Genomic DNA, 57,671 nt, shown 5'->3' on the forward strand with positions numbered 1-57,671 from the left:
AGACTACGACGTTGATAGGCTACAGGTGTAAAGGCAGTAATGTCATAGCCGAGTAGTACTAATTGCCCGAAACTTTTTCGTCAAAACTTCGCCTGTGTAACAGGTTTGCTACATACAAATTTTTAAAGACTTGTTCTTTTACATCACGTCTTAATATATAAGATCAAAGATATTAAGGTGGTTATAGCGTTGGGGATCCACCTCTTCCCATTCCGAACAGAGAAGTTAAGCCCACCCACGCCGATGGTACTGCAATTATGTGGGAGAGTAGGTAACCGCCCTCTTTTAAAGACAGGAAGTCCTGAGTAATTTTTTACTCGGGACTTTTTTGTTAATACTAGTTATTTGTGATATGATAATAAGACAATACAAAAAAGAAGATCAAGAATCTGTTTTATCTCTGCTTGAAGGAAATACACCAATCTATTTTGCTGAAGAAGAAAAAGATGATCTTATCCTTTATTTGGATAATTTTTCTGATAATTATTTCCTATTTGAAAAAGAAAATGTAATACTGGGATGTGGAGGTTATAATTTGACCGAAGATATGAGGACTGCTAAGATCTCTTGGGATATAGTTGACTATTCTTCTCTAGGTATGGGGATTGGAAGTAAACTGATGATTTATAGATTGAATAAAATTATAAAGATACCTTCGGTTGAGAAGGTTTCCGTAAGAACATCTCAGCTAGTTTACAGATTTTATGAACGGTTTGGACTTATTTTACAGGATGTTGTCCCTGATTATTGGGCAAAAGGATTTGACATGTACCGTTTGGAGTGTAAGTCCGACAAACTTATTTTATAACTGTTATTTACAAAGAAGCAGGTAATTTTTTATTAATTCCTGATCTGCTCCTAGTTCTTGAGCTTTTACAAAATCTTGTTTAGCACTTAATTTATCGTATTGCTGAAGATAAAACTGACCTCTTAATATATACAATAAAGCGTCTTCGTAGCCAAGCTGTTTGGCTTTATTTAAGTCATCTTTTGCTCTGGATAGCTTTTTCTGTTGGAGATAGCATTCAGCTCTATTAACGTAAAATACCGGTTGGTTTTTATACTTGTATATTAAATCTGTATATTTTTCTTCTGCGGCATTCCAATCACCTTTATTTTTAGAGAGAAAAGCCATACTACTCAGTGCCTGTACATTGTTAGGATTAGTTTTTAAAACCTGTTCAAAGTCGGTTTCTGCTGCTAGAAAGTTTTTTTCAGATAAGAAGATCAGGCCTCTGCTGTAGAGTGCATCTACATTGTCAGGATCGATAGAAAGAATTAAAGTATAATCTCGTTTAGCAGCTTGTAGGCTATCTAATTCGCAAAGTAGGGCTGCTCTGTTTTGCAGAGCAAATACAGCTTTTGGAAATTTGCCTAATGCAGAGTTATATGATACTAAAGCTTCTTCTTTTTTTCCTAGTTTCCGTTGTATAGTTCCTAAATTCGAAAGGAGAAGAATATTTCCTTCATTTCCAGGTTCTTTTCGCATAGCTTCTTTCAAAGTAACTTCGGCAGCTGCATAATCTTTTGCTTCGAGATAATCCATTGATTTAGAAACAAGTTCTTCATAGGTTTGAGAAAACGTTGAAAAAGATGCAAAAAGTGCTATAACTAAAAGGAAATATCGACTCATTCTAAAAATTTATTTGTAAATTTACTTCAAGTAATGTGGTAGACCTTTTTGTTGACATTGTAAGCATAATAAGAACAGTTAGTTATCATTTTGAAATGAAATGTTGAACTCTATCTGTTACTTAATATCAGTACAAATGTATGCTATAATATCTGTATATTATTAGTATATCTTTATAATTAATCATAATAAAGAATTAAAAATACTATATATAGCATCCATTTATCTATATATTAAATCTCATAATATATAGTGGAAATATGTGTTGTAGAACACTTTTTTTTTGGTGTGTTGACAAATTGAGATAGCTACTTTTACAGTCACAAAGCGATTAATAGATAAAAGAATATTTTCTTAATATAACTTGCTGATGTGTGGTTATATACATGTATTGAATATGATCTAATAATGTAAATTTAAAATAAAAGGAAATGAATAAGTACCCTGAAAAAACAAAATCCGGTTTAATTGTGTCTGATTTTGAAAAAGTAATAGATGGAAAACATACATCTCTTTATGTTCTTCAAAATAAAAATGGAGCAGAATTACTTATATCAAACTATGGAGCACGTATTGTCTCCTTGATAGTTCCTGATAAAGATAACAATTGGATTGATGTTGTAACGGGGCATAATAATATCGAAGAGTATCTGAACTCGGAAGAGCCTTATTTCGGAGCTGTATGCGGACGTACAGCTAACCGTATAGCCAATGGTAAGTTCACTTTAGAAGGAAAAGAATATACATTAGCTGTGAATAATGGGCCTAATAGTTTACATGGTGGTTTGAAAGGTTTTAATTCTGTTGTATGGGGGGCAACTCAACCCGAACAAAATACATTGATCCTTACCTATTTGGCAAAAGATGGAGAAGAAGGATTTCCCGGGAATTTACAAGTAACGGTAACTTATACTTTAACAGATAAAAATGAGGTAACTTTAAAATACGAGGCTAAAACAGATAAAACTACTATTCTGAATTTGACTAACCATGCATATTTTAATTTGTCAGGAGCAGGAGATGCTTCGGTTGCAGACCATCTGTTGACTATATATGCTGAAGAGTATCTGCCTACTGATGATACTGCAATACCTTATGGAAAGCCTGAAAAAGTAGTCGGAACGCCCATGGATTTTACAGCAAATCAATCTATAGGTTCTCGTATAAAAGATGATTTCCAACAGCTTATCTGGGCAAGAGGATATGATCATACATATATCTTGAATAAAAAAGGAGAAAAATATGATTTGGCTGTTAAATGTTATTCACCCAAGACAGGTATAGAAATGGATGTGTATACCGATCAGCCTGGAGTTCAACTGTATACAGGTAACTGGATGACCGGAAATTTTATAGGTAAAAACGGACAAAGATATCCTTCACAAAGTGCTGTATGTTTCGAAACTCAGCATTATCCGGATAGTATTCATAATCCGGAATATCCTTCAATAATTTTAAAACCGGAAGATAAATTTGAAAGTATTACAACTTTTGCTTTCTCTGTAAAATAATTAAAGTTGTATGCCTGTATAGTTTGGTAGTGAAATAACGAAAGTTTTTTGCATTATAATATTAATTATCAAATACTTTCTTTTACATAATAACCCTATAATATAATAATAAAAACAAATCTTATGACCATTAATGAACCCCAAAAGCAAAGTGGAAATGCCGTTGCAATAGTAACGATGATTTTCCTTTTTGCGATGATCTCGTTTGTTACAAATCTAGCAGCTCCTATTGGAGTGATTTGGAAAAATCAACCGGCATTTGCAGGATCTAATTTCCTTGGAATGCTAGGTAATTTGATGAACTTTACTGCTTATCTGTTTATGGGTATACCAGCCGGTAAATTATTAACAAAAATCGGTTATAAAAAGACAGCACTTATTGCTATTGCAGTAGGGCTTCTTGGTGTATTCACTCAGTTTTTATCAGGAATAGTTGGTGTTGGTTCCGACCTATTAGGATTACCTGCTAACTTTTATGTTTACCTGTTAGGTGCGTTTATTGCCGGGTTTTCGGTATGTATGCTTAATACAGTGGTAAACCCAATGCTTAATCTTCTTGGAGGAGGTGGTAACAAAGGAAACCAGTTGATTCAATTAGGTGCTACATTTAACTCATTAACAGGAACATTGACTCCTATGTTTGTGGGTGCCTTGATCGGGACAGTAACTGCAAATACTGCTATTACAGATGTGAATTCTGTATTGTTTATTGCAATGGCTGTTTTTGCTGTGGCTTTTGTTATCTTGTTCTTTGTTCCAATCAGAGATCCTCATGAAAAGAAAGCTACTGAAAAACAAGTGTTCGAAAATAGCCCTTGGAGTTTCCGTCACCTGGTATTTGGTGTTATCGGTATTTTTATTTATGTAGGTATCGAAATCGGTATCCCTGGAACACTAAATTTCTATTTGTCGGATGTATCTGATAAAGGTGCAGGCTTAGATCCTTCGAGTGCTGCAAGTATCGGCGGATTCGTTGCCGGAACTTATTGGTTCCTGATGCTTGTAGGTCGTTTCTTCGGTGGTATGATTGGCGGTAAGATCTCTAGTAAAACGATGTTGACAGGTGTATCTGCTCTTGGGCTTGTATTAGTAGCTTTAGCTATTTTTATACCTAAAACAGTAACATCTACTATGCCTGTATTTACCGGAGAGTCATTTGAGATGACACAGGTTCCGTTAAGTGCTTTATTACTGGTATTATGCGGATTATGTACTTCTATTATGTGGGGAGGTATTTTTAACCTTGCTGTAGAAGGTTTAGGTAAATATGTACCTGCTGCATCAGGTATCTTCATGATGATGGTAGTTGGTGGAGGTATACTTCCATTATTCCAAAACTGGGTAGCCGACAAAGTTGGGTACATGGGTAGCTACTGGGTAATATTTATCGGACTTGCATACTTGTTATTCTACGCTTTGGTAGGTTCTAAGAATGTAAATAAAGATATACCGGTAGAATAATCGGATCTTAAGATAAAAAACAGAAAACTGCGTGTGATATTTTCATACGCAGTTTTTTTAGGTCTTATACTTATTGCTTTATCAATAAGCTGTGTTATTAAATGCTTGCTGTTACTTATATATAAAATTTATGAGAAATAATTCATATAAAAGTATTTACAGAAAGATTATATTTATCTTGTTGACCGATAATGCTTCGACATGAAAAGTAATGCATTCTTAATTTACAATAACAATGAAATAATTACTCTAAAGCTGTGATTTTTCTTGTTTTATATGTTATATTTTGCTTATTTTTGTAATAGGTGTATTAATGTTTGTTTTACACTTATTTTTTATTACTTTTGAAATAAATAACTCTAAAATAATTAGCGTACTTATCTTTTTAATCATGAATGACATAAAAGTACTTAACAAAGCAGCTGATAATATACGTATCCTGGCTGCGTCAATGGTAGAAAAAGCTAAATCAGGACACCCCGGAGGAGCAATGGGGGGAGCAGACTTTATCAATGTACTGTTTTCAGAATATCTTGTATACGATCCCGAAAATCCAAGATGGGAAGGGCGTGACCGTTTCTTCTTAGATCCGGGACACATGTCTCCGATGCTCTATTCTACATTAGCTTTGACCGGAAAATATACGATGGAGGACTTACAGCAGTTCCGTCAATGGGGTAGTATAACTCCGGGCCATCCTGAATTGGATTTAGATCATGGTGTTGAGAATACTTCCGGACCTTTAGGTCAGGGACATACATATGCAGTAGGAGCTGCCATCGCTGCAAAATTTTTACAGGCGCGTTTAGGTGAAGTTATGAATCATACGATATATGCATTCATTTCTGATGGAGGTGTTCAGGAAGAAATTTCTCAGGGAGCAGGTCGTGTTGCCGGACATTTAGGGTTAAGTAACCTAATCATGTTTTATGATTCGAACGGTATTCAGCTATCTACAAAAACAAAGGAAGTAACTGACGAAGATGTAGAAGCTAAATATAAAGCTTGGGGTTGGCATGTGATTTCTATTAAAGGAAATGATGCGGCTGAGATCAGAAAAGCCTTGGATGAAGCTAAACAAGAAAAATTACGTCCGACTCTGATTATCGGCCATACCATAATGGGTAAAGGTGCCGTTAAAGAAGACGGATCAAGTTTCGAAGATCAGACTGCTACTCACGGTATGCCGTTAGGTGAAGCCGGAGCAAGCTACGAAAAATCAATAGAAAACTTAGGTGGAGATTCAAAAAATCCATTTGTAATCTTCTCTGAAGTTAAAGAGCTTTATGCAAGCAGAGCTAAAGAACTAAAAGCCATAGTTGGAGAAAGATTAGCCGCAAAAGACAAATGGGCTGCAGCTAATCCTCAATTGGCTGAAAAATTGCAACGTTGGTTTTCAGGGGAAGTTCCTCATATAGATTGGGCAGGCATTCAACAAAAGAATGATATCGCTTCACGTGCCGCATCAGCTGCCGTATTAGGGGTATTGGCCCAGAATGTTGAAAATATGATTGTTGCATCTGCCGACTTATCAAATTCTGATAAGACAGACGGATTCTTGAAATATACTCATAGCCTGAATAAAAATGATTTCTCAGGAGCTTTTCTACAAGTAGGTGTTTGCGAGTTGACAATGGCTTGTTTATCAATAGGTATAAGCTTGCATGGAGGTGTAATTCCTGCGTGTGCAACATTCTTTGTATTCTCTGATTATATGAAACCAGCTATCCGTATGGCGGCATTAATGCAACAACCTGTGAAATTCATCTGGACGCATGATGCTTTCCGTGTCGGAGAAGACGGACCTACTCATGAGCCAGTAGAACAGGAAGCTCAATTGCGTTTGATGGAGAAATTGAAAAACCATCATAATCAGAATTCTATGTTGGTTTTACGTCCGGGAGATGCTGTAGAAACTACTGTAGCTTGGAAACTGGCAATCGAAAATACATCTACTCCTACGGGCTTGATTTTCTCTCGTCAGAATATTAAAAATCTTCCGGCAAAAGGTTCTCGTTATGAAGAAGCTTTACAATCGGCAAAAGGTGCTTATATTGTGCAGGATTCTCAAAATTATGATGTAATTTTGTTAGCATCAGGATCAGAAGTCTCAACTTTAGTTGACGGAGCTAAACTTCTAGAAGCAGATGGAATCAAAACAAGAATTGTATCCGTTCCTTCGGAAGGTTTATTCCGTAATCAGCCTAAAGAATATCAAGATTCGGTATTACCGGCTGATAAAAAGAAATTCGGATTGACCGCAGGCTTACCTGTAAATCTTCAGGGATTGGTCGGTGACAGCGGAAAAGTCTGGGGACTTGAAACGTTTGGTTTTTCTGCTCCTTATAAAGTGTTGGATGAAAAACTTGGCTTTACAGGAGAGAATGTATACAATCAGGTGAAAGATTATCTGAAAAAATAAAGTTTCAGCTCGCTCTGCTTGTTGATTCTCTTGGTAAGTATATCATTAATATAAATAGGTCTGTGACCTTAAAATAGAATTAAAGATGGCTGCTTCACTTTCATTATTTTCGCAATCAGAGAAACCTATAGGTATCTGTAGCGACCATGCAGGATTTGAAATGAAATCGTACCTGATATCTTTATTTGAAGAAAAAGGTATAGTGTATAAAGATTTCGGAACATATTCGGGCGAGAGCTGTGACTATGCCGATTTTGCACATCCACTAGCGATTGCTGTCGAAAATGGAGAATGCTATCCCGGTATCGGATTATGCGGAAGTGGTAATGGTATCAATATCACATTGAACAAGCATCAGGGAATACGTTCGGCTTTGTGTTGGACTGAAGAAATCGCAGGATTGGCACGTGCTCATAATGATGCTAATATTATTGTCCTTCCTGCCCGATTTATTTCGGAAGAGGAAGCGTATAATATTCTGGTGAAATTTTTGAATACACCGTTCGAAGGTGGGCGGCATCAAAAACGTATTGATAAGATTCCTGTAAAATGATAGACTTCTAAGGATATGTTTAAGGAGGGATAGCTAACAGCTATTCCTCCTTTTATTTATAACCAGAATATAGCTGCTTGAATAACAATATTTAAAGGTAACAGCCAATATATCCAGCTCATGGATATTCCACCTAATAAAATACCCGAAATAAATTTGTGTACTTGTATATAGAGGATATAACTAAGAGAGCGGGTATCCTTTTTTTCGCTTAACTCTGTGTGCATAGTCTGAAGGAAATCACCAAAAGGTATCTTGCTTAAGATAAAAATTATAGCTTTCTGTACATATTTGGGAAGCTTTTTACCATATACTTCCAGCATCAGGCTGCCGATATTGAGTGATTTATGTATGTTTTTTCCGGAAATCTTATTTCCTCCTGATATCACTATATCTATTATTTTCGTACATATTTTCTGGAAAAAAGGTTCTAGAAGTTTGTAGCATACCTCGATAGTATTCATCAGCAGGTATTTATATGTGAAAATAAAGGAGATAATCACAAAGATTGTACCTATAATAAATGATAATACGGCATAACCGTAATGACCGCTTTCGGATTCAGTTAAATATCTTAGTAGGTGAAAACCAAAAAATAAAAGATTTATAATGCCGAATAAAATAAAAGCTAAAGCGAACAGCTTTATAGCCTTGACACTCTGTCTGGCTCCATCTTTTAAAAGTTTGGAAAGAGAAAATGACCTATTGTCGTTGTTATCGAAATTGTTGGGAACTGAAACATTAGAGTCTGTTATTTTAATGTTATTATCTGATGAATTTTTAGCGTGGTTCATTTTAGGGAAGTGTTGATTATGGTCAAATATATAAGAAAACCATGAGAAATTAAGGTGTCAGACCTATTTATTTATGAATAATCACAGGTAAACGTGTTGATATACTTGTTAACTAGAAGATTTGTTTACTGTATATATAAATACTTGCTGTAACTTAAATATTCTAATTCACTCACAGTATTTTTGAATAAGCCTTAAAATATTACCTTTGTCAGTATCAAGCAGCATAAATATTTTTATCTATATATAGAGCGTAGATAAGTTAACAGTCATTAGTTATCAACTGAAAAGGTAAAAAGTAACATCTGAAAAATTGTACATTGATAATGTAACCTTTGTTACCTTTTCGAAATAAAACATTGATGACTGTTAACTGACAACTGTTTATTGTTCGGCTTAGTTGAAAAGTAAAAATGAAACGGAAAAAATCAAAAGATAGATTTAAGGTCATAATATGTATAGCAACTATGATTGTAGTATGCTTATCTTTAGGCTATTTTTTTTATAAGAAAAATAAGATGTCCAATACTTTTGATAAGAGTAATAAATATTCGGTGAGAGGAATAGATGTATCACATCATAATCCGATACTGAATTGGATCGAAGTAAAAAATGAGGATATTAATTTTGCATATATAAAAGCAACAGAAGGGATAACCCATGATGATCGCAATTATCCTTATAACTATAAATTGGCGAAGGAAAATAATGTGAAAATAGGTTCGTATCATTTCTATAATTTCGGAGTTTCGGGGCGTGAACAAGCGAAGCATTTCATCCGAATCGCTAAATGTGAGCCAGGCGATTTGATACCCGCTATAGATGTTGAACATTCTCCGTTTAATCCTTATAGTAAAGATACATCGTTTGTGAGATCTGTTATTAAAGAGTTAAAGATTATGGAGCGTGAAGTGTATGAGTATTACGGTGTACGCCCTATGATTTATACAAACATGGATTGTTATAAGCTTTATATAAAAGATCATTTTCCAGACAATCCTGTATGGATAAGCAGTTTGAATAAAGAGCCCGGAGACGATGTCGGTAATTGGGTAATATGGCAATTTTCGCATCACGGAAAGCTTGCCAGCCATGATGGAGACATAGATCTCAATTATTTCAGATATACGATTGACCGATTAAGTGAAATATGTATGCCATGATGAAAAATTTACTGATTATATTATTTCTGGGATTCACTTTTTCCTCGTGTTTTCATGAAGAAGAATATGAAAATTCAAAGCAGGGGAATTTCGAACTTTTATGGAAGATAATCGATGAAAAATATTGTTTCTTCGAATATAAAAATATTGACTGGGATGAAGTTCACGACCGCTATGCTGCCCGCATAACCGAAGATATGCCTCAGGAATCTTTTTTTGATGTATTGGGTGAAATGTTAGCTGAACTTAAAGACGGCCATGTGAATCTGATCGCCAATCATAATATAAGCCGTTATTGGAAATGGTTTGAAGATTATCCCGATAATTTTGATGAGAAAATACAGAAGAATTATATCGGAACGGATTATTCGATTGCAGGAGGAATGAAATATAAAATACTGAATGATAATATAGGTTATATATATTACGGAAGTTTTTCGAGTGGAGTAGGAGAGGCCAATCTTGACCAAATCCTAAGCCGAATGGCAATTTGTAATGGTATAATCATAGATATACGTGATAATGGCGGAGGGTTGATCTCGAATGCCGAAAAAATAGCAAGCCGATTCTTTGAACAGAAAACTCAGGTCGGATATATAATGTATAAAACGGGAAAGGGGCACAATAGTTTTTCTAATCCGTATCCGCGCTATATAAGTCCTTCATCAAGGGTCAGATATCAGAAGAAGGTAGTGGTAGTGACGAACAGAAGCTGCTATAGTGCTGCCAATGATTTTGTAAATGCAATGACATATGCTCCTAATGTAACTATTATAGGAGATAAGACCGGTGGTGGTAGTGGTTTGCCCTTCTCCTCGGAGTTGGTGAACGGCTGGTCGGTACGTTTTTCTTCTTCACCTATGCTGAATGCTGCAAAAGAACATATCGAATTCGGAATTGATCCGGATATTAAAGTCGATATGACGAATGACGATATGTCGAGAGGTTTAGATACAATACTCGAAACTGCACGAACATTCTTAAATAATAAATAATTCAAAATAACTCAAACAAATTTATAATATGACACTTTTATTTATTCTTATACCGATTGCAATTGTAGTTTTAATAATTATAAGTATCCGTAATGGTCTTATAGCTAAAAAAAATAAGGTTGAGTATGCTAATGGGGCGGTAGACGCTATGTTTAAACAACGTTATGATCTTATTCCTAATCTGGTAGCTTCGGTTAAACAATATATGCAGCATGAGAGCGGAGTATTAGAGCGTTTGGTTCAATTACGTTCGCAAGCACAGCAGCCTAATTTGAGTGATCAGCAACGAAATTCATTGAATAAAGAACTGGATCAGGCTTTCAAGTCTTTTAATATTTCAGTCGAAAATTATCCTAATTTGAAAGCCAGCGAACAGTTTACAAAATTACAATCTTCGTTAAACGAATGCGAAGGTCAATTAGCTGCTGCCCGTCGCACCTACAATGCTGCTGTAATGGAATATAATAATGCGATAGAAATGTTTCCGTCGAATATCTTCGCGTCTCAAATGGGATACGTCCGAAAGGAAATGATAGAAGCAGCTGAACAGGAACGTATAAATCCGAATGTCGGGAATCTGTTTCAGTAAACTTTGCTCATCCGAAGAATAGAACAACAACTCAACTATGGAAAACGAATCTTTATTAACTAACCTGAATCTGCGGGTAGATGATCTCTTATTTAATTTACGGTATATATTAGAACCTATAGAAGAGCAGCGGGTTGAAGTGAAACGAAAGACGAAAATCTTTTGGAGTATACTTCTGTCTTTGTCTTTTCTGATTGTATTAGCCGCTTTATCGGGCTTTCTTATTATTCTGTGGGCGTTTATAGCTGTCTTTATCGGCGGAATCGTGTGGTATGTCATGTGGATATCTCCGATGGAGAAGATGATGAAAAATTCCTTTTATGAAAAAGTAGTTCCGCATATAATATCAGAATTTTTATCAGATTCATCTTTTTCAATTGATAGTTGCATTTCCGAATCGGACTACAATAAATCGGATATATACAGAAAAGGAGTAGACCGTTATTCCGGAGACAATTTAATATGGGGGATATTGGGAGAGACTTCTGTTCGTTTTTCAAAACTTCATACCGAATACAAAACTGAAAGACGGGACAAGAATGGAAATACGAAAACCGATTGGTCTACAATATTTAAAGGTGTTTTTTTAGTGGCTGATTTTAATAAGAATACTAAAGGGAAGACTTATATACTAAAGGACAGTGCAGAAAAAATACTCGGAGGTGTCGGACGTTGGATGCAGGATAAATTCGGTGCTTCGGGACGAGGTGAAATGGTATATCTCGAAGATTCGATATTTGAAAAAGAATATGTGGTTTATTCGACTGATCCTGTCGAAGCTCGATATATACTGACCCCATCTATGCAGGAATGCTTTATAGAACTGTCTCGATATTTCGGCTCAGGAAATGTCTCTGCATCTATTATTGATGGACATGTGAGCCTGGCTTTGTCCGGTAGAAACAAGCTGTTTTCATTTGCCGGAAATAAGAATCTGACTGATGCTTTAACAATCAGGTATTATGCCGAAAACTTATTACAAATATTGAAAGTTGTAGAGATATTAAACCTAAATACGCGTATCTGGGGACGATAAGCAATGGGCTTATTGAATTTATCACAGATAATAGGCTGTATATATAAAAGTTATTCTTAACTTTGCATCCGCTAATAAATAATTATGCATTAATTAAAAATTAACAAGAAAACAAAATGGCTACAAAGATCCGTTTACAAAGAAGAGGACGTAAAGATTATCCTTTTTATCAAATCATTATTGCAGATAGCAGAGCTCCACGTGATGGTAAGTTTATTGAAAAGGTTGGTTCATACAACCCAAACACTAATCCTGCTACAATTACGTTAGACTTCGACAGAGCTTTGTACTGGATGCAAGTTGGTGCACAACCAACAGACACAGTTCGTAACATTCTTTCGGCAGAAGGTGTTCTTTTGAAGAAACACTTGTTGGGTGGTGTTAAGAAAGGTGCGTTCACTGAAGCTGATGCAGAAACTAAATTCCAAGCATGGAAAGAAACTAAAGGCAAAGCTGTTGATTCAGAGAAGAGCAAAAATGCAGAAGCTGCTGCAAGTGCTGCAAAAGCACGTCACGAAGCAGAAGTTGCTGCAAACAAAGCAAAAGCTGATTTAGTTGCTCAGAAGAAAGCGGAAGCTGCTGCTGTTCAGGCAGAAGCTAGCGCAGAGGTAGAAGCTCCGGCTGAACCTGCTGCAGAAGCAACTCCAGAAGCAGAAGCTTAATCTAAGCAAAGAAAAAATATATAATTACGATTATATATTACCAAAAGAAGAGATTCAAATTATTTGAATCTCTTCTTTTGGTTTATGATTTGTATAAGATTTTTACTTTCTTTGGTCTTCAGTTTCTTTATACCATTTATAAAGAGAGTTATCTGCAAATTCGAATATCCAATGGAATTTGTACATATCTTTATATTCGATAGTTTCATATTCCTTATTATTTTCATAAATTTTGCCGCTTGTCTGGTAGTCTTGTCCCATCAGTGACACTACTTGTTCTTTTGTCATTCCTAACTCAATTTGCTTAAGAGCCGAATTATACGTCTTTAGTCCGCCGCATGCACTCAATAGAGTCATAACAAAGAATGCTAATAGTACTTTTTTCATAATTTAATTTATTGTTTATTCTTCAAATATAAACAAAGCAAATAGTTTATAGTTCATGATTTTTTAGCTTTCGATATGTAGTTATGTCTTTTCGTATGATTTCTTAGTCGTAAAAGTCCTGTAACTGATTGCGGTATGCCGAAAATATTTTCGATTTGGATAGAAAACCCACGTATTTACCTTTGTCTACTACCGGAAGATTCCACGATTGTGTAGTTTCGAATATATCCATTACTTTTTCCATACGTGTATTTACTTCTATACATATTGGAACCGAAGTCATGAGATCCGAAATAAGTGTAGTATCATATAAACTGGTCTCGAATAATTGTGGTCGTATATTATCTATATAGACGATACCTTTTAATATTGAATTATGATCTATTACCGGAAATATATTTCTTTTGGATGCAGTAAAACTTTCGACAAGGTTTCTCAAAGTATAATCGGTATATATTGGTATAAAATCAGTTTCTATCAAATCGTTTGTCTGCAAAAGAGTTAATACTGCTTTGTCTTTATTGTGTGTAATTAATTCGCCTCGTTTAGCTAAACGGTCTGTATAAATCGAATTAGGCTCTGCCAGCTTTGATACTACAAATGAAAATGCGGCTGTAAGAGTGATAGGTAAGAATAGATTATATCCTCCTGTCGTTTCGGTTATCAAAAAAATGGCTGTTAGCGGGGCGTGCATAACTCCGGCTAATACACCAGCCATACCAGCAACTACAAAATTCTTATTACTAACCGAGAAAAAAGGAAACATATTAAAAACTGTGGCTATAATATAACCCGATACTCCTCCCATAAAAAGAGAGGGTGCGAATATACCTCCGACGCCTCCGCTTCCTGTCGTGATAGCCATTGCTATGACCTTGAATATCATAACAAGAAACAGGAAAGTTATCAATAGATAGATATTCTTTTGTGTTCCATAAAAGAAACTACTATTGACCAATTCGTGAGATTGTCCGGTAAGAATCATATTCAGAGCTTCATACCCTTCTCCGTATAATGGGGGCAGTAAGAATATAATGATCCCGAGTATAGTACCACCAATAACAAGTTGACGTATCGTTCCTGAATATTTGCCTGCGGTTTGCTTTCTTCTGAATCTTTTTAGCTTAATGTCATAGACTATATATACCTTTCCTAAAAGATCGATCCAGTTCTCGATCTTCTTAGTTCCTTTTACAAAATAGAGCGAAATTACTCCGGTTATCAGCCCTAACAAGATGTAGAACGGTAGGTTGTGTATAACCAAAGGATCCATTACTGTAAAGGAAAAAGCAGCCCCGTCTCTTAAGAATAGCCACGATACAGCTGTTCCTGCTACCGCCGATATTAAAAGGGGAATAATAGACCATGTGGTTAGGTCTATCATTAGTATTTCAAGTGCAAATACAACTGCTGCAACCGGAGCCGAAAAGATTCCCGCTGTTGCTCCTGCCGCACCACATCCAAGGAGCAGAGTCGTTGTTTTGTAATTGAGCCTGAAAAAACGGCTGATATTAGATCCTATTGCCGATCCGCTTAATACAATGGGGGATTCCAATCCTACCGACCCCCCGGAACCTACAGTCAATGTAGAAGCAACAAGAGACGAATAGGTATCCTGTAGCTTTAGTTTACTCGATTTTTTAGATATTGCATATAGTATACGGGTGATTCCCTGCAGCCTTTTTTCTTTAAGAACCAGACGGACAAATAATACAGTCATAACCAGTCCGAAAAAAGGAAATGCAAAATATACAATACTCACAGAATGGATATCGAGGCTTCGAATCAATAAGCGGGTCATGAAAAATACCATGTTTTTCAGAATAACGGCTGCAAACCCCGATAAAATACCCACAATAAGACTTAATAATAAGATAAGCCGTTGTTTCGGAATCTTTTCGGAAATATTCCGGATCCATTCGGTGCAATGCCGTAATCTGTTTATCATGGTTGTCTATTGTTCAAATATGGTGTTGTTAATAAACCGGTATGAAACCATTTACTCACAAATATATAAGATTCTACGACAAACACAAGACTTTACAGAGCTACTTGTGTTTATGCTCCGGTAATTCTTTTCAGGAAAGGAGTGACTAATGATTGTGCCGGAAGGTTATATTTGGCAATATCGGATATGCGTCCGACTTTTATAGTTACACTATCTGAGGGCAGCACGGCAAACATATCTTCGTCAGTGGTGTCGTCTCCTATTGCCATGATAAAATCATACTTATCCTGACTCATCAGACGGAGCGTTTCACTTCCTTTGTTGTAATCGGATGATTTTATCTCGATAACTTTATTTCCTCTCATTATTTGAAGGTTGAGACGAGAACAGGGATTAATCAGTTCTTTTATCAGCTGATTAACTCTTAGATCGGCCAGCCAGGTATCTACTGCTCTGTAGTGCCATACTAAAGCAGTCTTTTTTTCTTCGATTTTAGAATATGGAGTTTTCTTAGTTGTATGTTTCAGTATGTTCATTACTTCATCATCCCATACTATTTCCTGTAGATTGCTATGCCATACACCGTTTTCTTTGTAGTATACACCGTGTTCGGCTGCAAGTCCGATGTTCAGTTCACCGAACCATTTATCGAGAGTTTCACTGTTTCGCCCGCTGTTTATAATAACCTTATTCTTCGGATCATCGGATAACTTAGCTAAGAGTTTCAGTAAATCTTCTCTCGGATATGCTTCTGTCGGATCTTTGTAAAACGGCGATAAAGTTCCGTCATAGTCGAATATGATTAGTCTTTTTGATGCGTTTTTATAAGAATTCTGAATGATTTCAACCTGATTATTGTCTATGACCTTAGCATATCTGTCATTATTGTGGTCTTTAATTGTTTTAAGCTCTGATATAAAATCAGAAGCCCATTGTTCGACTGTTTGAGTAGATACAATTTCCTGCAGTTTTTTTAGCTTAACAAGCTGTTTGTTAACTGGCATTTCGAGGGCTTCAATAATCCCGTCTTCAATTTCTTTTGTATTATTGGGGTTTACGATGATTGCATCGGATAATTCAATGACAGCTCCAGCCATTTCACTTAGAATTAACACACCGGGTTTGTCTCTTTTAGCTGCAATATATTCTTTTGCAACCAGATTCATACCGTCTCTAAGGGGTGTAACAAGTGCAATATCGGCAAGATGGTACATCGCTGTTAGCTCTTCGAATGAAAAAGCCCTGTAAAAATAGTAGACAGGAGTCCAGCTTAATGTAGAATATTTACCGTTTATTCCACCGATAAATTCATTGATCCTTGTTTTTAGTTTTGCATATGTATCGACAGTATCACGAGAGGGAACAACGATCATGACCAAAGATACCTTTCCATGATATTGGGGATTGTGTTTCAGAAACTTGATAAAGCCTTTTAACCTCTGAATGATTCCCTTACTATAATCGAGCCTGTCCACCGATAAAATCAATTTATTGCTTCCGAAACCTTCCCTGAGTTGTTTAGCTTTTTCCTGTACTTCGGGACGAAGTATGGCATCGTGAAATAAATTGTAATTAATTCCCATCGGAAAAGCGTCTACTTCAACAATTCGGTCTTCAAGTTGGATTTCATCCAGGACACATTCATGCCCTAGTACCCTGTATACTGCACTCACAAAATGCCGCATATAATCGTATGTGTGAAAAGCGACCAGATCAGCACCCAGCAGACCTTTCAATATCTCGGCTCTTTCGGGTAATACCCTAAACATTTCATAGGACGGAAAAGGGATATGATGAAAGTATCCGATACTTACATCCTGTATTTTTTCACGAATCATAGCAGGCAGCAGCATCAGTTGATAATCCTGTATCCATACAATATCTCCCGGCTCAATGATTTTGAGAGCAGCTTCGCAGAACAAGGCATTTACTTCTTTATAAGCTTCCCAATAACTATTGTTTGAGCCCATGTACGAATAAAAATAGTGACAAAGAGGCCAGATTGTACTATTACTGTATCCTTCGTAGTAGTTTTTAATTTGGGAAGGAGTGAGATAAACCGGATGAAAGTTAAGATCTTCCATTTGATTGTCGATTTCGGCTTTTTTATTATCATCATTGATATGTAAACCCGGCCATCCCAACCAATGTTTTTCGCGTTTAGTAACTAGTGATCCGAGACCTGTTGCAAGTCCTCCTTCACTTTTGATCAGTTTAAATTCATTTTTTTCCTCAACAATTTTCAGAGGTAATCTGTTAGATATAATGATAATTTTCATAATTCACTCGAATATGTAGTTGTCTGTATGCGAAAAGGTCGAAAGATCGGAATGCTTTCCGGATGTATATTTTAGTCTGTATAGACGTCTCTTAATGCTAGGTAATAACAGGTCGTTATTGATTTCAGGAGAGACAATAAGCAGGTCTGAGACCTTAAATCTTATCGCATAGAATAAATACTTTACTCTATAAACGTAAGAAAGGTGCATTGTGTTCAATGTGCTGATTTTTGAACTTATCCGAAAGTGCGTTTCGGAATAAAAAACAATTGATATGAAAGACTTAGACTATGGTGTGATAGGTAATTGCAGATCAGCGGCTTTAATCTCAAAGTATGGGAGTATCGACTGGCTCTGTCTGCCTGATTTTGACTCTCCTTCAATTTTTGCAAAATTATTGGATGAACGAAAAGGCGGATCGTTCGCTATCGAGGTAGATGACTCGTATATGATCACTCAGGAATATAAACCGGGAACGAATATTCTTCAGACCAGATTTGAGTCGGTTGACGGTGTTTTCGACCTGTTGGATTTTATGCCGAGGTACAGAACTACCGATAACACTTATTATATGTCTCCCGAATTGTACAGGTTTATTAAGCATGTCAGTGGGAAACCCCGCTTTAAAGTTATATATGATCCTGTCATGAATTATGCCCGGGAAGAGGCTGTTTTTTCGAAAAAGAATAATTATATAAGAACATCTTCGAAGTCAAAGGATATGGATAATGTTTATTTGTATTCGAGTCTCGATTTTGATACGATTTTAAATAGGGAAGAAGTTGAGCTTACAAAAGATGAATTCTTATTTCTTTCATATAATCAAAAGCTGGTAACAGTTGATCTGAACAGGGTAAGGCTCGAATATCAGCGTACAAAAGTATATTGGCTCAACTGGAGTTATCGATCTAAACGTTTCGATACTTACGGCGATAAGATTGCCCGAAGTTTGTTAGTCTTGAAATTGATGTCTTATCAGTCTTCAGGTGCTGTATTAGCTGCTCTGACAACGAGTATTCCCGAAACAATCGGAGAGGTGAGAAATTGGGATTATCGTTTCTGTTGGATCAGGGATGCGTCGATGTCAATAGAAACTCTCCTTAAAATGGGACATCCTAATGCAGCTGGGCGTTTTCTAGGCTTTATCAAGAGCATATTAAAACTGAAATACGATCAATTCCAGATCATGTATGGAATAAGGGGAGAGCGTACTCTTACGGAGGAGGTTCTTCCTCACTTGTCAGGTTATGGAAATTCACGTCCGGTTCGTATCGGGAATGCTGCTTACAACCAGAAGCAAAACGACTCGTTAGGATATTTGATGGACGTTATATACAGTTACTACCAGTATTTTCCGGGTAACCTCGATGAAGTCGAAGAAATGTGGGAGATTGTTCGTAATATCGTAAAGACAGTGATGTCTGAGTGGCGTAACAAAGATCAGAGTATTTGGGAATTCCGTAATATAGAAGGGCATTTCGTTTTTTCCAAAGTGATGTGCTGGGTAGCTTTAGACAGAGCGATTAAGATTGCTAAGTTGCTGAATAAAGATGATTATGCGGCAGTGTTGGAAGATGAAGCCAATAAAATATATGACGATGTTTGCACTAACGGATGGAATGAGGAACTGCAAAGTTTTACGCAGGCGTACGACAACTGCGATATGGATGCCTCTTTGCTATTGATGGAGCAATATGGTTTTATTTCAGCTGAAGATGAGCGTTATATAAAAACAGTGAAATGTATTCAAAAAGAATTGTCACACGAAGGGCTTATGTTCAGATATAAGAATCATGATGATTTCGGAACACCTTCATCTTCATTCACTATCTGTACTTTTTGGATGGTGAGGGCTTTGTTCGTTATCGGGGAGAAAGAAGAAGCTCTGAATTTATTCAATCAGTTGATGACTTATTCAAATCATGTAGGGTTGTTTAGTGAAGACCTCGATTTTTGTACAAAGCGTCAATTGGGCAACTTTCCTCAGGCTTATTCTCATTTAGCACTTATAAATACAGCAGTTCTTTTCTCTTGGGAAAAAACAAATTCTCAGTTTTTGAGACCATAAAAATTAGAAATAGCCGACTATTTAAATGAATAGTCGGCTATTTTGTTCATCTTGATAAGCTTAGACTAAAGGTCTGAAACCTTATTTTTTCTTTTTTCGTTTGCTCCACCAGATAAAGAATCCTGTAACAGGAAGACTGCTCGCTATAAGACCTCCCATAAAAGTAACAAACTTGCCTAATTGTCCCATCCAGTTACCCATATGTAAAACCCATACCGCATTCTCTATTTTTTCGTGTTTTAGTACACTTTCCTGCATCTTGATTTCTTTACCAGAATAACGGTCATAGTAAAAATATTCAGGAGATTGGGCGCTTTTCAATCCGATACGGTCTGCTACACGTCCCATGTAATACCCACTCGAATCAAGCTTATAAGTATTAAATTGAATTTGATCTTTATCGGGATATCTTTCGAAAGTATATTGGATTAATGAGTTGATATCGGCGGGTTGTTTTCCTTCCTGATATTTAGGCATCTTTTTCTGCCATTCGTGAGAAGTTTCTGCTCCCGATATCTTCATTAATGAATCCGATAATGGCTCAAATGCAATCAATAATCCTGTTAATGATAGAACTAACATAATTATTAAAGCATAAAAGCCTAAAACTTTATGCAGATCGTAGTTTAACCTTTTAGCAGTAGATTTGAATTTTATTTTTAGAGAAGCATCTCTTGTTTTTTTGTTCCACTTTTTTGGCAACCATAGCACAATTCCTGTAATCAACTCTATAATGAATATAATCGTTGCAATATCTATAATCCACTGGCCGGTTTTACCTAGCAGTAAAGAATTATGGAGGTGAGCGGTTATATAAAAGAAATAAATGGTGTTATCGTCTTTTAATATCTTGCCCGAATATGGGTCGATATATATCATACTTAAACCTTCGGTACGGCTGAATGTATTGAACCGGACGCTTCGCTCTGGATCTTTATATCCGACCATATAGCTGATAGCTTTACTGCGTGACGGGTATTCTTTCTTTATAATATTGATGAGTGAATCTACAGGCAGACGGGTGTCCTTTACTTCTTTTACATATTTGGCATCACCTGCCGATAAGTCCATTATCTCGTCGCAATAGACGATAATTGTACCTGTAATGCAGACAAAGAGTACAATAAGAGCCGAAATAAGCCCCGGCCATAAGTGTAACCACGATATTAGTTTTTTTGTTGTCATAATATGATCTGTGTTATTTTAGATTTCCCGATTTAGCTTTATCCAAACTTGCTTTGGCATTTTTACTGTCTGGATAATTATTCAGATTGTATTCGAATATCTTGATAGCGTTCATCTTTTGATCTACCGATAGAGCGTATTTTCCTATATTATCAATCAGTGATTCATCCGGAATAAATCTGTATCCTAGTTTTTCTGATAGTTTTTTGTATTGCTCTTCTATTATTTGAGGTTCGTACGGAATCTTTTTCACAGGAAGGGTTATTCCTTCGAAAATATATCTCAGGGCATCAAACATGCCCGGTATGATAATTGTCCCGTGATCCTCATCCTCATAGTATTTCCAACCTGTATTCAGATTATTATTGGGGGCAGAATTCAGTATTTCCTTACAAAACTGATGAATAGTTTTGGAATGTTTCTGTTCGTCATCGGGTTTGTCTTCATCTTTAGCCATTGCAATATAAAGAGACCTCTTATCGAAGTTCTTAGACTTCCATATATTTTGCGCTTCATTATATACCTTTCGGTTATCCCACCATAGGCTCGGGTCTAGTACTACATACGCATCGAATGATGTTGTTTGGTGTACTAAGGTATTCATTGCGTAAAGTCCACCGAAGGAGTGCCCTATGAGTATATTGTATCCCGAGGTGCGGTAAGTTGAATCTATTAAAGACCTCAATTCCCCTGTTAAGAACTTAGTAAAGTTATCACTGCCTCCACTGTTGGTAAACATATCTTTACCATTGTGTTTCAATAAAGACCGGGATGGTGTAAGATCACGGGTACGGTCTGTATTTGGGATGCCTACAATGATGCATTCGGGCATATTATTATACATACCACGAGTGAATGTTTGCTGTATTCCAACCAGAGCCTGAAAGTTTTTATCTCCGTCTAATAAGTAAATTACAGGATATTTTGCTTTTCCGAATGAAGGATCGCTGTATTCCGGTGGAAGGTATACCCAATATGGCCTGTCTTCGTTGATAGTGGGAGAGTGCATCGAGTATTTATAACCTATATTGATTGCTTCCTGCGAATATGTTTCAAACAGAAAGAAAGTACCAATGAGTATAAGCAGAAGCTTTAGTTTCATACAATTTTTTATTAGCTATAAATCGTCCGGCGTTGAATATTTTCAGCACCGGACGATTGTTATTATTAAAGTTAAGGTCTCAGACCTTAGTTATCAGAAGCGATAAGTGATGTTTGCAAGGAACTGTCTCGGGGATTGTGTTTCTCCGTAATAGTCTCCTAACCAATATCTTTTATCTGTGATATTATTTAGCTTAGCTCCGATTCTGAAATTGGAATATTCATAAAAAACAGTGGCATCGAGTTTTCCGTATCCGGATACTGTAATACTGTTTTTTGCATCCAGAAAACTGCTGCTCGCAAAGTTTCCTCCAAGACCGATACCAAATCCTTTTAATGTTCCATTCAGAATTTTCTGGCTGATCCAGAAGTTTCCAAGATGTTTGGGTGTTGCGATATCTCTTTTTCCGTTAGCATCGCCTTTTTCGAACTTGTTATCGTTGAAAGCATATCCTATAATGATGTGCATCCCCGGCAGAGGGTTTGCAATGACATCCATTTCGAAACCTTTACTTATCTGGGTTGCGTCCTGTACACTGTAATTAGTTGCAGTAGATCCTTCGGGAGACGCAATTGAACGAATTCTGTCTTCCACCTTTATATGATAAAAACTAATAGTACTGTTTAGTTTCTTATCAAAGAATTCCAGTTTAAAACCTCCTTCCCACTGGAAGGCATGTTCGGGTTTGAAGGGTTTGATTTCACCTTCGGGATTAGCTATTGCAGGTCCTTTGTTTTTAAATCCGTTCATGTAATTTGCAAAGATAGAAGCTTTATCTTTTACTACTTGATAGACAATCCCAAATTTTGGAGACCAAGCCGATTGCATATAATTGTTTTGCACATCATCAAAGCGGTCGAAACGTACACTCGCCATAACATCCAGTTGTTCAGTGATATTAAAAACATCCGAAACATAGGCACTATATGTTCGTGTGAAACGTTTGTTTGCAGATGGTTTATTAGCACTTGCCAGCTTATTGTTATATTGGTCGAGGAAAATAGGAGCATCTTGCCCATGTAAGCCTATGTTTCCTGTTGTATTGCCATTCAGACTCTTATCATATGGATTAAGGGTCGAACGGGTGTCACTTGTTGTTAAACGAGTATAATCTAATCCGACAAGAACTCTGTTTCTGAATTGTCCGAGGTAAAAATCACCGTTGAAATTTTGTTGTAATTGTTGTGTCGTAAATACACTTGGTATGTGCATCATACGTCTGCGCAGACTGTCTTTTGAATACACATCAAGAAAAATATAGTTCGCATCGTTGTCTGTACGTGCATATGAACCTAAAGTCTGCGATGTCCAGTTCTCCGAAATTTTGTATTTGACCTCACCGAATACATTTAATACTTCGGCTTTACTGGTTACATCATTTGATGCAAAGGATTTATCCCAATCCCAGTTCAAATCATTTAAGTTTGAAATAATTCCGCTGCTAGGGTTGATGTAAGCTGTTGTACGGTTCGATTTGAAATATTCGGCATCAACAGTAACTGATAACCTTTCGCTTGCATTATAAGTAATGGTAGGCGCAACCATAAAAGTTTTATTGATACCATAATCTTTATACGAATTCTCTTTGTGTAATGCTGTATTTACACGAAAAAGGACTTTTCCTTCGTTATCGAGCGGGGTATTATAATCGGCAGTAACACGGCCTAATCCCCATGCTCCGGCTGTGAATCCTACTTCTCCTGATTTTCCGTCATGAGCTTTTTTTGTTACTCTATTAACAAGGCCTCCATACGAAATAAGGTTTGTTCCGAATAATGTTGCAGACGGACCTTTGATCACTTCGATGCTTTCGAGATTAGCAGGATCCGACAATGATACATAATTTGTTGCCATACCATTACGGATAGATCCTGCTCCGTCCGCTCCAGCGAAGCCACGTAGACGCATTGCCAATCCTGTACCTCCTGATCCGACACCTAATGTTGCTCCAGATACACCCGGGGCTGAAGTCAGTACATTCTTAAAATCAACCGCGATCTGCTCACCCAGCAGTTCTTTTGGTATTACTGTATATACCTGAGGATTCTCGAGGTTTTTGACAGGCATACGGGCTACATAATCAGATTTTTTTTGAGCGAATTTGGTAATCATACTATTAACCACAACTTCGTTCAGGGCATTGGCTCCTAAGTCGAAAGTAATGTTGCCTACATTTACTGTTTTTCCGGCTTCGACTTTTACGGGCATTTCCTGGGTCTTGTTGCCCATATATGAAAATAGTACGGTGTAGCTGCCTTCGGCTACTTTAATTGCAAACTTACCGTTCTCGTCAGAGTAATCTCCTTTGCTGTTATTTTTGATGGATATCGATACCATCTCTATAGGAGTGCCTTCATTCGTTACAATTGTACCGGTAATTGTTCCCGTGTTCTGGGCTTTTACCATGATACATGTCAATAAGAATAACAAACTGATTGTCATTCTGCATGCGACTTTTTTTAAGTTCATTCTTTACTGATAAATAGATTAATACTTCCTAAAACCTCGCCAAAGGTATTTTAATTAAAGAATGTAAACAATCGCAATAAATTATTAAAATAAGTATTCTGGATACCTATTAATATGTACGAAAAGAGCTGTTTTTCTATACTTCGATGTTGAATAAATACTTTACGGCAAGTCCGATAATAAAACTAATGAAAGCTACTCCAAGACTGATGGATACCATTTCGATAAAACGTTTTCTGAACGAGTAACCTTTGGCTATGGCCGTATAGTAGTTGAAAGCTGCAATGATAAGTATCGCTGCTATAAGTGTCAAAGAAAGTGCTATGTATACGTTGCTTAAAATAAGGTAGGGTAGTATAAGTATTATAACGGTTAGTATATATGCGATACCTGTATAAACGGATGCTGTAATTGGTTTTATTTCTCCGCTATTTTCAGTTTTTGTGGATAGATATTCTGATCCCGCCATTGAAAAAGCTGCCGCAATACCTGTAATGATGCCTACAGATGCAATCATCTTTGAGTTTTGCAGACCGAAAGTTAGCCCTGCAAGTACTCCGGTCAGTTCTACTAAAGCATCATTCAGTCCCAGTACTACCGATCCCAGATAGCCTAAAGGCTTGTCTTTTATTAAATCGATCAGTTGTTGCTCGTGATCATCTTCATCAAATTGTATATTCTTTGCTTCCGGTACGATTTGAGAAAGTTTATCGTAATTAAGGGCGGCATTCAGCTCGTTGCGTTCCATCAGTTTTATGCCGAATGTTAATCCCAGATAGCGTACTATATTTGAGTAGAGCCATATTTTTAGCTTGTTAGGCTTTACTATTTCATGTGTGTACGACTGCCAGATAGCTGCATGTCCTCTCTCTTGTGCTGCTATTTTCTGTATCACAGCTTTGTTGTGCTCATCTTTGATAAAAGATGCTATGCTTTCGTATATATGGGCTTCAGTAATTTCGCTGCGCTGTTCGGCGAGTAATATTTTTTTTAATTCGGGACTTATGTTGTTATTCATTGCGACAATTTTTATTTCAATTATGTGTTGTTTAAATTTTCTCTTAATAAACAAATCAAGACAAATGGTTGTTTTATGTTTTTTAATAATTAGTGACAGAAAATATTTAATGATGTATTTTCTCATACTTACTAAATCAATAAAAAGGTCTGGAACCTCAAATAATAATTAAGATGTTTAAAAGGATTAACGAACAACAAGCCAGAGAAAAGTTAAGTATTTCGGGAGCCGTTTTATTAGATATACGAGATGCCGACAGTTATAACGCAGGACATCTCCAGGATGCGATTCATCTGACAAATGAAAATGTGCAGAATATTATTACGGAAACAGATAAACAGCTGCCTGTATTAGTGATGTGCTATCATGGGAACAGTAGCCAGAGTGTAGCTGCATACCTTAGCCAGCAGGGATTTACTGATGTATATAGCATAGATGGTGGATATGAAGGCTGGTCGGGTGAGTAATAGCTGTAGACTTTAATTGTTTTTTTATAAAACCTAAAAAAGATATTGGTTGAATGTTCAACTAATATCTTTTTTTTTGTAATTTTGTCCTCTGAAAAAATTAGGTTATTATGATAATGCAGGATTTTGTATATACATTGCTTATGGTGCAATCGACCTACAGGCAGGCTATATATAAAGAAATTAGGGAATGCGGAATTGATGTATCGTTTGAAATGCTGCATATTCTCAGGAGGCTATATATGCAAGACCGTATAAACCAGCAAGAACTCGCGGCATTGGTATATAAGGATAAATCGAACCTTTCTTATCTTCTGAATAATATGGAAAAACGCAATCTTATAAAGCGTATTTCGGATGAAGGTGATAAAAGGAACAAACTAGTGGTATTGACTGATGAGGGAAAGGCTAAGAGCGAATTAATACAAAAGATCGTGGATTCGGTATATGTCAAAATAGAAAAGAATATAGATGTATCCAGAATGGAAAGGTGTGTAAATTATTTGAGAGAATTAAATGGCTTAATCGGTAATGAATAAAAGTGTATTAGGAGCTATTATCGTATTTTTTTTATTGATACCAGGAACAACAGCTTATACCCAAACAACTTATAAACTAACTGTATCCGAACTTTTTGATAAAGGTTTGGAGTATAGTTTGACAATCAAGTCGTCGGAACTGAAAATCAGAATGGCAGAAGACCGGGTTTCTCTGGCGAGGAATAAACTGCTGCCGGATATTCAGGTAAGCGGTCAGTTTGGCTATGTCGGACCTTCTTCGATATTGAACCGCGATTTGTCTTTTCTCAAACATACAGATGCTCCCGATTGGAAACAAAACTATCAATTGGCTGCTGTTCAGCCATTGTATCAGGGCGGGCGTATTAGAGGAAATATAGAAAAATCGGAACTGGATCAGGAAATCGCACAACTGAGTCTCGAAAAGGATAAATCGGGACTTAAGCTTTGGCTGATGGGTAAATTTCTGGATTTGTATAATTTTTACAAACAAAGAGCCAGCTATGAGCTCAACATCCAAGAGGCTCAAAGACGATTGCAGGATATCCGAAAGATGAGGGAAGAGGGAATGATCACAACTAACGATGTTCTTCGCTCCGAAATACAATTATCGAATTACGAATTGTCGTTAAAAGAGACTAATAACAACATTATACTAGTATCTCAGCAGTTGTCCATTGTTATGGGAATGAATGAAGATTTGATCTTCGAACCCGATCTGATCTTTTCAAAAACGGAGGAGAATCTGCAAGGAATAGAGGATTACATCCAATCTGCATATGAAAAATATCCGGATATGAGGATAAGCAAGACGAGTCTTGATCTGGCCCGAAATAATCTGAAAATAACTAAAGCCGATTTTTTACCTGCTTTGTCTTTACAGTTCGGCAATACTTTTCAGCGTCCTATACCAAATACTTCACCGGTGCAGGATTTATATCTGAATTCGTGGGGATTGACATTAAACCTGTCTTACAAAGTTTCGGCATTGTTTGACCGGAAGCATTCATTGTCATCAGCTAAAACCCAAATCAATCTGCAGGAAATGGCTGAGGAGCAACAGCGACAGAATATACGGACAGGAGTGAAAGCCGCTTATTTGAAACATCAGGAAGCTCTTGATAAAGTAAAGGTGCTGGAGCATTCACTGAATCAAGCGAATGAGAATTACCGTATTGTAAATAAGAAATATTTCAATCAGCTGGCTATTTTAACTGACCTTCTGGATGCAAATACAGTCCAATTGAGCGCAGAACTGCAATTGGAAGCTGCCCGTACAAATGTAATTTATACTTATTACCAACTGCTTAATATTAGTGGTAATCTGTAAGGGTTGTTTGATATAGATTTATCTATAGGTATAAAAGTTAAAATAGGGGAAGAAGGTAACCGATAAAAAAAGTGTTTTTAGTGTGTACTTTGTAACCTTTTTTGTTTAATTGACTGAATTGCATAGTTTATAAAATTTATTTGTAACGTCATATATGGATATAGAAAAATCTGAAATAGAGGAAAAATTACAACAACAACGCATTTATAAAAAGTTACAGAGCAAAAAGAAACGAAATCTGTTACTAAATATAATAACTATTGTGCTGGCTTTGGCAGGTATTGTTTGGGCATGTAATATATTTCTGCGTTATTACGAGTATGAGATAACAAACGATGCCACAGTCGAACAATATGTCTCGCCCGTAAACAGCAAGGTGCAGGGATATATCAAAAAAATAAATTTTACAGACCATCAGTATGTACATAAAGGAGATACATTACTGGTGATTGATGATCGTGAATTTCAAATTAAATTGCTTGATGCTGAGGCTGCGATGAAAGACGCTGAAGCATCAGCCGAAATATTATCATCTACAATTAATACAGCTGCGGCAAATGTTGCTGTTTCTCTGGCGAACATAGAAGAAGCAAAAGCCCGTTTGTGGAAATCGGAGCAGGACTATAACAGATATAAAAACCTGCTGGCCGCCGATGCTGTGTCTCAACAGCAATTCGATCAGATGAAGACCGAATATGAGGCTATGAAAGCCCATTACAATTCATTGTCGAAACAACAGGAGTCTGTCAGATCCGTATCATCAGAAACTCAGAAAAAACGAAATAGTACAGAGGCGGCGATAGCCCGGCGAAAATCCGATTTGGCTATGGCTGAGCTCAATCTTTCGTATACGGTTATTACTGCTCCTTACTCGGGATATGTAGGGAGGAGAGCTTTGGATGAAGGTCAGTTGATACAGGCCGGACAGACTATAACCAATCTGGTGAAAGGCGAAGATAAATGGATTATTGCTAATTACAGGGAAAAGCAGATTGAGAATATATACATCGGTCAGATGGTAAATATCAAGGTTGATGCAATTAAGGGTAAGGTATTTAAAGGAAAAGTAACGGCAATATCGGAAGCTACCGGATCTAAATACTCATTATTACCGACAGATAATTCTGCCGGCAACTTCGTGAAGATACAACAGCGTATTCCTGTACGTATCGATTTTGTTGATGCAAGCAAAGAGGACATGTCTAAACTAAGAGCGGGTATGATGGTTGAAACAGAAGCTATATTAAGAGAATGAGCCAGCAGGCAAACATAGCGGCTGCTCCCCAACACTTCAGAGAATGGGTTCCTACATGGCTCAAAGCTGTGGTAGCCCTTTTTATCTTGTTCCCTGTTATGCTCATAAATGGCGCATATACAGGTAGTAGTGTCGATATCTCCAGCTTTCTGGGAGTATTGTCCGAAGATATTAACATGGCTTACTTTGCGGCATCGGCAGGTATGGCTATATCGTATCCCATAGTACCTATTTTGAGACCTGTGGCTACCACCAAAACAATTATACTGATTGTACTATTTGCCCAATTGGGGCTAAGTTTTATCTGCGCTACAACTACATATGTAGAGGTATTGATTGTCTGCAGCTTTTTTATTGGGTATTTCAAAGGGTTTTCTCTTATAGAGATCATTTCTATTCTGATGCCCACTGTGACACCCAGTGGTACACGTAATGAATTTTATTCTAAATTTTATCCCATATCTCTTATTATAGGACAGTTATCTCTGGTATTGACCGCCGAGTTTGCATACAATTATCAATGGCAGCATATGTACTATTTTATGATTGTTTTGTTGCTTATTGCTATGCTTCTGGTAGTGGTGTTTATGGCTTTCGGCAGACGACTTATCCGCATACCTTATAAAGAGATTGATTGGTATAGTTTCTTTCAGGCATCGTGTGTAATGATGGCTATAATTTATGTCTGTACTTATGGGAAAACTAACGATTGGTTTGCCTCACGGAATATTATAATTGCAACGATAAGTATTCCTGTTTTAGGATGGATGTTTATCCGCCGTCAGCTAATGTCTGATAAACGCCCTTTTGTGGATATGAGTGTTTTGAAGAACCGGAACTCGGCTGTGATGTACTTGTTTTCGTTCTTCATGATGTTTATGGCTTCGTTTACCACATTGTCGTCGGCATACGTTACATCTGTCTTGCGTTTGGATGCGACTAAAGCTAATGAGCTGTATTTGTATATGATTCCGGGTATTGTGATCGGTGGTTTTGCGTGCTACTACCTCTATCGCAGAGCTATACGCATGGCTTGGCTGTTGTTTATCGGATTCTCCTGTTTTACACTTGCTATTGCTCTCCTGTACTTTAATGTACAGCCAGAAGGAACATACGAAGATTTATATTTGCCTATGTTTCTTAAGGGTATCGGAATTGTGATATTGTATGTTGCCATAGGTGTATACGCAATTCAGGGGCTTGAGCCAAAGCAGTTGATATATAATGCTTTTTTCATTATCTGTTCCAGATCAGCTTTAGCTCCAGCGGTAGCTTTAGGTATAATGACAAATTGGTTATATCGGTTGCAGCAACAAAATCTATCTGTGCTGTCTGAGTCTGTAGATGCTTTGAATCCTTATGCTTCGAGCTTATACACTCAAAGTTATTCAAGTTATATAGCCAAAGGTTTGAGCATAGAGGAAGCAAAACAGATGGCTCTAAATACTTTGTACGGAAAAGTACAGATACAGGCGACTACCGTCAGTATAAAAGAAATATTAGGATATATGCTTATCATCGGGATTGTTATATTGGTTGGCATATTGTTATACTTCTTCAAATACAGAGCTGTGAGATTAGTGAAAGTTGGACAGGATTTGAGTTGAACAAATTAATATATTTTTTGTTTAATTAGGGAAACAACATATTCCGGTTTCTTAAAAACAAATAAAATGAAAAAAATATTACTTTCAACATTAATCCTTGCATCAACATTTTCGTTATTTGCGCAGACTGAGCCTGCATATAAAAAGGGAAAATTCTTCGCTTTCTGGGGATGGAACAGGAGTCATTATACAAACTCTACCATTCATTTTACCGGAGATGATTATGATTTTAAATTATACAGAGCCGTTGCACATGATAAGCTGAGTCCTGTTAGTTATCATAATTATTTGCAGCTGGATCGTATAACTATACCTCAGACCAATTTCCGTATAGGTTATTTCTTTAAAGACAATATGGCGATCAGCATCGGTGTAGACCACATGAAATACGTAATGGATCAGGATCAAACAGTAAAGGTCTCGGGAACCGTTCCTAAAGAATTTCAGGATAGAGTTCAGGATGGACAGATAAAACTTACTGACGATTTCCTTACATTCGAACATACTGACGGTCTGAACTATATCAATGCCGAGTTTGAATATTATCATAATTTCTACAAGAATGGAATATTAAAAATAAACGGATTAGTTGGAGGTGGTGCTGGCTTTTTACTACCCAAATCCAATGTTAAACTGTTTGATCAGGAACGTCATGATAAGTTTCATCTGGCCGGTTTTGGTTTGAACGGTAAAGTTGGTGCTGATGTATTGTTGTGGGATTTGTTTTTCCTGCGTTGCGAAGGTAAAGAAGGTTATATCAATATGCCAAGTATCCGCACAACCTATGATAAGAGCGATAAAGCATCTCAGCATTTCTGGTTTGCCGAAATCGATTTTCTATTTGGTTTTGCATGGCATTTTTAAGATAAAATACTTTGAAATTAAGCATAGGAGGAAGCTTTCTGCGGAAGATTTCCTCTTTTCTTTTATCTATATAGTGAAAAAGATCATATTTATACTTATTTTTGCCTCGCAAAAATATTAGGGATCAAACGATTATATATACATGTTATTTAGTAGCATATTCTTTCTGGGTTTCTTTTTACCAATATCGATACTCTCATATTTGTCAACTCCCCGGAAATACAGAAATATAACACTTCTTTTTCTGAGTTTGTTGTTTTACGCATGGGGAGAACCGAAAATGGTCTTTGTTATGCTCTTTGTAGTTATAACAAACTATTTTTCGGGTATACTTATAGCCAAAGATTATCGAAAGATTGGAATGTGTATATCGATACTAACGAGTATGGGTACTTTGGCTGTTTTTAAATATACAAATTTTGCTTATGATTCTTTTACAACTCTAATAACCGAGTTAGGCATAAGCTATAGTTGGATGTCTATTCCTCGAATAGCTTTACCGGTAGGGATCAGTTTCTATACATTCCAGACATTATCTTATAATATAGACATCTATCGGAATAATATTAAGCCATGTTATAATCTGATTGATTTTGCGACGTATGTCAGTTTCTTTCCTCAATTGGTTGCTGGACCCATTGTCCGATTTACAGATGTCAGGGAGCAGCTCGGTTCGAGAGGAACTAATCTCGATAACTTCGCATCGGGTATAGAGCGGTTTATATTAGGGCTTGCCAAAAAGGTAATCATCGCCAATAACTGTGCTTATATAGCAGACCTTATATTCGATTTACATCCTAAGTATGTGTCGGTAGGAAGTGCTTGGCTTGGGATAACTTTTTATACTTTACAGATATATTTCGACTTTTCGGGATATTCCGATATGGCAATCGGGCTTGCTCGTATATTTGGTTTTCGTTTTCAGGAGAACTTTAATTATCCGTATATATCCAATTCGATAAAAGAGTTCTGGAGACGCTGGCATATTTCATTGTCATCCTGGTTCAGAGATTATCTTTATATTTCGCTCGGAGGAAACCGAAAAGGTAAATATAGAACTTACATTAATCTTTCGATTGTTTTTATCGTAACGGGCCTTTGGCATGGTGCCAGTTGGAATTTCATTATATGGGGTATTTGGCATGGGCTTTTTATTGTATTGGAGCGTATGGGGGGAGATAAGATTTTGGAAAAGACTCCAAAACCGATACAGCATATTTATACATTGTTGGTAGTTATGATAGGGTGGGTGTTCTTCCGATCGGCTAATTTGGAAATGTCTCTCTTGTTCATTCAAAATCTTTTCGGAGGATTATCTACTGATCAAGTTGTGTTTCATATGGCAGATTATCTTACAGTTCACCATATTATAATTTTATCATTTGCTTTGTTGTTTTGCTCTCCGGTTTTTCCTGCTTTCAGAAATAGATTATCCGCATATATGGTGGAGCATACTTATATTGAATATATATATTATGTGTGTCTGCTGTTGTTATTGATTTTCCTCATAGCGGCTGAAACAATAACGACATTTACTCCATTTATTTATTTTAGATTCTAAAATTATGAAACCGAAATATCTGTTTGTCATATTATTTGTGATAATTATCTCAATACCGACATTATTCCTCCCATTTTATGAGTCTTCTACAGCCTCGGAAAATAGAGCGAAAGATAAATTTCCGGGGTGGTACACGCTGTATACATATCCGGTTTTGTTTATACGGAAAGTTGATGCTTTCTACAAATCTAACTTTGCATTGAGGAATCATTTGTATAACTTTTATAAATACCTTAAATGGGATATCTTAGGAGAGAACCCTTTTCCGAATGAGGTGGTTGTAGGTAAAGATGGCTGGTTGTTTCCCGGTAACAAGTCTTATCATAATTATGACCAATCCTTGGGAGTCGTTTCCGATATAGAAGAACGTATGGATAGTACATGCAGCAAAATGCTGGCAATGAAAATTTTCTGTGATTCCCTTGGTATTGATTTTTATTTGGCTATAGGTCCGGATAAGGCGTCTGTGTATCCCGAGATGCTACCGATAAAGCCTCTAACGGTAGGGAAAACAAAAGATGTTGTCAAACGGAAACTGAAGGGATTTCATGTTAATGTCATAGATATGAGTGATTATATATTGGAACAGAAAGATGGACAGAAGCTTTATTTTTATAAAACCGATACTCATTGGAATCATCTGGGAGCATATTTGGGTACTCAAAGGTTGTTAGATGAAATAAGGAAGAAATACGATGTGGGAGCTATTGACCTGAATGATTATCAAGTAAAAGATACAGCCGTGTTTACTATGGACTTATCTCGCCAGATAGATGTTCTGATGAAAGAATCTTATTCCGTATTTAAGAAACAAAAGGATGACTATACAAAAACGATAAGGTCTATGAACTACGATGGCTGGGATGTCCCCTTAGAGGAAACGATAAATGTAAAAAGAGAAAGTAAATGTGTGGTATTCAGGGATTCCTACTTTCAAAATATGTATGATTATTTTTGCAATAATGTAGGTCATGCCGTTATCGGTGTTCAGCGGTTTGACAGGAATCTTATATTAAAAGTTCGTCCGGATTTTGTTGTATTCGAGTTAGTGGAGCGTCGTTTATTGGATTTTGATCCAAATGAATTTTATCTATAAAAAGAAAACCAGACTCTCGAAAGAGCCTGGTTTTTTCATACTTACATGGTTTCTTTTTTCAAAATTTCATTCAATTTAGCAGGTGTGAGATTCATTGCCATGATGACTCCTTTTTCGTCAATCAGGTAATTTTTAAAACCTCTTCCCAGTTGATACTTTTGATAAAGCTCCGAACCGCTACCTTTTGTTTCCTGAAACTGGTATGTCTTATCGATTCCATCCATACTTAATGTCTTTTCGAAGATCGCCTTGTTTTTATCAAAAGCCACGGAAATCATAACCAGTGGACTCTTGTCTTTTTTTAACGAGTTCCATAAAAGAACATTTTTCATGTGTGAGTCGGCATCATATGCCGCCCAAAAGCTTACCAATACTTTTACTCCCCTTAAATACTTAAGATCAAGTTTATTGCCCTCGTTATCACTTATTTTTAACTCGGGCATTAGGTTTCCTGGATATATACCTTCTGAAACCTTCGAAGTTCTTGTTGTGTAGGACGAAGTGATCAACACTATCCCAACGAGCAAGAAGCACTTCAAATACTTCATAAAATAATATTTAGGTTACTACTAAAGCTATATCCACAGAATCTCTCCATAGATTATAACTTCTCCGATTCTCGGAAAAAACAGTCCTACTCTAAGGATCTGCTATGCTTATTATTTTAGCGGCACAAATATACACTACTTTTTTCTGATTTCAAACCTAAGAGCATAACTATACTTTACATGTTAAAGAACAAATTCTTTGCTGAAAAGGTTTTGACACAGATATAGATTTTTTCTAATAGTGTGTTTTTAACAATCAAAGTAAGACGAAAATAGGATTATTCAGCGTTGCCCGTGATATCATAAATCTCTTTAATCTTATCCAGTTCTCTATCCAAATCGAAATATAAATCATGAAGACGTGCATCTTTGATGTCGAATACCCATCCTGCAACTTTCGGATAGCCTTTTTCGTAATAGGATTTTTGTACTTCTCCCATTTTTATGATATTGCGGCATTGCTCATATGTATTAAGCTCTACTAGGCGTCGGTGTCTGGCTTCTGTATCATCAATAACATCCAGCTCTTTTTTATGTAGGTGATAAACATCCCGTATACTTCGCAGCCATGGGTTAAGTATTCCGTAGTCTGATTTTTTCATAGCAGCTTGTATGCCTCCGCATCCATAATGTCCACAAACGATAATGTATTTTACTTTAAGATATTCTACTCCGTAATTAATAACGGAAAGCACATTCAAGTCGGTCGATATTACCATGTTTGCAATATTACGGTGAATAAATACCTCCCCGGGTTTAAGGCCCATAACCTGATTGGGGTGTACCCTGCTGTCAGAACATCCGATATAGAGAAAATCGGGGTGTTGATCGGCTGCTAATAGTTTGAATAAACCGGGGTTATCGACTTTATTTTTTTCGATCCATTTGTTATTCGCTTCGAAGATTCGGTCATATTTTTCTTGATCAGACATATATACGTTTTTAGTTGGGTGATAAAGATACTATTAATTGCTTTTTATTATTTATAGTTTTTGCGGTTTTCTGTTGGTTTCTCTAATCGTTTAATGATATTGATTGTAAACAGAGCATCACATTCTACCTATAACAATAAGGCTTTTGGGTTTTTTATTACGTGATAAATTTTGTAATTTTGACAGGCTTAAAATGAATAAAGAAAAATAATATATAAACAGCCGGATTTAAACGGCTTAGAAAGAATTTTGGAATATGAATATTTCATACAACTGGTTAAAAGATTTTGTTGATTTCGACTTAACACCCGAAGAGGTTTCGGATGCTTTAACTTCTATTGGTCTGGAAACGGGAGGTATAGACGAAGTTCAAACAGTAAAGGGCGGACTTGAAGGTTTGGTGATCGGAGAGGTGTTGACATGTGTTGATCACCCCAATTCGGATCATTTACATATAACAACCGTAAATGTAGGACAAGAAGCTCCACTTCAGATTGTTTGTGGTGCAGCTAATGTAGCTGCCGGGCAAAAGGTTGTTGTTGCTTTGGTTGGTACGGTTTTATATTCAGGAGAAGAGTCATTTACGATTAAGAAGTCTAAAATCAGGGGAGAGGAGTCGTTCGGTATGATCTGTGCTGAGGATGAAATCGGATTAGGAACTAGTCATGATGGTATTATTGTACTACCTGCTGATGCAGTTGTAGGTACACTAGCCAAAGATTATTATAATATAAAAAGCGATTACGTTCTCGAAGTTGACATCACTCCAAACAGGGTTGATGCAGCATCTCATTTCGGTGTGGCACGCGACTTGGCAGCTTATCTGAAACAGAACGGAAAAGGAGCCGAATTGAAACGTCCTTCTGTTGATGGATTCAAAACTGATAATTCGAAGAAAGGCATCACTTTAAAAGTTGAGAATACAGAAGCTTGCCCTCGTTACGCAGGAGTAAGTATAACAGGTGTAAAAGTTACTGAGAGTCCCGATTGGCTGAAAGAGCGTTTGTCTATCATAGGATTGCGTCCTATAAATAATATTGTGGATGTGACTAATTATGTATTGCACGAACTGGGGCATCCGCTTCATGCTTTCGACAGCAAATACATTACAGGGGGAACTGTATATGTGAAAACTCTTACAGAAGGAACAAAATTTACCACATTGGATGAAGTTGAGCGAACTTTGAGTGAAAGAGACCTGATGATATGCAATGACAAAGAAGGTATGTGTATCGGCGGAGTTTTCGGCGGATTAAAATCAGGAGTAACAGATTCTACTGCTGATGTTTTTCTCGAATGTGCATATTTCGATCCTACATGGGTACGTAAGACAGCTCGTCGTCATGGTCTGAATACCGACTCATCGTTCCGCTTTGAGCGAGGATGTGACCCTAACGATACATTATATGTGCTGAAGCACGCTGCATTACTCATTCAGGAAGTTGCTGGAGGTACTATCATAGGAGATATTCAGGATGTTTATCCGACAGTGATAGAAAATCCTGTTGTAGAATTGACTTATGCAAAAGTAAATTCATTGATAGGTAAAGAGCTATCAAAAGAAACCGTTAAATCAATATTAGCAAGTCTCGAAATTGAAATAAAGAGCGAAAGTACAGATGGTTTAACTCTAAGTATTCCTACATACAGAGTAGATGTGACTCGCGAAGTAGATGTTATCGAAGATATTCTTCGTATATATGGTTACAATAATATTGAGATAGGAGAGTCGTTGAAGTCTAACCTATCGTATCAAACACCGACTGACCGTAGTTATGATTTGCAAAATCTGATTTCTGAACAATTGACAGGAGCAGGTTTTATGGAGATACTCAACAACTCTCTTACTAAAGAAGCATATTATACAGGTCTTAATACTTATCCCGATTCGGCTTGCGTACATCTATTAAACCCTTTGAGTGCCGATCTGAATGTGATGCGTCAATCATTGCTGTTCGGAGGTTTGGAAAGTATAGCTTATAACCGTAACCGCAAAAACAATGATCTGAAATTCTACGAATTCGGAAACTGTTATTATTTTGATACCGAGAAAAAAGATGCAGAAAAACCTCTAAACGAATATTCCGAAGAATTTCATTTGGGAATATGGCTTTGCGGAGATTCTGTTAATAATAGCTGGGTTGCACCTACCGAAAAATCTTCGGTGTATCAGCTTAAGGCTTATATAGAGAATGTTTTGCTTCGTCTGGGAATACCTGCCGACAAATACGAATACGAACCAGTTTCGAATGATATATACAGTTCTGCGTTGATTATTAAAACCCGTAACCGAGTTTTAGGAACATTGGGTATTGTGGCTAAAAAACTGCTGAAACAAACAGATGTGAATACCGAGGTTTTCTTTGCAGAACTTAACTGGGATGCTATGATGAAAGAGATCAAAAAGCATAAAGTTACATTTGCCGAAATATCTAAATATCCTGTTGTAAAACGAGACTTAGCTTTGCTATTGGATAAAGCTGTTCTGTTTGATCAGATTGAACGTATTGCTAGGAAATCTGAAAAGAAACTATTAAAAGAGGTCGGTCTGTTTGATGTCTACGAAGGAAAGAACCTGCCGGAGGGTAAAAAGTCTTATGCTGTGAACTTTGTATTGCAGGATGATGAAAAGACATTAACAGATAAGCAAATAGATGCCATCATGCAGAAAATACAGAAGTCGCTGGAGCAGGAGCTTGGTGCTTCTTTAAGGTAAGATATAAGATCTCATTTGCAGATATTAAATAAGGTTATCCATTAATGGATAACCTTATTGCTTATTTAACAATTTGTTAAAACAGATGAGGTCTTAGACCCTTTTATGATTATTTCTGTAACGTTAATAGGTTTGTTAGCCATTTAATGGCTTACGATATCATAAAGTGCAGACGGTTTTGCAGATTTACTTCGGCGATGCCACCGTCTATATCTAGATAGAGGATATTCATATCGGGGTACAACGTCTTCATTCGTTTTTCGACACCTTTCGCAACAATATGGTTGGCTATACATCCGAATGGTTGAATACATACAACTTTATTGACCCCCTTACGGGCATAGTGTGCAACTTCTCCGGCAATAAGCCAACCTTCGCCAAACTGATTTGACAGACTTAAAACCTCAGATGCAGCTTCGGCTTTCGCAAAGATCGATTCAGATGGTTCGTAGAATCGGAAATTGCTCATGATCTTTTCATATTTCTTGATTTTCATATTGATAAGCTGCCAGATCACAGGTTTCAATGCTTTTTCGAAGATTGTTTCTTCTTTCAAACCGTTCTTTACGTCTTCCTTGCTATTCACAAAGAATTGTAGCAGGAAGTCTAGTAAGGGTGGGCATGAAACCTCGACTTCTTTCGACCTCAGCCATTCTGTAATATTGGCTTGAGCATAATTATTGTATTTGAGGAATATCTCACCTATTAAACCTACTTTAGTATATTGTTTATCGTGTATCAATACATTATTGAAATCGGCGACAGCTTCTTTCAAGAGTCGGCGTAAAGTTTTAGGTGAATTCGCTCGTACGGCATCTATACCTCTTTCTATATAGAAATCGAAGACCGATTGTGAATCTCCTTTTTTCTTTTCTCTTACGGATATAGCACTATGCATCTGTTGCAAAGCATCCGAATAGAGAACCGTATCAACGGCTATCTTAGCCAACTTCTTCCAATCAATATTAAATTGGCTTTCTTCGTTCTGATATGAATCGCCAGATGATAGAGCTATTACAGGAATGTCTCGAAAGCCGGCATTGATAAGTCCGCTCTTTATCTGAGCCAAATAATTAGTCGCACGGCATTGTCCTCCCGTTTGAGTTATAGCCAATACAATATCTTGTACATCATATGCGCCCGATTGCAGAGTATTTATGATGTCGCCAAGTATAAGAGTCGAGGGATAACAAACTTCATTGTTCCCATACATCAACCCCAGATCGGCAGACATTTTATTTGATTTTGGGAGATTCTCTATTTTATAACCAACTAATTCGCCCAAAGCCGGTGCGAACGGTGATAAGAAATCAGTAAACCAAGGTATCAGTATTGTCTTTTTACGATCGTTAGCCGTATAAGGTATGCGATATCCTTTGTAATCTTCGGTGTGGGTCTTTCTTTCTTTTGTATTGATGGTTTTGAGTGATTCGACCAATGAACGTAATCTCAGCCTGATAGATCCGGGACTGGCTATTTCGTCAATACGGAGTATTGTGAGATTTTTACCTGCCTGTTTCAATATATCCTGTACCTCGTCCATAAGAAATGAATCGGGACCACAACCAAATGAGTTTAGCTGTATCAATTGAATATTGTGGGGAAGCTTAGCGACTTCCATTGCTGCTTGTACTACACGATTTGGAAATGCCCATTGAGAAACGATATTTAATTTACCGAATCCATGACTTTCTTCTTTGCGAAACACATCGTCAGTAAAAACAAGAGCTCCCAGATCGGATAATATTTGTCCTACTTTCTGGTGGATCAAAGGATCCGCATGGTACGGACGCCCCGCAACAACGAAGGCGGTGAGATTATTATCTATTGCATCTTGAAGTAACGCTTTTTGCTGTTCCCTCAATTGTATTTTTGTATCTGTTTTTACCTGCATAGCTTTCGCAAAGGCATGTTCGAATGTGCTTTTGCTTATACCCAGCAAAGTTAGGTATTCGTAGCAGCCTTTTTTCAAAGCATTGTCATTGCTAAAAGTGATAACAGGCTTATCGAATGGTATTCCGTATTTTTCTTCGGGTTCAACCGAACTTCTTATTACTTCCGGATAACCGCTCACTACCGGACAATTAAATGAATTGGACGAACTACCAAATTCTTTTTCTTCCTTTGGTATGATAGGATAAAATATACGATCCACTTTCTGTTCTATCAAAGACAGTATATGTCCGTGTACCAGTTTTGCCGGGAAACAGATGTTATCGGACATAACACCTCCTACACCTTTTTGGTATAACGGGAATGTAGACTCGGGAGAAAGTCTCACATTAAAACCCGATTCGGATAATAGAGTATGCCAGAAAGGATAATTGTCGAACATATTCAATACACGGGGAATACCTATCGTTTTTCCCTGACGTATATTATCGGGATTTACCTTTTGATCGAAAAGTGTATCATTTTTGATATCAAATCCGTTAAATCCTCCTTTTTGAGCTGTATTTTTATTATAGAATATCTTTTCGCATTTATTTCCGGCATAACATATATTGCCGTTTTCGAATTTGAATCTCAATACCGAGCAGTTGTTTGTACATCCTTTACACTGTAATTCCTTACTATTGATCAAGTCCGGATTCGGTAATAACGAAAGATTATTGAAATAGGTCTTGCTTTGTTCTTTTTTCCATAAACTTTGAGCATACAAAGCTGCACCTAAAGCACCCATTAGTTCAGGATGATCTGTAGAACCGACCGATTTGCCTGATAGTAATTCCAATGCACGGTATACTGCATCGTTGCGGAATGTACCTCCCTGAACAACAATGTGGTTACCGAGTTGTTTCAGGTTTGAAATCTTCAAAACTTTATACAAACAGTTTTTCACAACAGAATATGCCAGACCGGCAGCAATATCATCCATTCCTGCATTTTCACGCAAAGACTGTTTTACTTTCGAATTCATGAATACTGTGCATCGCGATCCTAAGTCGGATGGATACTGAGCAATACATGCCGATTCGGAAAACTCTGTCAAAGACATATTCATTGTAGATGCGAAATTCTGTAAAAATGAACCGCATCCAGCAGAACAAGCCTCATTCAATTCGATATTTGATATGACACCGTTTTCTGTAAATATCGATTTGATATCCTGTCCACCAATATCGAGGATAAAAGACACTTGCGGATCGACATATTGTGCGCCAGACAGGTGAGCCATTGTTTCCACTATGCCATAATCAAGCCCTAAAGCCGATTTGATAAGGTCTTCGCCGTAACCGGTTGCTGCAGAAGAAATAAATCGGTACGTGATGTTATTATCCTCTGCTTGTTTTCTGAATTTAGCTAGTCCCTCTACAACTTTCTTCAAAGGATTACCTTCATTACCTCCATAGAAAGTATATAATATATTGGCTTCGGCATCCATTATTACAATCTTTGTAGTTGTAGATCCCGAATCTATACCAAGAAAACATTCGATCTTGTCATTATTCTTGAGTTTTCTGAATTTCAGAGGTTTTATTTTTCTGTTCAGCTTCCATGTCCGATACTCGTTTTCATCTTTAAACAGAGCAGGTAAGGAATCTTTTTGTGTACTTATATTGTTCTCTGATTTAGCCAGAAGAGTATTTAAGTCGTGATATATAGTTTGCTTGCTCTCGAAGAGGGCTGCACCCCATGCAGGAAAGTATTCCCCATTTTCGGGAACAGTGAGATCTTCTTCCGAGATTTTCAATACCGAACGAAAAGCATTTCTAAGGGCTGGAAGAAACGTTAGAGGCCCTCCGATACACAGTATCTTAGGTGTAATGTCGCAGCCTCTGGCCAAAGTGGTTACACTTTGCAATGCTACAGCATGAAGTATTGAACCGGATATATCGGAAACAGGAATATTTCGACTTATCAGATTTTGTACATCTGTTTTTGCAAATACTCCGCAACGTGAAGCGATAGGGTAGGTCTTTTCACAAAGAAGAGCCTTTTTTCCTAATTCTTCGGTCGAAATATTCATCAGATTTGCCATTTGGTCTATAAATGCGCCTGTACCGCCTGCACAACTCCCATTCATCCGGATGTCAGGATGCTTGCCCTGTTTGAAAAATACCATTTTAGCATCTTCTCCTCCTAAGTCTATAAGCGTATGTGTTTCCGGATACACTTTATTTACTACTTCAACTGCGGCAACTACTTCCTGAACAAATTCGATTCCTATACGTTCGCCGATACCCATTCCTGCCGAACCTGTAATGTTTATACAGAATTCCGTTTCAGGATAGAGAGACACAACCTTCAGAAGTTCTTCTTCGAAAGATTGCTGTATATTAGCCTGATGTCTTCTGTAAGCTTTATAAATAATCTGAAACAGAGAGTCTATAATGACTATCTTGATAGTGGTTGATCCTACGTCAACACCCATTTTATATTGATGTTTCATAATTCTTAAGGATTAGAAAGTGTTGTCAGCATTGCTTGAATTGGGTCTCAGAGAATTAATCACGAATTCGATAACATATTTTTCGTGATTTTCAATGAGATTGTCATACATATTCCGAGGTATCTCAAGTAGAGTTGTAGCCATGTTCCCAAATATAAAAGGGAACATACATAACGACAGTATATTCAATAGAAAGTCGGCAGCAGGAGTTTCCCTGATTGTTCCTTTTCTGACTTCTTCCTGTATTCGTCCTTCTATTTTACTGAATGAACTGTAGGGATTCTTGTTTTTTATCCGTTGGGTCAGCCCTTCGGGGTTAAGGCTGACTTCATTCAGAATGAAAGCTGCTATCTGAGGGTATTCGAATAACAATTCGTAGTAGGTGTGTATCCATGTTTCGATAAGTTCGAAAAAAGGCATATCCGAATGGATGGTGTCGAATATTCGTTTTGCAAGAATATCCAGAGCATCTTCAAAAATAATCTCGAAAAGATTATACTTCGATTGGAAGTAATAGTTTACCATAGCGACATTAGTCTCCGAAGCTTTTGCTATATCTCTGACACTCGTGCCTTTATAGCCATTTTTTATAAATAAATACTGAGCTTCCCTGAGTATTCGTTTCTTAACGATGTGTGAATCTTCTGTGTTAAACATTTGTTCTAAACGGTTGTTTAACGCAAACATAGTCAAGAAAAATGAATTAAACAAGTGTTTAATGTCATAAAAAAAGAAAAACGCAGTGTGATTAATTGATTATCATGCTGCGTTTTGTGTATATTTATTCTTGATTTATACTTAAATGTTAAGCAGTTTTAAAGCCTTTTCCATATCATCGGGAGTATCTATTCCTATTGTCTCAACATTGGTGTATCCAACCTTAATCTTGTATCCATTTTCGATCCATCTCAATTGTTCGAGCGACTCGGCGAGTTCCAACGAAGACTGTGGTAATTCTGTTATTTTATTCAGAATATCTACACGGTATGCGTACATTCCTATGTGTTTGTAGAATGTATGTTTGTCGAGCCATTCGGTATGGTGTACATCCCTGATGTAGGGAATTATGGAACGGCTGAAATAAATAGCTTCGTTATTGTTGTTGATTACGACCTTGGGCGAATTGTTATTAAATAATGCTTCAAAGCCATCTTCTTTTTTGAAAGGCTTTACTAATGTTGCCAATTCAATATTCGGGGTGTCAAAACAGTCTTTAATAGCATTTATCTGTTCGGGTTGGATAAATGGCTCATCTCCCTGAATATTGATAATGACATCAAAGTCTTTGTTTATTTTCTGATATGCTTCTTTGCACCTATCTGTACCGCTTTTGTGACTGGCTGAGGTCATGACAGCATTTCCACCGAATGCTTCTACGGCTTCAAGTATACGAGTGTCATCGGTAGCAACCCAAACTTCATCCAATGCAAGTTTAACTTGTTCGTATACTCTTTGTATCATTGGTTTTCCGGCCATATCCGCAAGGGGTTTACCAGGGAAGCGGCTCGAACTGTATCGTGCCGGGATAATTCCTATAAATTTCATTTTTTTATGCTTGTTCTTTAATTTCTACAACGTATAATTGGGAATTCTCGTATTTTATCACCTTTACCGTTTTGCCCTGTTCTATAAAACCTCTGTTAGCTACAGCATCATAATAATTGCCGTTAAGAATCACTTTTCCAGAAGGTCTTAACACTGTTGCGGCAATAGCTATTTGTCCGATAAATTGTTTCTGCTCCTCTGGTACAGAAATAAAACCTTCCTGATCACTTGTCAGTGCAATGTTTCTGAACATACTGCCTTCTTTCCCAATTCTGCTGATCAGAGAAATAATCATAATAAAGGACATGAATATTCCGACAATAACCGTAATCAATGATTTTAATGCCTGATCGGACGAAACTCCTTCAAAATCAAGATCAACATTACCAATAAGGGCCAAAAATAGTCCTGCAGCAGTGAGTATAATACCACTGATTCCGGCAACACCAAATCCCGGAATAACAAATATTTCGAAAGCTATAAGGATCAACCCGACTACGAATAGTATAATCTCCCAGTTTTGGGCATAGCCATCCATGTATAAAGGTGTGAAATAGAGTAGGGCGGCAGTTATTGCAACGGCAATGGGCAAGCCCACTCCGGGTGTTTTCAACTCAATATATATGCCTCCTATTATGATCATGATAAGGATGCTCTGTACAATACCATTGGTAAGGAAATCTTTGATGTAATCAAAAACAGATGGATTGTATGCTTTTAGTTCGTAATCTTGGATGCCTAAGTATTTTACAGCTATTTCTGATATATTTTCGGCGATGCCATCACAGTAGCCTACGGATAGAGCTTCTTCGGCGGTCATAGTTAATACTTTGGTTGTGTCTGGCAGAATTGCCACTTTTACTCTTTCGTCAACCATAGCTTCGGCTATTGCCGGATCTCTTTTCCATTTGGTTATAGTCACTCCGTTTTCTGTAACAGTATCTTTGCCATGGCTTTCGGCAGTAGAGCGTATTAAGGCTCTCATGTAGGATTGGTATTTATCAGGTGCTTTTTCACCTGTTCCATCCACGACTGTAGCTGCGCCGATATTCGCACTTCTGCGCATGAATATTTTATCGCAAGCAATGGATATTAATGCCCCCGCGGATGCCGCATTGTTGTTGATAAATACATATACCGGAATTTTACTGTTGAGGATAGCTGTCCGCATCGAATCGGCTTCCGTAACATATCCTCCGTATGTGTTCATATCAAGAACAATATAATCGGCCTTTTCTTTTTCTGCCAGATATAATCCGTTTTGCAGGTGATGCCAGGTTGTAGAACCTATTTCCTGCTTGATATTGATTTTGTATATGATAGGTGTTTTATTTTGTGCCGTAAGCTGAATAATTCCAAGTAAAAGTATAGCTAGAGTGAAGGCAATTCTTTTCATAAACGAACCATTTGATTATATAAACAAATATAATTCAAAATATCCAATACTGTGTCTTTTCGTCAAAAATGAGTGTATATTTGTAGTCGGTTATGAAAACTTATCTGGTTAGTTTAGGTTCTAATGAAAATCGGACTGAAAATATGGTTAGGTGCAGGCAATTGCTCGAATTATGTTTTCAGAGTATCGATTACTCCGATATGTTGGAAACAGAACCTGTGGGTGAAGGGTTTAAGGGGTTATTTTATAATCAATTGGCTGTGGTGTATTCGGATTTCGAATTGAAAGATATCAAGCATAGTCTTAAAGAAATAGAGAAGCAATTGGGGAGGACTCCAATGGATAAATCAAAAGGCATTGTAATTATTGATCTGGATGTTCTGGCTGTGGATGAAAAGATTGTCAAGTCTGTAGATTTTACCCGTCCTTATATATCTTGTTTATTGTCTACTTTGCGAGTGTCACAGCATTTATCTTTTTATGAAGAGTATGTAAATGCTTGTGTTGGTGTTAAAAAAAATATATATTTGTGATCTTGGGGCTATCTGTTTTTTTTTTGAAGATGCAATAATAACAGGTAGTAATTTAGTTATTATTTTAAAAAATCAAGCACTAACGAATTATGAAAAAAACAACAATCATTTATTTGCTATTAATTCTTCCTATGCTTACTATCTCTTCTTGTTCGGATGACGATAAAGATTCTCAAACAGAAATTGTTACAGCAGAGTTTATCCTGAATGGAGGAGCAGTCTGGAAATCCCCTAAAACTGATGAAGTGATAAAGATTATCAGGTCTAAAGCAGAATTAGATGCTCTGATAGAACGTACAGATGCAACTGTAGAAATCAATTATCCCGATTTTACCAAATATTCGATATTGCTGGCAAGTGGTTTCACTTCCTATGGGGTCAGTAAAGTTGAGACTAGATTCATTAAATATAGCGATACAAAATATACATTGTTTGTGGATGTTTATACCAATCTAACCACAGTGGCCGAAGGGTACAGGATAGCAGCACTTATACCTGTATTAAATAGTAATGTAGAGGTAGATAAAAAAGCTGTTATTCACTAAAATATAATCCTAAATAAAAATGGATGAAGTATTTTCTTCATCCTTTTCTTTTATATTTTACCGTCTTCTTTCATCTTTTTATACTCGTCTACGGCAATGCAGAGTTCATTATACCATGCTTCACCGAATTTTCTGATTAGTGGGGTTTTTAAGAATTGGTATATTTTCAAACCCTCTTTATTACCTAGAGCAACAGCAGCTTTGCATACACTCCATCTGTGATAATTGACCGCTGTAAAGTCCCGGTATTTTTGGAGGCGGATAGGATATAGATGACACGAAATCGGCTTGTAAAAATCTGTCTTACCTTCTTTATGCGCTTTTTCTATGGCACATTTACATATGCCTTTTTCGTCGTAGTAAGTAAAAACGCAGTCTTTACCATTAACAATTGAGGTAACCATTTCTCCATCTGTATCTTTGTATGCAACCCCTGTTTTTTGTATTACCTTCTGAGCTTCGGGAGACAGGTCGTCCCAGACAAGAGGTAATATTTCTTCGAGAACTGCCACTTCTTCTTTTTCGAGGGGAGCTCCTGATTCTCCTTCTACGCAACATTCTCCCATGCAGGCGGAAAGGTCACACAAGAAATTTTCTTCTATAATGTCTAACGCTACTATAGCATCGTCTATTTGTATCATTCTGAATAATAAAATGTTTTATAGGTCTAAGACCTTAGTTGATCGTCGCTGTATTTCAGCCTGTTATTGATAATCGGACTACAAAGATAGTGAAACAGAAAGAAATGCAGAAGTTTTATCTATAAGTAAATAAGGCAAACGTATCAAATTCACATATTGTGTTTCTAGTACTCGTAGGGGCAAATAATTATTTGCCCGAAATGAAATAAATCTGCGGGCGAAAGATTTTTCGTCTCTACAGTATGCCCAAACAATGAATATATTTCAAGGTGTTTGCTCTAATAAGTAAAATAATGTTGTAATATGCTAATGAGAAAATGTGCTAATAAAATAAGATTACTGATGGAAACGAACATAAAGCATGTAACCTTTGTTACCTTTTCTTGTTAAATTTTGAATTATATGCATAATAAAAAGTGACACTATATAGAAAGGTAGCTAATACCCCGAAGTGAATATTAAGTAACTTTTGTTACCTTTTTGAAAATCAATGATGAAAAATGAATTGCTTCCGGTTGATAATTGTTTATTGATCTAATTGGCTTAATTTATTAATTTTGTAGTATTGAAATAAAGAAATATATGAAAATAGATGTTTGTTTTTCTCCTGTATTGTATCCGTATTATAAGGATAGCGGAGATACTATCGTTGTAGTGGTGGATATTTTCAGAGCAACAACCAGTATGTGTATGGCTCTTAATAATGGGGCAAGCAGTATTATGCCGGTTGCGACTGTGGAAGAAGCCAAGGCATATAAAGATAAAGGCTATCTGGTTGGAGGAGAGCGCAACGTTGTGAAGTTTGAATTTGGTGATTTTGGTAATACTCCGTCTGAATACACAAGAGAAAAGGTTGAAGGCAGAGACGTAGTTATTTCTACAACAAACGGAACTCATGCCATTGATATGGCCGAAGATTGTTCGTGCCTTATTATCGGTTCTTTCTCGAATTTGTCGAAGGTTGCTGCATATTGTATCGAGCAGAAAAAAGATGTTTTGGTATTATGTGCAGGCTGGAAAGATAAATTTAATCTCGAAGATTCTTTATTTGGCGGCGCATTAGTAGAAGCTTTGGTTGAGAAAGGAGGTTATAATGCCCGTTTCGATGCGGCGGGTGTTGCCCTTTCTATGTGGAGGGATGCAAAACCGGATGTTATGAAATACATTGCGAACGGTGAACATATGAAAAGGCTCGAAGATCATGGTTTAGTTGATGTAGCCCGTTTCTGTGTTACAATAGATACAGTGAATGTATTGCCTGTTTATAATAAACATACTAAAAAGATAACAGTAATATAAGGTCTCAGACCCTTTTATTGCTTAGGATTGTTAGAAGTCCGGAACTTATAATGATTCGGATGCGAGATCATTAAATACTTTATCTCACTAAATAAGTTTAGTAAGATTTTATTTGAAGGAAATTTTATAACTTTGGCTAACCAAAATAAGGTCTCTGATCTTTTTTGTTAACTAAATAACAGAAACATTGATAAGTAGTTATCTCTTAAGAGTATTGCCCAAAATACTTTTATTATTTAATATAATTGATTGAAAATATATGGTATTCAGATTTTTAATGTTGTCAGACGAAGTTGAGGACTTCAAGAGAGAGATTCAGATTGATGCTGATGCAACATTCTTCGATCTCCATAAGGCTATTTTAGCTTCAACTGGATTTCAGGATGGAGAAATGACTTCGTTTTTCCTTTGTGATGATAATTGGGAAAAGGAACAGGAAATAACTTTAACCGAAATGGATACCAGTTCGGAAGAAGATTCATATATTATGTCGGAATCTGTTTTGAATGATTTTCTAGAGGATGAGAAACAGCGTCTGATGTATGTGTTTGATTACATGACGGAACGTGCCTTCTTTATCGAACTTCGTGAGATTATAACCGGACAAGATCTGAATGAGGCCGTTTGCTCAAAATCTCAGGGAAATCCTCCTGCTCAATTCATCGATTTTAATGATTTCGAATTGAAATCAACCAGCATTGATACCGGCGAAAATTTTTATGGTGACGAAGGGTATGATCTGGATGAGCTTGATGCTGAGGGGTTTGATGGATTAGATGATGCATTGCCTTTACCGGACGACGAGAAGTTTTGATGAATAAACTTGTTGTTCTACTCGGACCTACCGGAGTTGGTAAAACCGAATTAAGCGTGAGTTTAGCAGAACATTGGGGATGTCCCATTATTTCGGCAGACTCACGTCAATTGTATAAGGGGTTGACAATCGGAACGGCGGCGCCCACTTCCGATTTATTAGCCAGAGTTCCTCATTATATGGTGGGGACTTTGGGTGTTGAAGATTATTATAGTGCCAGTGAATTTGAGTCGGAAGCTTTATCTCTGATTGGTGAATTGCACAAAACACATCCACAGGTTATAGCTACAGGTGGCTCGATGATGTATATTGATGCCCTCTGTAAAGGAATTGACGATGTTCCTACCATTGACGAATCTCTTCGTAAAGAGGTATATGAACTCTTTGAGAAGGAAGGCTTAGAGCCTATAAAAGCGCAACTGAAACTACTTGATCCGATCTTTTATGATCAGGTAGACCTTAAAAATCATAAAAGGGTTATCCACGCACTCGAAGTATGCCTTATGACAGGTAAACCTTACTCTTCGTTCAGAACAAACACCCCTAAAAAACGTCCATTTGAAATAATAAAGATTGGGTTAATGAGAAATAGAGAAGAACTCTATGAAAGGATTAATCTCAGGGTAGATCAAATGATGAAAGACGGGTTGTTGGATGAAGCTCGAAAATTTTATCTATACAGAAACCTGAATTCATTGAATACAGTCGGATATAAAGAATTATTTAAATATTTGGATGGGGAATGGAATTTAGAATTTGCCATTGAGAAAATTAAACAAAACTCCCGTATTTATTCCAGAAAACAAATGACATGGTTTAAACGGGATAATAGTATAAATTGGATAAACTTGTCAGAGAACTCACCATCGGACGTTTTTGAAAAGGTTCTGTCATTTATTTAATATTCTATCAGCTTGTTTAGTTGTAGTATAATGTAGTAGATTGGTGGTGTTTTTATATTGTTGGTTTTTAAATCCTTATTGAATGTTTTTAGTGTTGAAGATAGAATCGTTTTTTAGTGAAAAATGATATTCTATTTAGATGGTTTATTATTAGGTTCTTCTTTTTGAATAATTCAGATAGATATTCTATCTGTTTATATTGGAAAGATTGGAGGTCGGGATTGATGAATGCTTGTTCTACTCGAGCCATTTAAGATCGGAAAATATTTTTCTCTTTTTTAAATAGAAATCGTAAAGGATACTTCCCTGATAAATAGTTTTAATGGGAGAATTTGTAGTTCGTTGTAAATTGTTATCTCGTTCTTTCACATACTCCTTTTGTATTACTCTGAATTCTCTATGAGCTTTTAATATTGCAGAAGCATTTGGCCTTTTGCCTGAAATAAGAAATTGTAAGGCTGCTAAATAATCGAGAGCTTTCCGTTGTGTGTATATCCTCTTGAATTTGTTCTCCGATAGATTCTTATATAACATCAATAGATTATTTCTGAAATTGAGGAATGTTTTTCTTGGACTTTCTTCCTGTAATGTAGCACCTCCAACATGATATACTGTTGATTCCGGCAGACATACCAGTTTTCGTCCTCTGGCATTGAGCCGCCAGCAAAGATCGATCTCTTCCATATGTGCAAAAAATGAAGCATCCAATCCTCCGGCATTCCAGTAATCCGATGACCTGATGAATAAGCATGCTCCTGTAGCCCAGAAGATTTCGAGAGGTGTATTATATTGATCGGTGTCTTTTTCTACCTGATTAAAAATACGACCCCGGCAAAAAGGATAGCCTAGTTTATCGATAAAACCTCCGGCTGCACCTGCGTATTCAAAGCACGATTTATTGTGCTGAGCCAGAACTTTGGGTTGTATAGCAGCAACATCGGTATGTTGTTCGATGTATTGGTATAGCGGGTCGAGCCAATTAGCGGTTACTTCTACATCAGAATTGAGTAATACATAATATTCGTGATTGAGAAGTTTTAGAGTCTTATTGTATCCATCTGCATATCCGTAGTTCTGAGGAAGGGCTATAACTTCTAAGGTGGGATAATAAGAAGAAAGAAACTCTATGGAATCGTCAGTAGAATTATTATCGGCAATAATTATGTCGGCAATCTCGGTATTTGTAAAATTGACAACAGACGGAAGGAACTCTTCAAGAAGTTTGCGTCCGTTCCAGTTAAGTATAACTACAGCTACTTTTTTCATGAGTGTTCAACATCAGATCTTTTGTGTTTCCAACGTTTGTGTGTCCATAACCAATATGCAGGGTGTCTGAGGATCGTTCTTTCCATCTCTCTTATATATTTCTCGGTTATGGTAAATTCCGGTTCGTTTTTAGGATCTGCGGTTATCAAGTTTACATAGCATTTGTATTTGCCGCGTCCTGTTTTTATGATATCGAGATAAGTAACCGAGAATCCGGTCTTTTTGGCAATACGTTCCACTCCGGTGTATACTGGTGTTTCCTGATTGAGAAAATTTGTCCAGTAATGAATGTTTGAAACAGATGGAGTTTGGTCGGACATAAAACCGATTAAAACTTTCTTGTTTTCTTTCTTGAATTCAATCATGCTTCTGAGGGTATTGTTTTTCGGTATACTCACACTTCCGAAGCGGCTTCTTAATTTCAGAAAGATATTGTCAAAAGCCTTGTTTTTCAGTGGTCGGTAAATTTGCCCCAAGAGAGTTCCATCGGTAAATTCCAGTGTAATAGAAGGAACCCATTCCCAATTGGCGTAATGTCCAAGAAACATGATGCAGGACTTATTATCCTCCATTAAATCCTTGACGATATCCATATTGTCAAAAGTGATTCTTTCTCTGATTTCCGAATCTGTGATGTGAAGCAGTTTGATAGTCTCTACAAAGTAATCGCAGAAATGATGGTAGAACTCTTTCTCTATTTGCCTGAGTTCTTTTGTATTCTTATCAGGAAACGAATTCTTGAGATTGTTTCTTACCACCTTCACCCTATATCTAATGATATAATATAATGGTATATATAATATGTCGGCAAAAATATACAGCACTTTTAAAGGTAGAAGTGCATGTAGGTATAATACGGCGTATACTATATAATATAGAATTTGGCTCATTCTGTTTCTTATTGAGAGATAAGTGCTGTACCTTCTATATTGAGACCTCCGAGTTTTACATCACGGACAATATTTACAAGGCTTTCATCGAAATCTCTTTCTACTTTGACATAGTTTTCAGTAAACCCGTACATCTTATTGTTATGTATGCTATGTTCGAAAAGGGTTTTTCGCAATAGTCCCTTTTGTGACAGGTAGAAGTCTCTTAATTTATGATCGGAAATATCCAATAAGGCTTTACTTCTTGCATGCTTTGTTCTTGGATCTACAGCAAAATCTATTTTCAGAGCTTGAGTATTCGGTCTTTCTGAATAAGTAAATACATGTAACTGAGAGATATCAAGGCTTTCAATAAACTTACGGCCGTCTTCAAAGTATTCGTCTGTTTCACCTCTTGTACCTACAATAACGTCTACACCAATGAATGCGTGAGGCAGTTTTTGTTTGATAATCTCCACTTTATGTCTGAATAATGCTGTGTCATATTTACGTCGCATAAGTTTCAGTACAGCGTCCGAACCTGATTGCAACGGGATATGGAAGTGCGGCGCAAATCGTTTTGAATGGGCAACAAAATCAATAATCTCGTCAGTTAATAAGTTGGGCTCTATTGAAGATATACGATACCGGGCAATACCCTCTACATTATCAAGAGCTTTTACCAGATCAAAAAACGATTCTCCGGTAGTTCTTCCAAAATCTCCGATGTTTACACCTGTAAGTACGATCTCTTTTCCTCCGTTTGCAGCTACTTCTTCGGCTTGTTTAACTAAACTCTCGATTGTCCCGTTTCTGCTGCGTCCACGGGCAAAAGGTATAGTGCAAAATGAGCAGAAGTAATCACATCCATCTTGTACTTTCAGAAAATAACGGGTTCTGTCGTCTCTTGAACAAGACGGTACAAATGTTCTGATATTGTTTGTTTTGGATGTATGTACTGCTCCTTTCTCCTTTTTCTTTAACTCATCCAGGTAGCCAATGATGTCAAGTTTCTGCTCTGCTCCTAAAACGATGTCAACCCCTTCTATCGAGGCAATATCTTCGGGCTTTAATTGGGCATAACATCCGGTAACGATAACATATGCTCCGGGATTGTCCTTGATCATTTTGCGTACAGCCTGCCTGCATTTCTTATCGGCAAATTCAGTCACCGAGCATGTATTTATAACGCATATATGCGCAATTTCTCCTTCACGAGCTTTGCGTACACCAACTTCTGCCAGTTGTTTGCCAATAGCAGATGTTTCGGCAAAATTCAACTTGCAGCCAAGAGTAAGGTAAGCCGCAAGTTTATTTTCGAATATAGTATTATCAATCATTTATATAAGACAGTAAAACGTTGAGTATAAACCGATATATCTATTTATGTCGGTTTATGTAAACTTACAAGACCACAAAAATACATAAAATGCTTAAACTTTGAAGTTAAAATAATTTGCAAATATCATACTTGTACCTACTTTTGCACAAAATACTAAAGTCTGAGCAGTTTTTATGATAGAAGAAAATTTTATAAAGCTATACGAAAATAGCTTTAAACATAACTGGAGTTTACCGGCCTTAACTGACTATGGAACAAATGATACCTTATATTATAAGGATCTGGCCGAAGAAATTGCCAGACTGCATATTTTGTTTGAGCAAGTAGGTGTAAATAGAGGATCAAAAATATCTATAGTTGGAAAAAATACAACCAACTGGTGTATTGTTTATATGGCTGTGATGACTTATGGAGCCATTGTTGTTCCCATATTGCAGGATTTTCATCCTGATAACATCCAGCATATTGTAAACCATTCAGAGTCTGAATTGCTTTTTATCGGAGATTCCAATATGGAGCAGCTGGATGAAGAGCAAATGCCGGCACTTAGGGCTATATTTTCATTAAAAAATTTTGCATGTATCCATCAACGCACTCAGTTGGATGTTGCTGCGATTTTGGGGAGCTTAGATAAAGAGATGCAACATAAATATTCGAAGGGGTTTACTACTGATGATATTATGTATGCAGATGTCGATAATTCTGATGTTGTTTTGATTAATTATACATCCGGCACCACAGGCTTTAGTAAAGGTGTGATGTTGATGGCCAATAATCTGGCCGGAAATGTAACTTATGCAAAAACTTTGGATTTATTGTTCAGGGAGCAACGGGTTTTGTCATTTTTGCCATTGGCTCATGCTTATGGGTGTGCTTTTGATTTTTTGTATGCTCTATCCGAAGGAGTACATACAACATTGCTGGGCAAAACACCTTCACCGAAAATATTATCGGCGGCATTTGCCGAAATCAAGCCGCATCTGATTGTTACTGTGCCATTGGTTATCGAAAAAATATACAAGAAGGCGATCTTGCCTAAACTCGAAAAACAATCGATAAAGTTGGCTCTTAAAGTGCCATTACTTAAACAGAGAGTATATGCTAAGATCAGAAAAGGCTTAATCAACGCTTTAGGAGGGCAGTTTTGTGAAGTTATAATAGGAGGTGCTGCATTAAATAAGGAAGTAGAAAGTTTTCTTTATAAGATAAAATTTCCGTTCACAGTAGGTTATGGTATGACTGAGTGCGGACCTTTGATTTCATATGATCATCATTATGATTTTATACCGACCTCGTGTGGAAAGATATTATCTAAGATTATGGAAGTACGTGTCGATTCGGATGATCCATATAATAAATTAGGAGAGATTCAGGTACGTGGTGAAAATGTAATGAAAGGATATTATAAAAATCCGGAAGCTACAGCCCAAGTCTTTACCGAAGATGGATGGTTAAGAACCGGAGATTTGGGTACAGTAGATGAAAACGGTCGGATCTATTTGAGAGGACGTAGTAAAACTATGATATTAGGGTCTAGTGGACAGAATATATTTCCTGAGGAAATAGAAGCTAAACTTAATAATTTACCTTATATAACGGAGTCTTTGGTTGTGTGCCGAGACAAAAAGCTTGTGGCACTGGTTTATCCCGATTATGAACTAATGGACTCAAATGGAGTTTCAGCAAAAGATATAGAACCGGTGATGGCAGATAATAAAGAAGCCCTGAATAAATCATTAGCCAATTATGAAATGATCTCCGCGATCCATATATATCCTACGGAGTTCGAGAAGACTCCAAAGAAAAGTATAAAGCGCTATTTGTATGATAGATAGTTGGACTTTCTGTTTTGAAAAAAGATAATTATACGATAAAAAAAATGAAGACTTTTTTTATCGTATAATAAAATTGTTCAGTATCTTTGTCATGTATTTGAAGAGCAAATGAATTTAAGCTTATCAAATACCTGGAAGGTCAGAGGCCTTAATAAACTTTATTACTGTTAAATTATAAAAAAATGAAAAAAGTATTTTTATTTGCGATTGCTGTTGTAGCTATTTCTTTTGCTTCATGTTCTAATAAAGGAACAGCTGAAAATGCATCTGCTGCTGATTCTACATCTACTGTAATTGAGGAAGTTAAAGAAGTTGTTCCATCTGATACTGTAGTTGATTCTTCGGCTGTGATTGATGAAGTTGCTACACCTCAGGCTCCTGCGAATTAAAAAAAATAGCATAAGATAAGCCTATTCTGCGCCTGCGATTTTCGCAGGCGTTTTTTATTAAAATAAGATTGTGTAAAAAAGTGTTATCTTTGTTCACTGAATTTTTAAGAACTGTATATGGATATTACAAAAGACGATCAATGGGATATCGTCATTAAGCCCAAAGAGAAAGGTTTACATCTGAATTTAAAAGAGGTTTGGCGTTATCGCGATTTGCTTAATCTTTATGTTCACCGAGATTTTATAGCTACTTATAAACAGACAATACTTGGCCCGCTGTGGTTTTTTATTCAGCCTGTTTTTTCAACAATTATATATACTGTAGTTTTTGGCGGAATTGCGGGTATTCCAACTGATGGTTTACCGCAACCTTTATTTTATATGGCCGGCATTTTGTGTTGGAATTATTATAGTGATTGTATGGGGCGTAGTTCCGGTACTTTTGCATCTAATGCCGGTGTTTTTAGTAAGGTGTATTTTCCTCGTTTAGTTGTTCCTATAGCGGGTTTAGCTACAGCAACAATTAAAATGTTTATTCAGTTGTTATTGTTTTTTGTCTTTTATATATATTATGTGTTTGACGGTGCTCAGATAGGAGCTAATAGCTATGTGCTGTTATTTCCTTTTCTTATTATAATGCTTGCAGGTATTGGCTTTGGTGTAGGAATACTTATTTCATCGGTTACTATTAAGTACAGGGATATTTCTATTTTATTTTCTTTTGTAATGGGGCTACTTATGTATGTTACTCCTGTAATATATCCATTATCGGCTATTCCCGATAAATACCAGGAGTATAAATGGATTATACAATTAAATCCGTTATCTTCAGTTGTTGAGACTTTCAGGTATGCCTTTTTGGGAACAGGTGAGTTTTCTTGGTTTGCATTAAGTTATAGTGCTCTGTTTACTCTAGTGATAGTCTTATTAGGTATCGTAACCTTTAATAAGGTAGAGCGACGATTTGTGGATATTGTTTAAATTAAAGGAAAAAGAAAATGTCTAATATAGCAATAGAATTTGAAAATATATCTAAGCAATATCGTTTAGGAACAATTGGTACAGGTACTCTTAGTCACGATTTGAATAGATGGTGGCACGTAGTAAGAGGTAAAGAAGATCCATACTTAAAAGTAGGGGAAGTAAACGATCGAAGTTCGAAAGCAACAAGTGATTATGTCTGGGCTTTGAAAGATATATCATTTAATGTAGAACAAGGAGAAGTTCTAGGTATTATAGGAAAGAACGGAGCCGGTAAATCTACATTGTTGAAGATATTGTCGCGTGTAACTACTCCTTCAACCGGAATAATCAGGGCAAAAGGACGTATTGCGTCACTGCTAGAAGTTGGCACAGGATTTCATGGAGAACTTACCGGACGTGAAAATATTTACATGAATGGAGCTATTCTAGGCATGACAAAGCGTGAAATTAATAGTAAGATTGATGAGATTGTCTCTTTTTCAGGCATCGAAAAATATATTGATACTCCAGTAAAACGTTATTCTTCAGGTATGACCGTTCGTTTAGGATTTGCCGTAGCAGCACACTTAGAGCCGGAAATTTTGGTTGTGGATGAAGTGTTGGCCGTAGGTGATGCCGAGTTTCAAAAAAAAGCCATTGGAAAGATGAAAGATGTGGCTCAAGGTGGCGGACGTACTGTGTTGTTTGTGAGCCATAATATGGGGGCAGTTCGGAATCTTTGTCAAAAAGGTATTTTGTTGGAAAATGGA

Annotated in this window: 48 protein-coding genes and 1 rRNA gene (1 of these 49 running past the window's edge); 30 read left to right on the forward strand and 19 right to left on the reverse strand. The window is 36.8% G+C overall.

The genetic code is table 11. The annotated features are described in order from the left end of the window. Positions 1 to 173: 173 nt before the first annotated feature. Together rrf and K322_RS0100015 are read left to right on the forward strand one after the other, a co-directional pair. A 5S ribosomal RNA gene (gene rrf, locus K322_RS0100010) occupies positions 174 to 284 on the forward strand. A gap of 68 nt (positions 285 to 352) precedes the next feature. Continuing rightward, complete coding sequence (locus K322_RS0100015; RefSeq protein ID WP_035330951.1) at positions 353 to 808, forward strand: GNAT family N-acetyltransferase; 456 nt, start codon at positions 353 to 355, stop codon at positions 806 to 808. A 3-nt stretch (positions 809 to 811) separates the two neighbouring features. On the opposite strand, the gene K322_RS0100020 is transcribed toward K322_RS0100015, so the two are convergent. Next, the gene (locus K322_RS0100020; protein WP_026625005.1) at positions 812 to 1,633 is read right to left on the reverse strand and encodes a tetratricopeptide repeat protein; all 822 of its coding nucleotides are present in this window, start codon (positions 1,631 to 1,633) and stop codon (positions 812 to 814) included. Between the two features lie 431 nt (positions 1,634 to 2,064). Here K322_RS0100020 and K322_RS0100025 point away from each other — a divergent pair, with 431 nt between their 5' ends. The 4 genes from K322_RS0100025 (at position 2,065) to K322_RS0100040 (ending at position 7,580) form a co-directional block, all read left to right on the forward strand. Next, the gene (locus K322_RS0100025) at positions 2,065 to 3,144 is read left to right on the forward strand and encodes an aldose epimerase family protein (RefSeq protein ID WP_026625006.1); all 1,080 of its coding nucleotides are present in this window, start codon (positions 2,065 to 2,067) and stop codon (positions 3,142 to 3,144) included. 123 nt (positions 3,145 to 3,267) lie between these two features. After that, a complete protein-coding gene (locus tag K322_RS0100030) occupies positions 3,268 to 4,605 on the forward strand; it encodes an MFS transporter (protein WP_035330955.1) in 1,338 nt (445 codons plus the stop codon). Between the two features lie 391 nt (positions 4,606 to 4,996). Continuing rightward, positions 4,997 to 7,027 carry a transketolase family protein gene (locus K322_RS0100035; protein ID WP_026625008.1) on the forward strand — a complete coding sequence of 677 codons (2,031 nt, stop codon included), beginning with the start codon at positions 4,997 to 4,999 and terminating at the stop codon, positions 7,025 to 7,027. An 85-nt stretch (positions 7,028 to 7,112) separates the two neighbouring features. After that, on the forward strand, positions 7,113 to 7,580 hold the full coding sequence (locus tag K322_RS0100040) for an RpiB/LacA/LacB family sugar-phosphate isomerase (protein ID WP_051290522.1): 468 nt from the start codon (positions 7,113 to 7,115) through the stop codon (positions 7,578 to 7,580). Between the two features lie 56 nt (positions 7,581 to 7,636). On the opposite strand, the gene K322_RS0100045 is transcribed toward K322_RS0100040, so the two are convergent. After that, entirely contained in the window at positions 7,637 to 8,374 is a 738-nt protein-coding gene (locus K322_RS0100045) for a hypothetical protein (protein ID WP_026625010.1), read from the reverse strand. Between the two features lie 518 nt (positions 8,375 to 8,892). On the opposite strand from K322_RS0100045, the gene K322_RS18190 reads away from it, so the two are divergent. The 5 genes from K322_RS18190 to K322_RS0100070 all read left to right on the forward strand — a co-directional run bounded on the left by K322_RS18190 (position 8,893) and on the right by K322_RS0100070 (position 12,819). Continuing rightward, complete coding sequence (locus K322_RS18190; protein ID WP_246037251.1) at positions 8,893 to 9,537, forward strand: glycoside hydrolase family 25 protein; 645 nt, start codon at positions 8,893 to 8,895, stop codon at positions 9,535 to 9,537. Then, on the forward strand, positions 9,537 to 10,532 hold the full coding sequence (locus K322_RS0100055) for a S41 family peptidase (RefSeq protein ID WP_026625011.1): 996 nt from the start codon (positions 9,537 to 9,539) through the stop codon (positions 10,530 to 10,532). The genes K322_RS18190 and K322_RS0100055 overlap by 1 nt, the downstream gene beginning before the upstream one ends. 28 nt (positions 10,533 to 10,560) lie before the next feature. Continuing rightward, positions 10,561 to 11,121, forward strand: a complete 561-nt coding sequence (locus tag K322_RS0100060) for a LemA family protein (RefSeq protein WP_026625012.1) — start codon at positions 10,561 to 10,563, stop codon at positions 11,119 to 11,121. A gap of 37 nt (positions 11,122 to 11,158) precedes the next feature. After that, positions 11,159 to 12,157: a DUF3137 domain-containing protein gene (locus K322_RS20040; RefSeq protein ID WP_051290524.1), complete on the forward strand. Its 999-nt coding sequence runs from the start codon at positions 11,159 to 11,161 to the stop codon at positions 12,155 to 12,157. 116 nt (positions 12,158 to 12,273) lie between these two features. Further along, positions 12,274 to 12,819, forward strand: coding sequence for a 30S ribosomal protein S16 (locus K322_RS0100070; RefSeq protein WP_026625013.1), 546 nt, complete (start codon positions 12,274 to 12,276; stop codon positions 12,817 to 12,819). A 102-nt stretch (positions 12,820 to 12,921) separates the two neighbouring features. Here the strand turns inward: K322_RS0100070 and K322_RS0100075 are convergent, their stop codons facing one another. The 3 genes from K322_RS0100075 to K322_RS0100085 all read right to left on the reverse strand — a co-directional run bounded on the left by K322_RS0100075 (position 12,922) and on the right by K322_RS0100085 (position 17,433). After that, positions 12,922 to 13,206 carry a hypothetical protein gene (locus K322_RS0100075; RefSeq protein WP_026625014.1) on the reverse strand — a complete coding sequence of 95 codons (285 nt, stop codon included), beginning with the start codon at positions 13,204 to 13,206 and terminating at the stop codon, positions 12,922 to 12,924. A 103-nt stretch (positions 13,207 to 13,309) separates the two neighbouring features. Beyond that, positions 13,310 to 15,154: a chloride channel protein gene (locus tag K322_RS0100080; RefSeq protein WP_026625015.1), complete on the reverse strand. Its 1,845-nt coding sequence runs from the start codon at positions 15,152 to 15,154 to the stop codon at positions 13,310 to 13,312. Between the two features lie 110 nt (positions 15,155 to 15,264). Beyond that, complete coding sequence (locus K322_RS0100085; RefSeq protein ID WP_026625016.1) at positions 15,265 to 17,433, reverse strand: bifunctional alpha,alpha-trehalose-phosphate synthase (UDP-forming)/trehalose-phosphatase; 2,169 nt, start codon at positions 17,431 to 17,433, stop codon at positions 15,265 to 15,267. A 274-nt stretch (positions 17,434 to 17,707) separates the two neighbouring features. Between K322_RS0100085 and K322_RS0100090 the strand changes: the two genes are divergently transcribed. After that, positions 17,708 to 19,501, forward strand: a complete 1,794-nt coding sequence (locus K322_RS0100090) for a glycoside hydrolase family 15 protein (protein WP_026625017.1) — start codon at positions 17,708 to 17,710, stop codon at positions 19,499 to 19,501. 81 nt (positions 19,502 to 19,582) lie between these two features. Here K322_RS0100090 and K322_RS0100095 read toward each other — a convergent pair whose 3' ends face one another. From K322_RS0100095 to K322_RS0100110, 4 genes are all read right to left on the reverse strand, one after another. Continuing rightward, positions 19,583 to 20,686: a PepSY-associated TM helix domain-containing protein gene (locus K322_RS0100095; RefSeq protein WP_035330957.1), complete on the reverse strand. Its 1,104-nt coding sequence runs from the start codon at positions 20,684 to 20,686 to the stop codon at positions 19,583 to 19,585. 13 nt (positions 20,687 to 20,699) lie between these two features. Next, positions 20,700 to 21,788, reverse strand: coding sequence for an alpha/beta hydrolase (locus K322_RS18200; RefSeq protein WP_051290525.1), 1,089 nt, complete (start codon positions 21,786 to 21,788; stop codon positions 20,700 to 20,702). Between the two features lie 93 nt (positions 21,789 to 21,881). After that, positions 21,882 to 24,257 (reverse strand): TonB-dependent receptor, encoded by a 2,376-nt coding sequence (locus tag K322_RS18205; protein ID WP_084158477.1) that lies wholly within the window; start codon positions 24,255 to 24,257, stop codon positions 21,882 to 21,884. 136 nt (positions 24,258 to 24,393) lie between these two features. Further along, positions 24,394 to 25,275, reverse strand: a complete 882-nt coding sequence (locus K322_RS0100110) for a VIT1/CCC1 transporter family protein (RefSeq protein WP_035330959.1) — start codon at positions 25,273 to 25,275, stop codon at positions 24,394 to 24,396. A 173-nt stretch (positions 25,276 to 25,448) separates the two neighbouring features. On the opposite strand from K322_RS0100110, the gene glpE reads away from it, so the two are divergent. The 8 genes from glpE (at position 25,449) to K322_RS0100150 (ending at position 33,973) form a co-directional block, all read left to right on the forward strand. After that, positions 25,449 to 25,742, forward strand: a complete 294-nt coding sequence (gene glpE / locus K322_RS0100115) for a thiosulfate sulfurtransferase GlpE (RefSeq protein WP_084158478.1) — start codon at positions 25,449 to 25,451, stop codon at positions 25,740 to 25,742. A gap of 110 nt (positions 25,743 to 25,852) precedes the next feature. Then, entirely contained in the window at positions 25,853 to 26,281 is a 429-nt protein-coding gene (locus K322_RS0100120) for a MarR family winged helix-turn-helix transcriptional regulator (protein WP_026625021.1), read from the forward strand. Continuing rightward, positions 26,274 to 27,590, forward strand: coding sequence for a TolC family protein (locus K322_RS0100125; protein WP_026625022.1), 1,317 nt, complete (start codon positions 26,274 to 26,276; stop codon positions 27,588 to 27,590). Before K322_RS0100120 ends, K322_RS0100125 begins: the two co-directional genes overlap by 8 nt. Before the next feature lie 154 nt (positions 27,591 to 27,744). After that, the gene (locus tag K322_RS0100130) at positions 27,745 to 28,845 is read left to right on the forward strand and encodes an HlyD family secretion protein (RefSeq protein WP_051290527.1); all 1,101 of its coding nucleotides are present in this window, start codon (positions 27,745 to 27,747) and stop codon (positions 28,843 to 28,845) included. Beyond that, positions 28,842 to 30,452, forward strand: a complete 1,611-nt coding sequence (locus K322_RS0100135; protein WP_051290528.1) for an MFS transporter — start codon at positions 28,842 to 28,844, stop codon at positions 30,450 to 30,452. The genes K322_RS0100130 and K322_RS0100135 overlap by 4 nt, the downstream gene beginning before the upstream one ends. A 66-nt stretch (positions 30,453 to 30,518) precedes the next feature. Further along, a complete protein-coding gene (locus tag K322_RS0100140) occupies positions 30,519 to 31,316 on the forward strand; it encodes a hypothetical protein (RefSeq protein ID WP_026625025.1) in 798 nt (265 codons plus the stop codon). A 292-nt stretch (positions 31,317 to 31,608) separates the two neighbouring features. Next, a complete protein-coding gene (locus K322_RS0100145; protein WP_221406991.1) occupies positions 31,609 to 32,877 on the forward strand; it encodes an MBOAT family O-acyltransferase in 1,269 nt (422 codons plus the stop codon). A 4-nt stretch (positions 32,878 to 32,881) separates the two neighbouring features. Continuing rightward, entirely contained in the window at positions 32,882 to 33,973 is a 1,092-nt protein-coding gene (locus tag K322_RS0100150) for an alginate O-acetyltransferase AlgX-related protein (protein ID WP_026625027.1), read from the forward strand. Positions 33,974 to 34,014: 41 nt separating this feature from the next. Here K322_RS0100150 and K322_RS0100155 read toward each other — a convergent pair whose 3' ends face one another. Then, on the reverse strand, positions 34,015 to 34,521 hold the full coding sequence (locus tag K322_RS0100155) for a TlpA family protein disulfide reductase (protein WP_026625028.1): 507 nt from the start codon (positions 34,519 to 34,521) through the stop codon (positions 34,015 to 34,017). Between the two features lie 278 nt (positions 34,522 to 34,799). Then, a complete protein-coding gene (locus K322_RS0100160) occupies positions 34,800 to 35,453 on the reverse strand; it encodes a carbonic anhydrase (protein WP_026625029.1) in 654 nt (217 codons plus the stop codon). Positions 35,454 to 35,709: 256 nt separating this feature from the next. On the opposite strand from K322_RS0100160, the gene pheT reads away from it, so the two are divergent. Then, positions 35,710 to 38,169, forward strand: a complete 2,460-nt coding sequence (gene pheT / locus K322_RS0100165; protein WP_026625030.1) for a phenylalanine--tRNA ligase subunit beta — start codon at positions 35,710 to 35,712, stop codon at positions 38,167 to 38,169. 151 nt (positions 38,170 to 38,320) lie between these two features. On the opposite strand, the gene K322_RS0100170 is transcribed toward pheT, so the two are convergent. From K322_RS0100170 to K322_RS0100185, 4 genes are all read right to left on the reverse strand, one after another. Then, the gene (locus K322_RS0100170) at positions 38,321 to 42,562 is read right to left on the reverse strand and encodes an acyl-CoA dehydratase activase-related protein (RefSeq protein WP_035330962.1); all 4,242 of its coding nucleotides are present in this window, start codon (positions 42,560 to 42,562) and stop codon (positions 38,321 to 38,323) included. Positions 42,563 to 42,574: 12 nt separating this feature from the next. Next, positions 42,575 to 43,219, reverse strand: a complete 645-nt coding sequence (locus K322_RS0100175) for a TetR/AcrR family transcriptional regulator (RefSeq protein ID WP_026625032.1) — start codon at positions 43,217 to 43,219, stop codon at positions 42,575 to 42,577. A gap of 141 nt (positions 43,220 to 43,360) precedes the next feature. Continuing rightward, entirely contained in the window at positions 43,361 to 44,107 is a 747-nt protein-coding gene (gene kdsB, locus K322_RS0100180) for a 3-deoxy-manno-octulosonate cytidylyltransferase (RefSeq protein ID WP_026625033.1), read from the reverse strand. Between the two features lie 4 nt (positions 44,108 to 44,111). Further along, positions 44,112 to 45,503 (reverse strand): NfeD family protein, encoded by a 1,392-nt coding sequence (locus K322_RS0100185; protein WP_026625034.1) that lies wholly within the window; start codon positions 45,501 to 45,503, stop codon positions 44,112 to 44,114. Positions 45,504 to 45,595: 92 nt separating this feature from the next. Here K322_RS0100185 and K322_RS18210 point away from each other — a divergent pair, with 92 nt between their 5' ends. Then, on the forward strand, positions 45,596 to 46,036 hold the full coding sequence (locus K322_RS18210) for a 2-amino-4-hydroxy-6-hydroxymethyldihydropteridine diphosphokinase (protein ID WP_051290529.1): 441 nt from the start codon (positions 45,596 to 45,598) through the stop codon (positions 46,034 to 46,036). An 89-nt stretch (positions 46,037 to 46,125) separates the two neighbouring features. Then, entirely contained in the window at positions 46,126 to 46,581 is a 456-nt protein-coding gene (locus K322_RS0100195; protein WP_026625035.1) for a hypothetical protein, read from the forward strand. A gap of 50 nt (positions 46,582 to 46,631) precedes the next feature. On the opposite strand, the gene K322_RS0100200 is transcribed toward K322_RS0100195, so the two are convergent. Further along, positions 46,632 to 47,222 (reverse strand): DUF3109 family protein, encoded by a 591-nt coding sequence (locus tag K322_RS0100200; protein ID WP_026625036.1) that lies wholly within the window; start codon positions 47,220 to 47,222, stop codon positions 46,632 to 46,634. Positions 47,223 to 47,804: 582 nt separating this feature from the next. Here K322_RS0100200 and K322_RS0100205 point away from each other — a divergent pair. The 3 genes from K322_RS0100205 to miaA all read left to right on the forward strand — a co-directional run bounded on the left by K322_RS0100205 (position 47,805) and on the right by miaA (position 50,237). Beyond that, positions 47,805 to 48,521, forward strand: coding sequence for a 2-phosphosulfolactate phosphatase (locus K322_RS0100205; RefSeq protein WP_026625037.1), 717 nt, complete (start codon positions 47,805 to 47,807; stop codon positions 48,519 to 48,521). Between the two features lie 259 nt (positions 48,522 to 48,780). Then, a complete protein-coding gene (locus tag K322_RS0100210; protein ID WP_026625038.1) occupies positions 48,781 to 49,335 on the forward strand; it encodes an IS1096 element passenger TnpR family protein in 555 nt (184 codons plus the stop codon). After that, positions 49,335 to 50,237: a tRNA (adenosine(37)-N6)-dimethylallyltransferase MiaA gene (gene miaA, locus K322_RS0100215; protein WP_026625039.1), complete on the forward strand. Its 903-nt coding sequence runs from the start codon at positions 49,335 to 49,337 to the stop codon at positions 50,235 to 50,237. Before K322_RS0100210 ends, miaA begins: the two co-directional genes overlap by 1 nt. A gap of 237 nt (positions 50,238 to 50,474) precedes the next feature. Here miaA and K322_RS0100220 read toward each other — a convergent pair whose 3' ends face one another. Genes K322_RS0100220 through mtaB form a run of 3 tightly spaced genes read right to left on the reverse strand, consistent with a single transcriptional unit; the run spans position 50,475 to position 53,712 of the window. Beyond that, positions 50,475 to 51,503 carry a glycosyltransferase family 2 protein gene (locus tag K322_RS0100220; RefSeq protein ID WP_026625040.1) on the reverse strand — a complete coding sequence of 343 codons (1,029 nt, stop codon included), beginning with the start codon at positions 51,501 to 51,503 and terminating at the stop codon, positions 50,475 to 50,477. Then, on the reverse strand, positions 51,500 to 52,393 hold the full coding sequence (locus K322_RS0100225) for a lysophospholipid acyltransferase family protein (protein WP_026625041.1): 894 nt from the start codon (positions 52,391 to 52,393) through the stop codon (positions 51,500 to 51,502). The genes K322_RS0100220 and K322_RS0100225 overlap by 4 nt, the downstream gene beginning before the upstream one ends. 8 nt (positions 52,394 to 52,401) lie before the next feature. Further along, positions 52,402 to 53,712 carry a tRNA (N(6)-L-threonylcarbamoyladenosine(37)-C(2))-methylthiotransferase MtaB gene (mtaB, locus tag K322_RS0100230; protein ID WP_026625042.1) on the reverse strand — a complete coding sequence of 437 codons (1,311 nt, stop codon included), beginning with the start codon at positions 53,710 to 53,712 and terminating at the stop codon, positions 52,402 to 52,404. Positions 53,713 to 53,887: 175 nt separating this feature from the next. On the opposite strand from mtaB, the gene K322_RS0100235 reads away from it, so the two are divergent. The 4 genes from K322_RS0100235 to K322_RS20510 all read left to right on the forward strand — a co-directional run. Continuing rightward, a complete protein-coding gene (locus K322_RS0100235; protein WP_026625043.1) occupies positions 53,888 to 55,549 on the forward strand; it encodes an AMP-binding protein in 1,662 nt (553 codons plus the stop codon). A gap of 182 nt (positions 55,550 to 55,731) precedes the next feature. Then, positions 55,732 to 55,938: a PG1828 family lipoprotein gene (locus K322_RS0100240; RefSeq protein WP_026625044.1), complete on the forward strand. Its 207-nt coding sequence runs from the start codon at positions 55,732 to 55,734 to the stop codon at positions 55,936 to 55,938. Between the two features lie 123 nt (positions 55,939 to 56,061). Continuing rightward, the gene (locus K322_RS0100245) at positions 56,062 to 56,919 is read left to right on the forward strand and encodes an ABC transporter permease (RefSeq protein WP_026625045.1); all 858 of its coding nucleotides are present in this window, start codon (positions 56,062 to 56,064) and stop codon (positions 56,917 to 56,919) included. A 17-nt stretch (positions 56,920 to 56,936) separates the two neighbouring features. Continuing rightward, positions 56,937 to 57,671, forward strand: partial view of an ABC transporter ATP-binding protein gene (locus K322_RS20510; RefSeq protein ID WP_084158479.1) — the 5' portion only. Its footprint extends 552 nt past the window's final position; the window shows 735 of its 1,287 coding nt (coding positions 1-735); its start codon is at positions 56,937 to 56,939; its stop codon lies off the right edge, out of view.

Origin of the sequence: Indolivaga capnocytophagoides DSM 22835 (assembly GCF_000426485.1) — a bacterium.
GTDB lineage: Bacteria > Bacteroidota > Bacteroidia > Bacteroidales > Dysgonomonadaceae > Dysgonomonas_A > Dysgonomonas_A capnocytophagoides.

Excerpts from the sequence above, each read along its gene's own strand:
- K322_RS0100015 (WP_035330951.1), top strand. The coding sequence starts at position 353 with ATGATAATAAGACAATACAAAAAAGAAGATCAAGAATCTGTTTTATCT.
- K322_RS0100020 (WP_026625005.1), bottom strand. The coding sequence starts at position 1,633 with ATGAGTCGATATTTCCTTTTAGTTATAGCACTTTTTGCATCTTTTTCA.
- K322_RS0100025 (WP_026625006.1), top strand. The coding sequence starts at position 2,065 with ATGAATAAGTACCCTGAAAAAACAAAATCCGGTTTAATTGTGTCTGAT.
- K322_RS0100030 (WP_035330955.1), top strand. The coding sequence starts at position 3,268 with ATGACCATTAATGAACCCCAAAAGCAAAGTGGAAATGCCGTTGCAATA.
- K322_RS0100035 (WP_026625008.1), top strand. The coding sequence starts at position 4,997 with ATGAATGACATAAAAGTACTTAACAAAGCAGCTGATAATATACGTATC.
- K322_RS0100040 (WP_051290522.1), top strand. The coding sequence starts at position 7,113 with ATGGCTGCTTCACTTTCATTATTTTCGCAATCAGAGAAACCTATAGGT.
- K322_RS0100045 (WP_026625010.1), bottom strand. The coding sequence starts at position 8,374 with ATGAACCACGCTAAAAATTCATCAGATAATAACATTAAAATAACAGAC.
- K322_RS18190 (WP_246037251.1), top strand. The coding sequence starts at position 8,893 with ATGTCCAATACTTTTGATAAGAGTAATAAATATTCGGTGAGAGGAATA.
- K322_RS0100055 (WP_026625011.1), top strand. The coding sequence starts at position 9,537 with ATGAAAAATTTACTGATTATATTATTTCTGGGATTCACTTTTTCCTCG.
- K322_RS0100060 (WP_026625012.1), top strand. The coding sequence starts at position 10,561 with ATGACACTTTTATTTATTCTTATACCGATTGCAATTGTAGTTTTAATA.
- K322_RS20040 (WP_051290524.1), top strand. The coding sequence starts at position 11,159 with ATGGAAAACGAATCTTTATTAACTAACCTGAATCTGCGGGTAGATGAT.
- K322_RS0100070 (WP_026625013.1), top strand. The coding sequence starts at position 12,274 with ATGGCTACAAAGATCCGTTTACAAAGAAGAGGACGTAAAGATTATCCT.
- K322_RS0100075 (WP_026625014.1), bottom strand. The coding sequence starts at position 13,206 with ATGAAAAAAGTACTATTAGCATTCTTTGTTATGACTCTATTGAGTGCA.
- K322_RS0100080 (WP_026625015.1), bottom strand. The coding sequence starts at position 15,154 with ATGATAAACAGATTACGGCATTGCACCGAATGGATCCGGAATATTTCC.
- K322_RS0100085 (WP_026625016.1), bottom strand. The coding sequence starts at position 17,433 with ATGAAAATTATCATTATATCTAACAGATTACCTCTGAAAATTGTTGAG.
- K322_RS0100090 (WP_026625017.1), top strand. The coding sequence starts at position 17,708 with ATGAAAGACTTAGACTATGGTGTGATAGGTAATTGCAGATCAGCGGCT.
- K322_RS0100095 (WP_035330957.1), bottom strand. The coding sequence starts at position 20,686 with ATGACAACAAAAAAACTAATATCGTGGTTACACTTATGGCCGGGGCTT.
- K322_RS18200 (WP_051290525.1), bottom strand. The coding sequence starts at position 21,788 with ATGAAACTAAAGCTTCTGCTTATACTCATTGGTACTTTCTTTCTGTTT.
- K322_RS18205 (WP_084158477.1), bottom strand. The coding sequence starts at position 24,257 with ATGAACTTAAAAAAAGTCGCATGCAGAATGACAATCAGTTTGTTATTC.
- K322_RS0100110 (WP_035330959.1), bottom strand. The coding sequence starts at position 25,275 with ATGAATAACAACATAAGTCCCGAATTAAAAAAAATATTACTCGCCGAA.
- glpE (WP_084158478.1), top strand. The coding sequence starts at position 25,449 with ATGTTTAAAAGGATTAACGAACAACAAGCCAGAGAAAAGTTAAGTATT.
- K322_RS0100120 (WP_026625021.1), top strand. The coding sequence starts at position 25,853 with ATGATAATGCAGGATTTTGTATATACATTGCTTATGGTGCAATCGACC.
- K322_RS0100125 (WP_026625022.1), top strand. The coding sequence starts at position 26,274 with ATGAATAAAAGTGTATTAGGAGCTATTATCGTATTTTTTTTATTGATA.
- K322_RS0100130 (WP_051290527.1), top strand. The coding sequence starts at position 27,745 with ATGGATATAGAAAAATCTGAAATAGAGGAAAAATTACAACAACAACGC.
- K322_RS0100135 (WP_051290528.1), top strand. The coding sequence starts at position 28,842 with ATGAGCCAGCAGGCAAACATAGCGGCTGCTCCCCAACACTTCAGAGAA.
- K322_RS0100140 (WP_026625025.1), top strand. The coding sequence starts at position 30,519 with ATGAAAAAAATATTACTTTCAACATTAATCCTTGCATCAACATTTTCG.
- K322_RS0100145 (WP_221406991.1), top strand. The coding sequence starts at position 31,609 with ATGCTCTTTGTAGTTATAACAAACTATTTTTCGGGTATACTTATAGCC.
- K322_RS0100150 (WP_026625027.1), top strand. The coding sequence starts at position 32,882 with ATGAAACCGAAATATCTGTTTGTCATATTATTTGTGATAATTATCTCA.
- K322_RS0100155 (WP_026625028.1), bottom strand. The coding sequence starts at position 34,521 with ATGAAGTATTTGAAGTGCTTCTTGCTCGTTGGGATAGTGTTGATCACT.
- K322_RS0100160 (WP_026625029.1), bottom strand. The coding sequence starts at position 35,453 with ATGTCTGATCAAGAAAAATATGACCGAATCTTCGAAGCGAATAACAAA.
- pheT (WP_026625030.1), top strand. The coding sequence starts at position 35,710 with ATGAATATTTCATACAACTGGTTAAAAGATTTTGTTGATTTCGACTTA.
- K322_RS0100170 (WP_035330962.1), bottom strand. The coding sequence starts at position 42,562 with ATGAAACATCAATATAAAATGGGTGTTGACGTAGGATCAACCACTATC.
- K322_RS0100175 (WP_026625032.1), bottom strand. The coding sequence starts at position 43,219 with ATGTTTAACACAGAAGATTCACACATCGTTAAGAAACGAATACTCAGG.
- kdsB (WP_026625033.1), bottom strand. The coding sequence starts at position 44,107 with ATGAAATTTATAGGAATTATCCCGGCACGATACAGTTCGAGCCGCTTC.
- K322_RS0100185 (WP_026625034.1), bottom strand. The coding sequence starts at position 45,503 with ATGAAAAGAATTGCCTTCACTCTAGCTATACTTTTACTTGGAATTATT.
- K322_RS18210 (WP_051290529.1), top strand. The coding sequence starts at position 45,596 with ATGAAAACTTATCTGGTTAGTTTAGGTTCTAATGAAAATCGGACTGAA.
- K322_RS0100195 (WP_026625035.1), top strand. The coding sequence starts at position 46,126 with ATGAAAAAAACAACAATCATTTATTTGCTATTAATTCTTCCTATGCTT.
- K322_RS0100200 (WP_026625036.1), bottom strand. The coding sequence starts at position 47,222 with ATGATACAAATAGACGATGCTATAGTAGCGTTAGACATTATAGAAGAA.
- K322_RS0100205 (WP_026625037.1), top strand. The coding sequence starts at position 47,805 with ATGAAAATAGATGTTTGTTTTTCTCCTGTATTGTATCCGTATTATAAG.
- K322_RS0100210 (WP_026625038.1), top strand. The coding sequence starts at position 48,781 with ATGGTATTCAGATTTTTAATGTTGTCAGACGAAGTTGAGGACTTCAAG.
- miaA (WP_026625039.1), top strand. The coding sequence starts at position 49,335 with ATGAATAAACTTGTTGTTCTACTCGGACCTACCGGAGTTGGTAAAACC.
- K322_RS0100220 (WP_026625040.1), bottom strand. The coding sequence starts at position 51,503 with ATGAAAAAAGTAGCTGTAGTTATACTTAACTGGAACGGACGCAAACTT.
- K322_RS0100225 (WP_026625041.1), bottom strand. The coding sequence starts at position 52,393 with ATGAGCCAAATTCTATATTATATAGTATACGCCGTATTATACCTACAT.
- mtaB (WP_026625042.1), bottom strand. The coding sequence starts at position 53,712 with ATGATTGATAATACTATATTCGAAAATAAACTTGCGGCTTACCTTACT.
- K322_RS0100235 (WP_026625043.1), top strand. The coding sequence starts at position 53,888 with ATGATAGAAGAAAATTTTATAAAGCTATACGAAAATAGCTTTAAACAT.
- K322_RS0100240 (WP_026625044.1), top strand. The coding sequence starts at position 55,732 with ATGAAAAAAGTATTTTTATTTGCGATTGCTGTTGTAGCTATTTCTTTT.